Below are 56,539 nucleotides of genomic sequence, written 5' to 3' on the forward strand. Positions count from 1 at the left end.
CGGGTTTGTGCCCGTAATAGGTGAACAAGAAGTCGATCACCGGGTGCGACGAACCCTGCGCCCGCCGTTCGAGATAGGGCCCGACCAGTCCGTCCAGCCGGGCCCGGTGCGTGGCGGCGGCTGCCCGCCACTGCGCGCCGGACAACACCCGCATGCTCACCGCGCTCCGGGCGGTTCGGTGTTACGCGCGGCCCAGGTCGTCATTCGCCCACCCGGTGCGTTCCGTCTCGGACGGTGCCGACGAATTCCTCCACCAGGTCCTCCAGCGCGACGATGCCGGTGGTGTTGCCCCGGTCGTCGACCACGCGCCCGAGGTGGCTGTTCGTGCGCCGCAGCCGCGCCAGCGCCTCGTAGAGCGTGGTGTTCATGCCGACCGTCGGCAGCGGGCGGATATCGGTGCGCGGGATCGGCGTGCCGGGGCCGGCGCTCTCGTCGGCGACCTTGTCGAGCACGTCCTTGACGTGCAGGTAGCCGACCAGCGAGCCGTCGTTGGCCCGCACCGGGAACCGGGAGAAGCCGGTCTCGGCGACAGCCGACTCGATGTCGCCGAGCGTGGTCCCGTTGCCGCGCAGCGGGATCGATCGGGTGGCGTCCCGTGGCACCATCACGTCGGCGACCACCCGGTCGCTGGTGCCGAGCGCCTGCGTCAGGCGGCGGTGTTCTTCCTCGTCGAGCAGCCCCTCCGAGCGGGACTCGCCGATCATCTCGGCCAGCTCGACCGTCGAGACGGTGGCCTCGAGCTCGTCCTTCGGCTCGATCCGCAGCAGGCGCAGCGACAGGTTGGCGGCCAGGTTGTAGAGCGCGATCAGCGGACGGGCCAGCCGCAGCCACATCAGGTGTGCCGGCACCAGCAGCAGCGCGCTGCGCTCCGGCCCGGCCAGCGCGATGTTCTTCGGGATCATCTCGCCGAACAGGATGTGCAGGATCACCACGATGGTCAGCGCGAGGGCGAACGCCACCGGGTGCAGCAGCTGTTCGGGCAGGCCGAGCAGCTCGAACGGGCCTTCCAGCAGGTGCGCGACGGCGGGCTCGCCGACCCGGCCGAGCAGGATCGAGCAGATGGTGATGCCCAGCTGCGCGGCCGCGAGCATCATCGAGAGGTTCTCGCCCGCCCGGATGACGGTGTTCGCATTGCGCTTGCCTTGCGCGGCGAGCGCTTCCAGCCGGTCGCGGCGGGCGGAGATGAGCGCGAACTCGGCGGCGACGAAGAAGGCGTTGCCGCCCAGCAGCACGACCGTGAGCAGGACGCCGAACAGGTCACCCATGGCTGTGCTCCTTGGTCGCGAGGGCGTCGGCGTCGACCGGGATCAGCCGGACCCGATCGATGCGCCGTCCGTCCATGCGCTCCACGCGCGCGATCCAGCCGCCCGTGCCATGGCTCTCGGGCGCCGTCCACTGCTGTGAGCGGGGATTCGGCAGCACGACTTCGTCGCCCGTCACCGGGATGCGCCCGAGCCTGGTCAGCACGAGGCCGCCCAGTGTCTCGTACTCGCCCTCGGGCGCGTCGTATCCGGTCGCCCGGGAGACCTCGTCGATGCGCAGTAGCCCCGAGCAGTCCCAGCCGTCGGAGACGCGCCGTACGTCGCGCTCCTCCTCGTCGTGCTCGTCGCGGACGTCACCGAGGATCTCCTCGATGATGTCCTCCATGGTGACCAAGCCCGCGGTACCGCCGTACTCGTCCACGACCAAGGCGACCTGCATGCCGTCGGCGCGGACGCGTTCGAGCAGCTCGTCGCCGTCCAGGCTGGCGGGCACGATCGGGACCGGCTGGGCGAGCCGGTGCAGCGGGAGGGTCCGGCGCGCGTGCACTGGGCGGGTGAACGCCTGCTTGACGTGCACGAAGCCGAGGGTGTTGTCGAGGTCGCCGTCGATCACCGGGAAGCGGGAGTAGCCGGTGCGGCCCGCCGCGTCGATCAGATCGGCGATGGTGTCGTCCTTGTCGAGCGATTCGATCTTCACCCGCGGCGTCATCAGTTCCTCGGCGCTGCGCTCGCCGAATTGCAGCGAACGGTCCATCACCTGGGCGGTGGGCTGGTCCAGCGCGCCGCGCAAGGCGGACGTGCGCACCAGGGAGCCGAGCTCCTGCGGTGAGCGGGCCGAGCGCAACTCCTCGGCGGGCTCGACGCCGAGCCTGCGGACCACCCAGTTGGCGGTGCCGTTGAGGAAGTGGATCATCCACTTGAAGACCACCGAGAACGCGATCATCGGTCCGGCCGTGACGCGGGCGGTGGCCAGCGGTTTGGCGATGGCGATGTTCTTGGGCACCAGCTCGCCGTAGATCATCGACAGCGAGGTGGCCAGGATCAGCGCCAGGGTCAGGGCGACGCCGCTCGCGGCGGCGTCGCTCAGCCCGAGTCCGGTGAACACCGGATCCAGCAGCCGGGCCAGCACCGGCTCGGCGATGTAACCGGTGATCAGCGTGGTGATGGTGATGCCGAGCTGAGCGCCGGACAACTGGAACGACAGGGTGCGGTGCGCCCTGCGGACCATGCGAGCGCGGACGTCACCGGAGCGGGCGTGCGCCTCCACGGTGCTGCGCTCGAGGGCGGTGAGGGAGAATTCCGCGGCGACGAACAGGGCCGTGCCGACGGTGAGTGCGATGAACCCGATCAGGCTGAGCGCGGTGAGCGCGACGGACATGGTCAGCACCACCTGGACGGTGCTGCGGAACGGCCTGTGCGGAGTGGGACTGCTGCGGGGAGGAGGACGCCGGGTCGGTCACCCGGCTCGGTAGAGGAGCCCTCCTGAGTGGCGCCCTCGGACGCGGGTGACAACTGGATCCTTTCGCAAATGAGTCGTGGTGCCGATATCCGGCAACCACCATGCTACCGGCCCACGCGCCGAGCGGCGTGGGCCGGTGCCGGTTCGGGGCGCGTGTCGGCGCTCACCAACCGCTGGGCAGCGGGCGACCTTCGGCGAACCCGGCCGCGGACTGCACGCCGAGCACGGCCTTCTCGTGGAACTCGGTGAGCGTCCGCGCTCCCGCGTAGGTGCACGCGCTGCGCACGCCGGAGCAGATGTGGTCGAGGAGGTCCTCGACGCCGGGGCGCTCCGGGTCCAGCCGCATCCGGGAGCTGGAGATGCCCTCTTCGAACAGCGCCTTGCGCGCGCGGTCGAATTCGCTGTCGGAGGCGGTGCGGGCGGCGACGGCCCGCTTGGACGCCATGCCGAAGCTCTCCTTGTAGGCGTTGCCGTCGCGGTCGACGCGCAGGTCGCCGGGGGACTCGTAGGTGCCGGCGAACCAGGAGCCGATCATCACGTTGGACGCGCCGGCGGCGAGCGCGAGCGCCACGTCGCGGGGATGGCGCACGCCGCCGTCGGCCCAGACGTGCACGCCGATTTCCCTGGCGGCGGCAGCGCATTCGGCCACCGCGGAGAACTGCGGCCGGCCGACGCCGGTCATCATGCGGGTGGTGCACATCGCGCCGGGCCCGACACCGACCTTGACGATGTCCGCGCCCGCCTCGGCGAGTTCCCTCGTGCCTTCGGCGGAGACGACGTTGCCCGCGACCAGCGGGACACCGAGCCCGAGATCGCGCACCGCGGTGAGGGTTTCGAGCATCTTGGTCTGGTGACCGTGGGCGGTGTCGATGACCAGCAGGTCGGCGCCCGAATCCACGAGGGACTTGGCCTTGGCGGCCACGTCGCCGTTGATGCCCACCGCGGCGGCGACGCGCAGTTTGCCCGCGGCGTCCACGGCGGGCTGATAGATGCCGGCGCGCACCGCGCCGGTGCGGGTCAGCACCCCCGCCAGCGTGCCGTCTTCGGCGGTGAGCACGGCGAAGTCGGCGTGCTCGGCGTGCAGCAGGTCGAACAGGTCGCGCGGCGTGGTGGTGGCGGGGGCCCGGACGAAATCGGTGGCCGCGACCTCACGGAGCCGGGCGAAGCGGTCGACGTCGGCGCAGGCGGCCTCGGTCACCACACCGACCGGGCGGCCGTCGTCGACTACCACGACCGCGCCGTGCGCGCGCTTGTGCATCAGGGCCACGGCCTCGGAGACCGAGCGGTCGGGGTCGAGGGTGACCGGCGTGTCGGCGGTGAGCGAACGACTCTTCACGAAGGCGATGGTGTCGGCGGCCGCGGTGATCGGCAGGTCCTGCGGGAGGACGACGAGACCGCCGCGACGGGCCACGGTCTCGGCCATTCTGCGCCCGGCGACGGCGGTCATGTTCGCGACGACGATCGGGATGGTGGTGCCTGACCCGTCGGCCGTCGAGAGATCGACGTCGAAGCGCGACGCGACGTCCGTCCGATTCGGGACGAGGAAGATGTCGTCGTAGGTCAGGTCGTACGGCGGCTGATGACCGGGGAGAAAGCGCACTCGACCGATGATATCCGGGCGCCGACCGGTGCGCGCCGTTCTCTCGGAGGTGCTGCCGCATTTCCCCCGCTACCTCGTGCGAACGCCGCCCGCGCGGCTTCGGGCGCCGAGCACGGCTGCGTCGTAGCGATGGCCGGCCGCGCGGGACGCTCGCACCGTGACCGCGTAACCGCGGCCGGGCGATGCCGACGTCCGTCGGGCCCGACGAATCGCCGATGCCGGTCCTGCCGGTGTCCCCCGCGCCGGCTGGTCCGGTCGTGGTTTCAGGCGACGGCTTCGGAGCGGGAGAGCACGATCGTGGTGGCGACCATGACGACCACCGCACCCGCGGTGACCACCAGCCCGGCGGTGTCCGCGCGCAACCGCTCGTCGAGCACGGCGATGCCGATGAACGCGGCGGCCAGTGGCTCGGCGACCGTGACGGCGGGCAGCGAAGCGGTCAGCGGGCCCACTTGATAGGCGCGTTGTTGCAGGTAGACGCCGGTGACGCCGGCCGCGACCAGCGCCCAGGTCTGCCAGCCGCCCAGCACGTCTGCCACACCGTGTTCGAACAACCCCGTGACGTAGTCGGTGAGTGCGGCGGCCAGCCCGTACAGCGAGCCGCTCGCGGCGCCCAGCAACAGCGCGCGCCATGCGGGCTCGCGTGCGGCGATTCCCGCGGCCGTGGCGGCGGCGATCAGGCCGACCAGCAGGCCGAGCGGCAGCAGCCAATCGCGCAGCGGTGCACCGGCATCACCTTCGGTCGGATCGCCGACGAGCACGAAACAGGCCAGCGCGGCGGTCAACGCGAGCGCAGTCGCCCACGTGCTCGGCGCCACGCGGCGATCGTTGAGGCGGGCGGACAGCGGCAGGGCGAACACCAGCGCGCTCACCAGGATCGGCTGCACCAGCAGCACCGCGCCCAGCGCGAGCGCGGCCACCTGCATGGCGTAACCGCCCGCGTCTCCGACGACGCCCGCCCACCAGCGGGGTGTGCGCAGCAGCGAGCGGATCAGCGACTCGCTCTCCGGCACCGCGGCCGCCGCGCTCTGCTGCGCGACCGCGGCGACCGCGAACAGCAGCGCGGCGAGCAAGGCGCAGAGGACGGCGGCTGCCCAGTGGGTCGACACCCGATTAGTTTGCTGCCCGATTGCCTCGAGTGGGGGACTGCTGGGCTCGCACGGCGCGTCGCCGCGGCCGGCTCGCCGTGTCGCCGGATGCGGACGCGGCGGCGCGGCCGGAGAACCCGCCCGCCGTGCCCCCGGTGCGAGCGGGCGTGCCCTTGCCCGAACCCGCGCCGCGGCCGACGGTGTTGTTCGCGACGGGTTTCGCCTCGCCGCGGCGGCGCGCGGGCGCGGCGACCGATTCGCTGCCGCGGCCGGCCCCGGCGGCCGACCGGCTCCTGGATTGCTTGGCCGCGCCCCGGCCACCGGCCGCCGCGGGCGTATCGCGCCTGCCGGTCTTGCGTCGTGCGGGTTTCGCGGGGGCAGCGGCAGGCGCGGCCACCGGTGCGGCAGCGGCGACGGGAACGCCGGACGGGCGGCGCGCGCCGGTGATCTCGATCAGCGTGCGGTCACCGGGACGGACCGCGACCCCGTCGACCTCGACACCCGCCTTGCGGGCCATGGCCTCGACGTCGCGGCGCTCTTCGTCCATCACCAGCGTGACGACCACGCCGTCCTCGCCCGCGCGGGCGGTGCGCCCGGCCCGGTGCAGATAGGCCTTCGGCTCCGGCGGCGGATCGACGTGCACGACGAGGGAGATCCCGTCGACGTGGATGCCACGCGCCGCGACGTCGGTGGTGACCAGCACCGGCACCGAGCCGTCGGCGAACGCCGCGAGGGTGCGCGTGCGGTTGTTCTGCGCCTTGCCGCCGTGCAACGCGCCCGCGGGGACGCCCGCCCCGCGCAACTGCTTGGCGAGCCGGTCGGCGCCGTGCTTGGTGCGGACGAACATGATGGTCAGTCCCTCGCGGGCGGCGATCTCGGTGGCGACCGCCCGTTTGGCCACTTTGTCACCGACGTACAGCAGGTGATGCGACATCGTGGTGACCGACGCCGACGGCGGTGCGGTGGAATGCGTGACGGGGGCGCGCAGGTAGCGCTTGACCAGCTTGTCGACCTCGCCGTCGAGCGTGGCCGAGAACAGCAGGCGCTGTCCGTCACGGGGGGTGCGGTCCAGCAGCTTGGTCACCTGCGGCAGAAACCCCATGTCGGCCATGTGGTCGGCCTCGTCCAGGGCGGTGATCAGCACGTCGGACAGATCGGCGGACCCCTGTGCGAGCAGGTCGGCGAGCCGTCCCGGCGTGGCGATGAGCAGGTCGACGCCGCGGGCGAGCCGGTCGGCCTGGCGCTTGATCGGCGCGCCGCCGACCACCGAGGCGACCCGCAAGCCGAGCGCGAGCGCCGGTTCGTCGAGCGCCCGCTCGATCTGCGCGGCGAGTTCGCGGGTCGGCACCAGGACGAGCCCGCGCGGGCGGCCCGGCTTGGCCGAGGTGCCCGTCAGCCGGGTGAGCATCGGGAGGCCGAAGGCGAGCGTCTTCCCGGAACCGGTGGGTCCGCGGCCGAGCACGTCCTTACCGGCCAGGACATCCGGCGCCGTGGCGGCCTGGATCGGGAACGGCGTCTCGATGCCGTCGCGTCGCAGTGCCTGTACGAGCACGGCGGGCAGGCCCAGATCCGCGAAGGTCGCGGTGGGCGCCGCGGCGACGGGGGTCGAGGGGGTCACGAGGAAGATGTGCCTTTCGTCGCACGGCGCGTTCCAGCGGAACGCGCTGTTCGGTGGGGTGGAGGGCGGTGCACGATGCGGTTCACCGCGCTGCGGCGCGGGCGATGACGCGCGCCGGGTGGAACGAGAGGGTGCGGCCGACCGGAGGCGGGCCGAACCTCCAGGATACGGGCCGGGGACTCAGCCGTGGAACAGCCGGCTCAGTTCCACGAGCCAGGGTACGGCCACGGCCTGCGTCGGCACCACCAGGATGGCGGCGGAGCCGAGATAGGCGGCCGTGGCGATGCGAATGTCACCGATCCGCTCGCTGAGCCGCTGGATGCGGATGAGCGTGGTCGGGCCGCCCGCCGCCAGCGCGCCTTGCGGCGCGGTGGATTTCGCACACGCGACGAGGGCGCGGGCCAGGGGCTTGGGCCCGGTGACCTTGACCGCCGAGTCGTCCGCGAGCAACTCGATGAGCAGTTTGACCGAGCCGAGCGCGGCCTTGCTGCGCACCACCCGCGGGAACGCCTCGTGCACCGCCGTGAACGCTTCCAGCACGAGATCGTGCCTGGCCCGCAGATGCGAACGTTCGTGGCTGACGATGGCGGTGATCTCGGCGTCCGCGAGACTGGTCAGGGTGCCTTCGCTGAGCACAACGCGCTGGCGCAGGCCGGGCAGGCAGTAGGCGATCGGCTCGGTCGCGGCCAGCACCCGGATGTCCGCCGCGCGCCGGTGCGGACCGCTCTGGTCCAGCAGGTCGACCAGCATCCGGTGACGCGCCCGCCGCCTGCGGGTATGCACGCCGACCCGGATGATCGCGTAGATCAGCCGGGCGCCGACCAGCAGCGTGAGCGCGAAGACGAAGACGTAGGCCAGCCACAGCGGCAGGCCGAGCGCGTCGATCTCCCTGGTCGGTGCGGTGGTCGGGCGGCCGTCGGGGCCGGGCACGAGCAGCTCGGCGGCGATGGCCAGCCCGGAGCCGAACGCGCTGAGCACGGCGGCGAGCGCGATGGCCTGCCAGAGCACCAGCGCTGCTCGGGGCGTCCGGTAGGTCCAGGTCGCCCGGCTGAGCAAGGCCGGGGCAGGCCCCGCGAGAAGCAATGCGAGTCCGGCGAAGACCGGCGCGGTTGCGTTCATCGACTCAGCTCACTGCGTTGTGGGGCCAGGGCGCCCGAGGAGTCTACTGCGGCGGCGGCGCCGAGTCCTCGTCCTCGGTAGCTTCGAGCTTAGCGAGTGCTTCGCGCAGGGCGGCAGCCTCGTCCTTGCCGACCTGCTCCACGAAGTGCACCAGCGCGGCGGCGCGGCTGCCCGCCGCGTCGGCCTGTTGCAGCGCGTCGACCATCAGGCTGGCGACGAGTTCGTCGCGGGTGTGCACGGGCGCGTAACGGTGCGCGCGGTCGTCGCGGCGCTGCACCACCAGGTTCTTCTTCGCGAGGCGTTGCAGCACGGTCATCACCGTGGTGTACGCGAGCTCGCGGCGTGCGGCGAGAGCCTCGTGCACCTGCCGGACCGTTTGTGGTTCGTCGGCCGACCACAACTGGTCCATGACCGCTTTCTCGAGTTCACCAAGACCTGCCATTCCACAATTTTAGGTACTCAACGACGAAGATGCGTACTACAGGGTGTCGTAACCGTGAAGTAGCTGGTGTGTCATTTCTCATAGGGCGCGGATTCGGGCTCCCCGGCAGCGGGTCCGCCCACTTTTCCGCGCACGTGCCTGGCGCCGATCGGCACGATCATCGGCCGTCCCGACACCGGGTCCTCGAGCACCGTGGCGTCCAGGTCGAACACCTCGCGCAGCAGCTCCACCGACACGACTTCGCCCGGCGCCCCCGCCGCCACGACACGCCCGTCGCGCATGACGACCAGCTGGTCGCTGTAGCGGATCGCGAGATTGAGATCGTGCAGCACCATCACGACGGTGCGCCCGAGATCGGCGTGCAACCGGTCCACCAGGTCCAGCACCTCGATGGAGTGTGCCAGGTCGAGATACGTGGTCGGCTCGTCGAGCAACAGGATGTCGGTGCCCTGGGCCAGCGCCATCGAGATCCAGGCGCGTTGCCGCTGTCCGCCGGACAACTCGTCGAGCGGTCGGTCGGCGAGGTCGGCGATCCCGGTCTGCTCCAGCGCGGTCGTCACCTCGGTCTCGTCCGTGCCCGACCACTGCCGGAACCAGGACTGGTGGGGGTGGCGTCCGCGCGCGACCAGATCGGCGACGGTGAGTCCTTCCGGAGCCACCGGCGACTGCGGCAGCATGCCGACGATGCGGGCGACGTCCTTCGTCCTCATCGTCGATATCGCCTTGCCGTCCAACAGGACTCGGCCGTCCCGCGGTCGCAGCAACCGGCCGAGTGAACGCAGCAGGGTGGACTTTCCGCAGCCGTTCGGTCCGATGACGGTAGTCACCACGCCGGGGGTGATGGCCACACTCAGCCCGTCGACGATCACCCGGTCGCCGTAGCCGAGCGTGACGTTCTCGGCGCCGAGCCGGTGCCCCGGAGCGCTCGCCCGCTCCGTGGCGTCGGGAGTGGTGATGTCTGCGATCGTCATGACAGCGTCGCCTTCCGGTTCATACGCACGAGCAGGTACAGCAGGAACGGCCCGCCGAATGCCGCGGTGACGACGCCGACGGGCAGGTCGACCGGGAACACCGTGCGGGACGCGACATCCGCGCCGACCACCAGGATGGCCCCGGCCAGCGCGGAGCCGACGAGTGGTTCGCCCGGCGTGCGCAATACGCGCCGTGCGATCTGCGGCGCGGCGAGGGCGACGAATCCCACCGGCCCGACGGCGGCGGTGGCCACCGAGGCGGACACCACGGCCGCTCCGATCAGGATGGCCTGCTGGGTCTGGATGCGCACGCCGAGCGCGCGCGTGGTGTCGGAGCCGAGGCGCAGCGCGGCGAGCGTGCGGGCCGAGGCGAGCGCGACGAGGGCGGCGACTCCCGCGGCGATCGTCGCGGGAACGAGGTGCGCGGCGTCGGCCGCGTTGAGCGACCCGGTCAGCCACAGCTGCACGCGCTGGGCGTCCACCAGGCTGGCGCGGGTGAGCAGCCAGCTGATGCCCGCGGTCAACAAGGCGTTCACACCTACGCCGATCAGGACCAGCCGAAGACCGGTAGCGCCGTACGTGCCGGTGGCAGTGCGTCCCCAGGCGAGCACGTAGATGGCGACGGCGGTGAGCAGGCCGCCCGCGAGCGCCGCCATCGGCGCGCCGACCGAGGCGGCCAGGCCGGTGCTCGCGCCGCCCGTGCCGACCAGCACGGCGACCGCGCCGAGGCTCGCCCCCGACGTGATGCCGAGCATGTCCGGCGCGGCCAGGGGGTTGTGCAGGATGGACTGGGTGATCGCGCCGGAGAGCCCGAGCGCGAGGCCGACCACGAGCGCGGTGAGCGCGCGCGGCAGCCGGGATTCCAGCACGATGAACCGCTGCGCCTTGGTGCCGCCGCCGGTCAGCACGTCGAGCACGCGCCCGAGCGGCAGATGCGACTCGCCCACCGCGATGTCCAGACAGAACAGTCCGAGGGCCAGCGCGATCAGGAGCGCGACGAGCACCACCATCCGCGGTCGCAGCACCGTCGACACCGGCCCGACGCGCAGCGCGGGTCGCCCGGTCGTGGTTCGCAGCGAAATCGTCACAGATTCACCAGCTTTCGCCGACGCACGAACGCCAGGAAGAACGGGACCCCGAGCACGGCCAGCATCGCCCCGACCTCCAGCTCGCCGGGCCGGGCCACCACCCGGCCTGCGATATCGGCGATGAGCAGCAGCAACGCGCCGAACAGTCCGGAATAGGGAATCAGCCAGCGATGGTCCGGTCCGGTGATCGTGCGCGCGAGATGCGGGACGACCAAGCCGAGGAAGGCGATCGGTCCGACCGCCGCCGTCGCCGCGCCCGCCAGCAGCACGACGGCCGCGAGCCCGAGCGCGCGGTTGCGGCCCACGTGCACGCCGAGCCCGCGCGCGACATCGTCGCCGAGGCCGATCAGGTTCAGTCCGGGCGCGGCCGGCACCGCCAGCAGTATGCCCGCCGCCAGGAACGGCAGCACCTGCCAGAACACCTCGGCGTCCCGGCCCGCGACCGTGCCGATCACCCAGAAGCGGTAGGTGTCCAGCGCGGCGGCGTCGAACAGCACGACGGCGTTCGTCATCGCCTGCAGGAACGCGGTGATCGCCGCGCCCGCGAGCACCAGGCTCAGCGGACTGGCTTTGCCGCCGCCCACGGACGAGGTCGCGAACACCACCAGCCCGGCGACCAGCGCTCCGACGAGCGCGAACCAGATGTATTGTTCCGGCGCGCTGTAGGAGAACAGGTACACGCTCAGGGCCGCGAGGAATGCCGCGCCCGCGTTGAGCCCGAGCAATCCGGCGTCGGCGAGCGGATTGCGGGTGTAGCCCTGGATGAGCGCGCCCGCGATGCCCAGAGCCGCCCCGCAGACCAGTGCCAACGCGGTGCGCGGCAGCCGTAGGCCGCGCACGATCTGTTCCTCCGTGGATCCGGCGGCGCAGGTGAAGGGTCCGCCGGGGCAGGTGAGCGCATGGTGCACGGCGTCGTAGACGGTGCCGGGCGGGAGCGATCGAGCGCCGACCGCGACACCGGCGAGCGCGGCGAGCATGAGCAGGGCGGTCGAGAGGAGCAGTCCGGAAAGACGGCGCCGCCTCACGGTGGAAAGAAAGGTCACGGCGACGAGCTGCTCCTGAAATCAGCGATACGGTTGCTAGGTCTGGTAAGCCTAACCTATCTTTCGGTACAGACGGGCATGGCCGAGTGTCCGCCGCGCCGCGCGACGGAGCCGATCCCCGAGGAGGTTCGATGACCGAGCTCATCACCACGCCACATCGCTCGCCGACGGCGTTCGGACGCGCCTGTGCCCGGCTTCGCGCGCTGCAACCGGAACATCCGCGGGTCTACGCCGTGGCGTCGATGGCGGAGCAGGGCAAGCGGCGCTGGTGGCGACTGGCCGACGGCGTGCGCGAGGGACGCGTCGAACTCATGTACCGGCGGCACGCCGCGGAGATGATCAGCGCCGATATCGCGGCGGAAGTCGTTGCCACCGCGCTGATCCACGCGATCGTCGGACGCGTGGTCGCGCTGCTCGTCGCGGAGGGGCGGGCCTGGGATCCGGGCTTGGAGAACCTTTGGATCCATACCGACAACGACGGCGGGATCGACTGGGCGGGCCTGTCGGACACGACGATTCGCGTGGTCGACGGGGATCCGCTGGCCGGTGGACGGGGTGTGGTCGCCTTGCCGTGCCCGGAAGCGATGTACGTCTGGCTCGCGCATCGCTGCGAGTCCGCGCTGACGGTCGTCCAGCAGAGCTTGGCCCGCTGCTCCGGTCTGAGTGCCCGGCGGTTCTGGTCCCTCGTGGGCGAATCGGTCGCGGGCGCTTCGACTTACGTGCCCGACCTCGCGCGAACCGATTCGGCGACCGGTGCGCGGCGCGGCCAGGCGTTGCTGGCGGCGATGGCCGAGCGCGGGCTCCCCGTGCGACGGTCGGGATCTTGCTTAGTTAGGTAAGCCTGACCTATACTTGTCTCGGCGTACGGATCGCGCGAGAGTCCCGAGGGCTGCGGTGACCCCCGATCCCGTGCCGCGGCGGGCTCCACCTCCGGTGGGGCCCGCCGCTCTGTTCCCTGTGACCTGCGTCGCCCGCTCTGGCGTGCCGCCGGGGCACGGATCTAGTCTGACGCCGACACGAACGCCCGAACCCGCTGCACGACAGGGTTATTCGTGGTCCGGCCGTCCTCGGCGGGTCACCGCCGCGTCGCGGATTCGGCCCGGTGCCGTGTCGCGGTCATCGGTGCGCACCGTCGCGCGCCTGGTCCGAGTCGTCGATGACGCCCGCTTGCCCTCCCGCACAGGCTTTCACGGTGGCTCTCCGGAAGTTCGAGGGGTTGTCAGCTTGCCCACCAGCACACCGTTCCGTCCCCGATCGATCGCCGCGGTCCTGGCCGCGGTCGCGGTACTCGTGCTGCCCGCCTGCGGCTCGGGCGGGCAGCGGGGACCGACGGGCGAACCGTCCACGCACCACGCGCCGCACTGGGATTACGACGCCGAGGGCCCCGACCATTGGGCCGACCTGGACCGGGACTTCCTGACCTGCAAGAGCGGCCATCAGCAGTCACCCGTCGATCTGCCCGGTCACGCCCGCCTCGAGCCGCACGAGCACACCACCGTCGACTACCACTCGGTGCCCACGGTGACGCTGCGGAACAACGGGCACACCGTGCAGGCGAATCTCCCGACGCACAACGGAAATCGGATCGTGGTCGACGACGTGCCGTTCGAGCTCGTGCAATTCCATTTCCACCTGCCGAGCGAGCACACCGTGGACGGCGTGGGTACCACGATGGAAGTGCACTTCGTGCACAAGAGCGCGACAGGTCAGGTGGCTGTGCTCGGTGTGCTGCTGCGGGCCGCACCGGGGCCGTCGGGCTTCGCGCCGATCCTCTCGGTCGCGCCGCGGGCGGTGGACGTCGAGACGGTCGTGCCGGGCCCGATCGACTTGCGCTCGATGTTGCCGGGTGCCACCGATCAGTACCGTTATCAGGGTTCACTCACCACCCCGCCGTGCAGCGAGGGTGTCTCGTGGACGGTGCTCGGCAGTCCGGTCGCGGTGGCCCCCGCCGACGCCGACCGCTACCGGGCGTTGTTCTCGCACAGCAACCGGCCGACCCAGCCGCTGAACGGCCGGTCGGTCACGCTGGCCGGCGGATGAGGCCGCGCCGGCGGGCGGTGGGGGCTGTGCGACAGTGAATACATGACACAGCAGGAAACGCAGCGGTTCGGCTCGCTGGCGGGCGTCACGCCGGAGCAGATGAACGCCTACAGCGAAGGCACCTTCGCCGACCTGATCGGCCTGCGCTACACCGAGCTGAGCCCCGACCGCGTGCGCGGCGAGTGGGTCGTCAAACCGCATCTCTACCAGCCCGCGGGCATCCAGAACGGCGGTGTGTACTGCACCGTCATCGAGACGCTCGCCAGCATCGCAGGCGGCATCTGGTTCGGCGACCAGGGCACGGTGGTCGGCGTGAACAACAACACCGATTTCCTGCGCGCGGTGCGCGAGGGCACGCTGTCGGGCGAGGCGACGCCGCTGCACCGGGGCAGACTGCAGCAGCTGTGGCAGGTCGTCATCACCGACGAGCAGAACCGCACCGTGGCCCGCGGCCAGGTGCGCTTGCAGAATCTGCCCCATCGTTCCTGACCGTCGCCCGGCGAGGGCGGAACGGGCGTGCCAGAATGGCCGTCACCCGCCCCTGTGAACCGGTGAGGAGCCCGGATGCGACTGTCACCGCACGAGCAGGAGCGCCTGCTGCTGAGCTACGCCGCCGAGCTGGCCCGGCGCAGGCGGGCGCGCGGACTCAAGCTGAACCATCCCGAGGCGGTCGCGCTGATCACCGATCACGTGCTGGAAGGCGCACGGGACGGCCGTACCGTCGCCGAGCTGATGTCCTCGGGGCGCACGGTCCTGGCCCGCGACGACGTGATGGAAGGCGTGCCGGAGATGATTCCCGATGTCCAGGTCGAGGCGACCTTCCCGGACGGCACCAAACTCGTCACCGTGCACCATCCGATCGGCTAGGCGGGCGGCATGCGGTATTCGAACGCCGCCCAGGCGAAGCGAGGCCCGGCGTGATCCCGGGCGAATACTTCTGCGCCGAGGGCGTCATCGAGCTGAATCCCGGCGCTGAGCGCCTCGAACTGGACGTGCTGAACACCGGTGATCGGCCGGTGCAGGTCGGCAGCCATGTGCACTTCCCGCAAGCGAACGCGGCGCTGCGGTTCGACCGGGCGGCCGCGCACGGACACCGCCTCGACATCCCGGCCGGGACCGCGGTGCGCTTCGAACCCGGTCTCGGGCAACGCGTGCGGCTCGTGCCGCTGGGCGGCGCACGCGAGGTCCACGGGATCAGCCGCACCCCACCTGGGCGTCTCGATGACTAGTGCATGGGCCCAGCCGATCCCCGGGAAGCGCCGGGCAGGAGGACGCGATGAGTGAGCTGAGCCGGGCCAGGTACGCCGAACTGTTCGGGCCGACGACGGGCGACCGGATTCGATTGGCGGACACCGATCTGCTGATCGAGATCACCGAGGACCGCAGCGGGGGACCGGGGCGCGCGGGCGACGAGGCCGTGTTCGGCGGTGGCAAGGTGCTGCGCGAATCGATGGGCCAATCCCGGGCGACGCGCGCCGAAGGCGCTCCCGACACCGTGATCACGGGCGTGGTGATCGTCGACCATTGGGGAATCGTCAAGGCGGACGTGGGTATTCGTGACGGACGGATCAGCGCGATCGGCAAGGCGGGCAATCCCGACACCATGACCGGGGTGCACCCCGATCTCGTCGTCGGCCCGTCCACCGAGATCATCGCGGGCAACGGCCGCATCCTCACCGCGGGCGCGATCGACTGCCACGTGCACTTCATCTGCCCGCAGCTCCTGGAGGAGGCGCTCGGCGGCGGCATCACCACCCTCATCGGCGGGGGCACCGGCCCGGCCGAGGGCAGCAAGGCGACCACCGTGACGCCCGGCGCGTGGCATCTGGCGCGGATGCTCGAGGCCACCGACGGCTGGCCGGTGAACATCGTGCTGCTCGGCAAGGGCAACACCGTCAGCGCCGAGGCCATGTGGGAGCAATTGCGAGCCGGGGCGGCGGGATTCAAGTTGCACGAGGATTGGGGCTCCACACCGGCCGCGATCGATGCCTGCCTCACCGTGGCCGACGCGGCCGGGGTCCAGGTCGCGCTGCACTCGGACACCTTGAACGAGGCGGGTTTCGTCGAGGACACCCTCGCGGCGATCGCCGGGCGCGGCATCCACGCCTACCACACCGAGGGCGCGGGCGGCGGGCACGCGCCCGACATCATCACCGTCGCCGCCCATCCCAACGTGCTGCCCAGCTCGACCAACCCGACTCGCCCGCACACGATCAACACGCTCGACGAGCACCTGGACATGCTCATGGTGTGCCACCACCTGAGCGCGTCGATCCCCGAGGACCTGGCCTTCGCCGAGAGCCGCATCCGCCCGTCCACCATCGCGGCCGAGGACCTGCTGCACGATCTGGGCGCCATCTCGATGATCGGCAGCGACTCGCAGGCCATGGGCCGCATCGGCGAGGTCGTACTGCGCACCTGGCAGACCGCGCACGTGATGAAGCGCCGCCGCGGCGCCCTGCCGGGCGACGGCGCCGCCGACAACGCACGGGTGCGGCGGTACGTCGCGAAATACACCATCTGCCCGGCTATCGCGCACGGCCTGGACCACGAGATCGGTTCGGTCGAAGTGGGCAAGCTCGCCGATCTGGTGCTGTGGGAGCCCGCGTTCTTCGGCGTTCGCCCGCACGCCGTGCTCAAGGGCGGCGCGATCGCCTGGGCCGCGATGGGCGACGCCAACGCCTCCATCCCGACACCGCAGCCGGTGCTACCGCGCCCCATGTTCGGCGCCGCCCCGGCGACCGCCGCCGCCACCTCGCTGCATTTCGTCTCCGAGCAGGCGATCGAGGACGGCCTCGCCGACCGGCTGCGGGTGCGGCGCAGGCTGGTGCCGGTCCGCAACGTGCGGGGCGTGACGAAGACGGATCTGCCGCACAACGACGCCATGCCGCGCATCGAGGTCGACCCGGACACCTTCACCGTCCGCATCGACGGCGAGGTCTGGCGCGAACAACCAGCTGCCGAATTGCCCATGGCGCAGCGCTATTTCCTGTTCTGAGCGCCGGCGATTCGCCTGAGCGTGCCAGCTCGCAACCATGGACACTCGTGGAGCGGAAGCCGCACATGCACGGCGAGTGCAACGGCCCTACCCTCCGAGGCCGAACACGGGCAAACAGGCCAACTCTGCGAGTGGCACATGGCCGTGGCGGAGCGCGAGAAGGGTTCACGCTCATGTGCCACTCGTGTTGGTGGAAAGCGTATAGTCCGGGGCTCGGTCGTGAAGTAGTAGGGAGGGAAGTATGGGTGGGCTCGCTGAGGGAGGGGTGGTGCACAGGATTGTCGTGGGGGTTGTCGGCGGGGTGACGTTCCTGGCGGCGATGTTCGCGACCTCGGCGGCCGCGCCGCTGCCGTCGGGCAGTGGGTCGGCCGGACCGTCCAACGGTTCCACGGTCACCTTGAACGACTATTGCCAGGATCCCGGCGCGGTCGGCCACCTCGCCGACGGTCGGACCGTCTACTGCACAGAGGTACAGAACACCGACGCGTTCGTGTGGTCCTATAGCCGGAACCCGATCCCGCGCGATCCCCACACGCGCGGCTACGCCTGTGACAGCGACGCCTGCCATCGGCCCGACGGCACTGCCGTCCCGAACTACGAGCGCTGCGGAATCCTCTGTGGCGAGCCGCCCACCAGTGGCGACGTGCAGAGCGGCCTCGACGACTGCTTCGCAACGGGAGCCGAATTCGAGGAGTGCGAACGCCGGATGCGGTGAGCCGCGCGTCACGAACCTTCCCCGCCTCGCAGTAGACGGTGGGTCGCCGTTCGGGTGGTTCCGCTGGGACTCGAACGCCGCGCCGGTTCCGTGGGGGAGGTCGAAAAACCGCTTCGGTCGGCCAGGGACAACACCCCGTGCGCAACATGACGACCGTCGTCGCCGGCCTATCGCGAACGGTCCGGATCGAAGAACGCTACGTGAGCCGGTGCTCGTGCACGGAAGTGCTCAGTCCGGTGCCGTTGAGGTCCAGATACAGCAAACGCTCGGTGACGGACAGGGTGACAGCGTTGCGTCGTTCGACCGCGGCGACGGCGGAATCGATGAAGTCGCGATCGAAGCTGTACAGCGGTATCGCGTCGGCGCGATGAATGCGTTTGCCGGTGAGTTGCGCCAGTACTTTCACCGGGTCGCGATGGGTGTAGACGGCGACGCGTTCGGCCAGCTTGCTGCCCCGGTGCACCCGCTCGGCGTCCGGCGCGCCGACTTCGATCCACGCGGTCAGCCGTCCGGTGAGGTCGCGGACCAGCACCGCGGGCTCGTCGGTGGACGAGACTCCGCCGTCGCTGAAGGCGATCCCCTCCTCGTACTCGAGGCAGTAGGCCAGCACGCGGGTCAGCATGAACTCCGCGGATTCCGACGGGTGACGCGCCACCCGCAACTCCAGCTCCTGATAGACGCCGCGGTCGACGTCGGCCAAGTGGACGGCGAAGCTGTGCAGTGTCGCGCTGAGTGCCATAGGTGCAGCAGCTTAACGCTGGGCTACCGGATGCGGCCGCGCAGGGACGGCGGCGGACGTGCAGTGCGGCTGCGACAGGTGCAGTACGACGTGCGCAAGCCGGCGAATGCGTCTGCCCCCGTCTAGGATTCGGCGGTGACACTTACTCGTGACGACTTGGCCGGCTATGTCGAGCGCGACCTGGACGCCGATCTGGCGAGATGGTTCGCCGACCGGCCGCCGGTCATCGTGCCGGAAGAAACCCGGCCCGTGGCGCCCTTTCTGGACCGGTTGGCGCCCGCGGCCGCGGCGGCTCTGGCGGCCTTCGACCGCCGGGTGCGATCCGGGCGCATGCCGCAGTTCCTGGACATCCATTCCTGGTCCTACGGTTTCGATTTCGCCGGCAACGACTGCGGGCTGATGGACTCCGACTACGAGACCGAGTTGACCGACGACGACGTGTACTCGATCGGCGCGGACGGCGGCGGCAACCTGTACCTGGTGCTCACCAACGGACAGGTCGCGATCTGGTTCCACGAGGAGGAAGTCGTCGAGGGCGGCACTCGTTTCGACGATCTCGATATCTTCCTCTGGTCGGTCGTGCGTTACCACGCGGTGCGGGCCGGGGTGCTGGAGCGCGACGCCGTCGAGGCGGACTTCCTGTCCCTGGGCCAGGACGGCGCGCTCGAGCCGGACCTCGGGTTGCTGCGCTACATGAAGTAGGGCGCGGCCGTGGGTCAGTCTTCGCCCGCACGTCGCTGAAACGGTCGGCGGGCACGGAAGGCGTCGCGGAGCCAGGGCGATCGGCGGTGGTGGGGGCGGCTGCGGTCGGCCCAGAGGGGATTCGATTCGTCCCGGCGGTAGACGGCGAGCTGACCCGCGATGGCGAAGTGCAGCCGGGTGGCCTTGCCGATCACCTCACCGTCGGTGGCCAGCGCCTCCGGCGTGGGCAGGTGCACGAAGAGTTCGGGCAGCTGCCGCTCGCCGTAGACCTTGCTGTGGCCGATCGCCGCCAGCAGCAGTGCCAGCACGGCACGGGTGCGCGACCAGCGCAGATCGGCGCGCAGCCAGCGCACGTCGAGCAGTCCGGCGTCGAGCCGGTCGCGGAAAGCGGGCACCGCGCCGTGCGGATGGTAGGGACCGTTGCCGACGAAGAGGAACCAGACCCGCTGCCAGCGTCCGTCCAGGCAGATCTCGATCGGCTCGGCCCGGCGCAGGGTGACCACGAGCGCGGCGGCGAACGCCGGCCATTTGCCCCAGCGTGACTGCCATTGTTCGCGCAGCTGCACCAGATCCGGATAGGCGCCGAGGCTGGCCGTGTTGATCAGATGCCTGGTGCGCGAACCGGTCTCGTCCTCGCATTCGACGCTGGCGATGTCGACCGCGACCGCCTCGCCCTCGCCGGTCGCATCGATCACTTCGCGCAGGTCGTAGACGCCGAGGTCGCGGGCGAAGTGGTTGAGCGTGCCGGTGGGGATGACGACCAGCGGCAGTTCGTGGCGCAACGCGACCGCGGCCACGGCCGCCACCGTGCCGTCGCCACCGGCGACACCGACCGCCAGCACCGGTTCGCCGTGGTCGGCGATGGCCCGCTCGAGCTGGTCGGCGCAGTCGACATCGGGCTGCGTGCGCAGCACGGTGGCGGCGGGCAGGGCCTCGACGACGTCGTCGGTGGGGTCGTAATTCGGATCGCCGGAAATCGGATTGACCATGACCACGAGGCCTTTGCCCTCCACCAGCGTCGGCACCGCGGGGACCGGGCTGGCCTGCGCCTCATCGGATTCGCGCACCGGCCACCAGCGTCGCGTGGCCAAGGCGACACCGGAACCGACGGCCGCGCCGATGACCACATCGGAACTCCAGTGCACGCCGGTGTGCACCCGCGAGTAGGCGACGGTGGCGGCCAGCGGGGCGACCACCAGCGCGGTGCGCGGGCTTTCCATGGCCACGGCCGTGGCGAACGCGGCGGCGCAGGCGCTGTGTCCCGAGGGGAACGACGACGACCTCGGGGCGGGGGTGAGCCGCCGGTACACCGGCAGCAGTTCGGCGGCGGGCCTGCGTCGTGCGATGAGCGACTTGAGGCCCACATTGACGACGAGGCTGGCTCCTGCGACGGAGGCGACACCGCGCAGCGCGGCCCGGCGCGGTGCGCCCTGGCGGGTGGCGAGCAGTGTCGCGAGAGCCAGCCACAAGCCGCTGAAATCGGCACTGTTGGTGAGCCGCAAGAGGCCGTGGTCGACCACCGAGGCCGGCAGTTCGGCGACCGCGCCGCCGATCGCCCGATCGATTCGTCCGATGCCGTGGAACTTCCGGCGCACCCAGCTACTCACCCGTCCGACATTACCGATCGCGAACGTCGCGAAACGTGCCCTCCCATGCCATTCCGGCGCCTTACCGTGACGTGGCTCTCCGGGGCGGTGCACCGGGGCCCGGGCAGAGCCCCGAAATCCTGGGCGTAACGCCGTTCTCGTAGCGCCGACATCCAATTGTCGGGAATTCGAAAGGGCGCGACGCCAACCGCTGCCCCTCGGGCGGACCGGTCGTGATCACCTTCACACTCGGCGACGACGGCCGCACGGTGACACCGAGTCCGGCCATTCCGGATCAGGTCGGCAACCCGGCAGGTAACCCGGCGGTTCGCCGGTCGCGAAAGGTGTTCCGTTGCAATAGCTCTGTCGTTGCCCGCGGTCTGGCCGATTCGGCACGGGCGGACGCGGCGGCCGGTGCGTGCGGTCTCGCCCGTGCCGACGCGAACTTCGCGGCCGCCGCCCGGGACAACGTCGCTCGCGCCCGGGATATCGCGGAGGCGGCCAACGCCTACGAATTGTGACGGGCTGAGTGGACCGGCTGTCCCGTGCCGTTGTTCCTCCACGGCATGCTCCAGCGTGCGGCGCATGCCGCGCGATCGGTCGCCCGGACCGGTGAGCGACCGGCGATCCGGCTGACGGGCAGTGATCTCGGTAAACCGGCGGGCGGTGGAGATCGCGCGCCGACGACGGTCCGCAGGCGAATATGCAACTAATGGTTGCGCTTCGACCGGTGGCGGGCTAGCGTGATGTGCAACCAAGTGTTGCATATGACGGAAGGGTGACGAGTATGGAGTACGGCAGCATCGAACGGGAGATCTACGTCGACGCCTCTCCCGAGGTGGTGTTCGAGGTTGTCAGCAGCCCGGAGCACATCTCGGAGTGGTGGAGCGACGACGCCGACTTCGACGTGACTCCCGGTGCGGTCGGTGAACTCGTCTGGGGAGACCGCGCGCAGGTCGCTCCGATCACTGTGGTGCAGGCCGAGCGGCCTCGGGTGTTCTCCTTCCGCTGGTGCTACCCCGACGGCGAGGTCGACGACTCCGCGGGCTCGCTGCTGGTCACCTTCGAACTCGTTGCCTCGGGTGCGGGGACCCGGATCCGGCTCACCGAGACCGGTTTCCGGGAGACGGGCTGGGAGGCCGCGAAGCTGGCCGAGCAATACCGCGAGCACACCGTGGGATGGGACACCTACGTTCCCCGGCTGGGGGAATACATCGCCCGGCTGGTGTCGGCCCCGTGACCGCGGCGGTCGACGACGACCTGTGGTCCGCCATCGGGGATCCGACCCGTCGGCGGATGCTCGACCTGCTCCTGGTGGACGGCGGGGGCACCGCCACCAGTCTCAGCGAGCAGCTGCCCGTGACACGGCAGGCGGTCGCGAAACATCTCGGCGTGCTCGATCGCGTCGGCTTGGTGCACGCCACGCCTGCCGGGCGGGAGCGGCGGTACCGCGTGGACGAGGCGCAACTCGCCCGAGCGGTCGCCCAGCTGTCTTCCGTGGGCGCGGCGTGGGACGCCAGGCTCCGCCGTATCAAGCGGATCGCCGAGGCGATCGAGCGTGGTCGAGACCAGCAGTGAATCGAAAGCAACCGAGGAAAGGAATCGACAATGGTGGACATCCTGCACAGAGTCGGCATCGAAGCGCCGGTGGACGAGGTCTACGCCGCCCTGACCACCACCGAGGGGCTGGCCGGCTGGTGGGCGAGCGACACCCGCGGCACGAGCGACGAACTCGGCGGACTGATCGAGTTCCGGTTCGGCGCGGGCGGATTCGATATGCGAGTGCGCGCGCTCGACCCGGGCAAGCGCGTGCTGTGGGAGGTGGTCGGCGGGCCCGACGAGTGGATCGGCACCGAGGTGGACTGGACCCTCGATCAGGCGGGCGACTACACCGTCGTGCTCTTCGCGCACCGGGGCTGGAAGGAGCCGGTGGAGTTCATGCACCACTGCAGCACGAAGTGGGCGGTCTTTCTGCTGAGCTTGAAGTCGCTGGTCGAGACCGGGAAAGGCGCGCCGGACCCCTACGACGTCAAGATCGACAACTGGAATTGACGCTTGGCACATCGGACTCCGCACCGCTCGCGGCGGCACGGGCCGTGGACAGCATCGTTACCACGGGTGACGATGCTGTCGGCGCGACGTGCGGATCAGGCGCCGACGTAGGCCGCGAGATGCTCGCCGGTGAGGGTGGAGCGTGCGGCGACGAGGTCGGCGGGTGTGCCTTCGAAGACGACCCGGCCGCCGTCGTGCCCCGCGCCGGGGCCCAGGTCGATGATCCAGTCGGCATGCGCCATCACCGCTTGGTGGTGTTCGATGACGATGACCGACTTGCCGGAGTCGACGAGCCGGTCCAGCAGACCGAGCAGCTGCTCGACGTCGGCGAGATGCAGGCCGGTGGTCGGCTCGTCGAGGATGTAGACGCCGCCCTTGTCGGCCATGTGCGTGGCCAGCTTGAGCCGCTGCCGCTCGCCGCCGGACAGCGTGGTGAGCGGCTGGCCCAGGCTGAGATAGCCCAGTCCGACGTCGGCGAGCCGGCCCAGGACGGCGTGCGCGGCCGGCGTGCGCGCCTCGCCGTCGCCGAAGAACTCCCGCGCCTCGAGCACCGACATCGCGAGCACCTCGCTGATGTCGCGTCCGCCCAGGTGGTATTCCAGCACCGAGGCCTGGTACCGCTTCCCCTCGCACTCCTCGCAGGTGGTGGCGACGCCGGCCATCATCCCCAGGTCGGTGTAGACGACGCCCGCGCCGTTGCAGGTGGGGCAGGCCCCCTCCGAGTTGGCGCTGAACAGCGCGGGCTTGACGCCGTTGACCTTCGCGAACGCCTTGCGGATGGGTTCGAGCAGGCCGGTGTAGGTCGCCGGGTTGCTGCGCCGTGAGCCACGGATGGGCGCCTGGTCCACCGACACCACGCCTTCGCTCGCGGGAATCGACCCGTGCAGCAGGGAACTTTTGCCCGACCCGGCCACACCGGTGACGGCGACGAGCACTCCCAGCGGAATGTCGACGTCGACGTCGCGCAGGTTGTTCGCGTTCGCGCCCCGGATCTCCAGCTTGCCTCGGGGCTTGCGCACCGTCTCCTCGAGCGCGGCACGGTCGTCGAAATGGCGGCCGGTCACGGTGCCGCTGGCCCGCAGCCCTTCGACGCTGCCCTCGAAGCACACGGTGCCGCCCGCCGCGCCGGCGCCGGGGCCGAGGTCGACGACGTGGTCGGCGATCACGATGGCCTCCGGTTTGTGCTCCACGACGAGCACCGTGTTGCCCTTGTCCCGTAGCCGCAGCAGCAGGTTGTTCATCCGCTGGATGTCGTGCGGGTGCAGGCCGATGGTCGGTTCGTCGAAGACATAGGTGACGTCGGTGAGCGACGAGCCGAGATGACGGATCATCTTCGTGCGCTGCGCCTCGCCGCCCGACAGCGTGCCGGACGGCCGGTCGAGCGAGAGGTAGCCCAGGCCGATCTCCACGAACGAGTCGAGGGTGTGCCGCAGCGCGGCCAGCAGCGGCGCGACCGACGGCTCGTCGAGACCGGACACCCACTCGGCCAGGTCGCTGATCTGCATCGCGCAGGCGTCGGCGATGCTGATGCCCGCGATCTTCGAGGAGCGGGCCGCCTCGGTGAGCCGGGTGCCGTCGCACTCGGGACAGGTGGTGAAGGTGACTGCTCGATCCACGAACGCCCGAATGTGCGGCTGCATCGCCTCCCGGTCCTTGGCCAGGAACGACTTCTGGATTTTGGGGACCAGCCCCTCGTAGGTGAGGTTGACGCCCTCGACCTTCACCTTGGTGGGCTCTTTGTAGAGGAAGTCCCGCATCTCCTTCTTGGTGTACTCGCGGATCGGCTTGTTCGGGTCGACGAAGCCCGACTCCGCGTAGACCCGAACCGTCCAGAAGCTGTCCGACTTCCAGCCGGGGATGGTGAACGCGCCCTCGGCGATCGACTTGGAGTCGTCGTAGAGCTGGGTCAGGTCGATATCGGAGACCGAGCCCCTGCCTTCGCAGCGCGGGCACATGCCGCCGGTGATGCTGAAGGTGCGTCGCTCCTTCACCGTCCTCCCGGCGCGGTCGGTCGTGACCGCACCCGCCCCGCTGATCGAGGCGACGTTGAAGGAGTACGCCTGCGGCGAGCCGATGTGCGGTTTCCCGAGCCGGCTGAAGAGAATCCGCAGCATGGCGTTGGCATCGGTGGCGGTGCCGACCGTGGAACGCGGGTCGGAACCCATGCGTTGCTGGTCGACGATGATCGCGGTCGTCAGGCCCTCGAGCACGTCGACCTCGGGCCGGGCCAGCGTCGGCATGAAGCCCTGGACGAAGGCGCTGTAGGTCTCGTTGATCAGCCGCTGCGACTCCGCGGCGATGGTGCTGAACACCAGCGAACTCTTGCCCGAGCCGGAGACGCCGGTGAACACCGTCAGCCGCCGCTTCGGGATCTCGATGCTGACATCCTTCAGGTTGTTCTCGCGCGCGCCGTGCACGCGGATCAGATCGTGGCTGTCGGCAGCGTGCAGCGCGGGCGACTGCGTGTCCGTCGTCGTGGCCGTGCTCATGGGGTCTCCCTCTGTCGGGCGGGGCCGCGTGGGCGGTCCTGGGTCGGCGTCGCCTGGCTCGATCCAACCAGGTCGACTTGTCTGCGGGCCGCCCGGCGGCCAGCCGCTTCTGCCGTGGCCGGCGATGGCTATCGGACCGGTGCGCGGTCGCGGCTGAGCGCGCCGGGTGGTTCAGCGCAGCTGCTGGATGCGGATCAGGTTGCCCGCGGGATCGCGGACGGCGCAGTCGCGCACCCCGTACGGTTGCTCGGTGGGTTCCTGGACGATCTCCGCGTCGCCGGCCACCAGCCGCTCGAAGGCGCTGTCGAGGTCCTTGGTTGCCAGCAGGATGCCGCCGTAGGTGCCCTTGGCCATCATCTCGGCGATGGTGCGGCGCTCGTCGTCGGTGATGCCGGGGTCGGCGCCCGGGGGGTGCAGCACGATGGAGGTCCCGGGCTGTCCGACGGGGCCGACGGTGAGCCAGCGCATCCCTTCGTATCCGACGTCGTTGCGGACCTCGAAGCCGAGGAGGTCACGGTAGAAGGCCAGCGCCGCGTCCGGATCGTCGTGCGGCAGGAAGCTCGCGTGAATGGTGATGTCCATGGCAGTCAGGCTAATTGCGGCTCGGTAACCGGCGCTTCTCGATTCCTGATCGGTCTGGTCACCTGTTTCGCCACGCAGGACGGCATCCCCGCCGTCGCGCGCGCCGCCTCGCGCCGGTAGACGCTGGGCGGCACGCCGACCAGCTCGGTGAAGCGCGTGCTGAACGTGCCCAGCGAGGAGCAGCCGACCTCGAAACAGACCTCGGTGACGCTCAGGTCGCCCCGGCGCAGCAGCGACATCGCACGCTCGATGCGCCGGGTCATCAGATAGGAGTACGGCGACTCGCCGTAGGCGAGCCGGAACTGGCGGCTGAGGTGCCCGGCCGACATGTGCGCGTCGCGCGCGAGCGCCTCCACGTCCAGGGGCTGCGCGTACTCCCGATCGATGCGGTCGCGGACCCTGCGTAGCCGCGCGAGGTCGTGCAGGTGCTGCGCCGCGGCGGGTCTACTGGTCACTCACCAGATGGTGCCACATCGCGGTGACAAGCGGCCGATCCCGGCCCGCGCCTCTCGCGGGATGCCCGGGGCTACCAGAAGGTCGCCGAGAGCTCGTACTCGGCGAGCGCGGACCGCACCAGCTCGGTGAGCCGCTCGGCGTCGAGCAGGGTCGGTGGGTGGTAACCCATGACGCGCAGCGTGATCGTCTCCGCGGCCTCGATCAGCGCGACGTAGAGGGTGCCGCCGCGTTCGGTCACGACGGTCCGCGAGTTCAAGCTCTGATTGACCAAGCCGAGCATCATCGCCGAGGCCGGGCGGCCGTCGATGCGGAGGATCTCCGGGTCGAGCTTGCCGAGGCTGGAACAGACCGTGGAGATGGGGTCGGTGGCGGCTTGGCGCGCCAGGTGGGCGTAGCGCCCGCGCGGCAGCGCCACCGCGACCGGGACCAGCGGCGGGACGTCCTGCCCGCTCGCCGCGGCCTCCGTGAGCTTCTCCTTCATCACCGCGCGCAGCGAGGCGAGATCGGCCGGCTCGCCCTCGTGAGCGTCCAGCTCGAAGGCGATCGAGGTCAGAGCGTTCGCGCGGAGATCATCGGCGGTGCGGGTGCTGACCGGCATCATCATGCGAACCCGGCCCTGCTCGTCGATGCGGCCGAGCTCGGTGGCGATGGCGGCCATCATCGCCACCGCCAAGGTGGTGCCGGTGCCGCCTCGCGCCCGGGCCGCCGCATGCCAGGGCTGCGCCGGGACTGTCGCGGTGATCGTCGGCAGGCGGAAGTTCGGTGCGTCGCCGGTGGGCCCGCCGTGCCTTGCGGTGGCCAACCGCAGCGCCAAACCGGCCGCCGAGGGGAACGACCGGGCTCGCCGCGCGGCAGAGCGAAGATCGTCGGCGAGCAAGCGCATCCGGCCGAATCCGTCGCTCGGATACACCAAGTCGAGCCGCTTTCCCGCGACCGCGTCCGTGACCGCCGCGCAGAACGCGTGGCCATCGGCGAGAGTGTGCGAAACCAGCAGCGACACCGCGCTTTCCCCGTTGTCGAGGTGGGTCGCCGCCAGCCGCCATGCGGGCCCGCCGAAGGTACGCAACTCGGCATGCCCCTGTTCGGCGATCCAGGCCTCCAGAGCGCCGGCGGGAAGGGGCTCGTCCGCGACCTCGAGCGGGCTGAATTCGACTCGGGTGGTCCAGCGGTCACCGGCGGCGGGGATCATTGCGGGCGCGACCGCTCTGCCCAGGCTGCCGTGGCGCAACGTCTCGTGGAAACGCTCCAGCGCCGCGATGTCCACCGGACGGTCGTAACGCCAGACCGCCTGTATCGCCAGGGTTCCCCCTAGCGCGGAGTGCCCCCGTGCACTCACGCAATCGATATCGGTCAGGCGGTAGGTCACGCAAATCTCCCCTCGAGTTCCGGACACCGGGGCGGGTCCGCGCCGGCGTCGTCGCCGCCACAACTCGGCGCTACGACGATGGGGATCGTCCGAATGTCCGGTTTCGAGCTGTTCGGCCAACCAAGAGCATCCGGCCTGGCAACGCCATGGTCAACCCTACTGGCGGGTTCGGTCCCGGCGGCCCGGCGGTGCGGTGCGAACGGTACCTATTGGTCCGCTGTGCTGCGCTAACGGGAATCTGCTTGCCACCTGCGCGGGAAGCGGGTAGGGGGCGCTCGACGCGGCGAACCGGCCCGATCCCGGTGACCGGAGTTGGACAGGCGACCACTTCAGCAACGTGCCGGCGGTGTGGCGCGCTCAGCGCGCGGCCGGATCGCGTCTGCGGATCAGCGGCAGGTAGACCTCGTCCACGATGTCGATCAGGACGTCGTCGGGCGCGGTCGGCGCGCCGCGCACGACGAATTCGTTGCGGAGCAGGATCAGGGCCACGGTGGCGACGCGCGGATGCAGCGCCTCAGGAGCGGCTTCACCCCGGGCGACCGCGCGGCCCAGCAAGGTGAGCCACGGCGCCGCGGCGGCGTCGCCGGTCTGATCCGGCAGCTGTGCCAGGAATTCGGCTACGCCACCGCAGGCCGCCAGGAGTTCCCGCAGGATCGCGCCCGAGGACGAACTCCAATGGCGGTTGACGCGCCGTAGCAGTTCCAGCGCGTCTTCGCGCAGGCTGCCGGTGTCCGGCGGTGGTGTGGTCGTGGCCAGCTGGCGGTAGGCGGCGATGCCGAGTGCCAAGCGGTTCGGCCACCGGCGGTAGATGGCGTTCTTGTTGGTTCCGGCCCGGGCGGCGACCTTGTCCATGGTCAGCGCGGCGTATCCGGATTCGAGGAGTTCGTCCGCCGCGGCGCGCAGGATCGCCTCTTCGAGAGCGGCCCCACGTCGGCGCGTCTGCCCGGCGCCCGGCTGCCGGACCGCATCTTCCACTTCGGCCCCTTCCCGTAATCGCCGCCGATCCTACTTGCCGGGCGTGCTTGCTCGGTCGAACCGGGAACTATAAGGTACGACACGTACTCTATCTCATTATGGAAGGGCGGAGTCGATGCGCGCCAAAGGCATCAGCTACGAGACTGGTTTCGTTCATGACGGACGATTCTCCCGCGTTCAGTTCGACCCCAAAACAGTGGCCAGCGAACTGAGAGTCATCCGCGACGACCTGCACTGCAACGCGGTTCGCGTCATCGGGGGCGATCCGGGACGGCTGGAACTCGCGGCTGCCATCGCCGCCGATCTCGGCCTCGAGATATGGTTCTCGCCGTACCCTCTTGATTCGACTGTGGCGGAGATGCTGGCCCTGTTCGCGGATTGCGCCGAGCGGGCCGAGCGGATCCGGCGGCGCGGAGCCGAAGTGGTCTTCGTGACCGGCGCCGAGCTGAGCCTGATGCACCCCGGGTTCCTCCCGGGCGACAGCATCGACGAACGCGTGCGGTGGCTGACCGCCCGGCCGGCTGACCTGGGTGAATCCGTCGTCGAGGCGAGCAGGCGCGTGAACGACTTCCTCGACAAGGCCGTGATGACCGTTCGCGAGCGTTTCGGCGGCCTGGTCACCTACGCGTCCGTCCCGCTCGAGCGCGTCGACTGGACGCCGTTCGACATCGTGTCGGTGGACCTGTACCGGACGGCCGAGATCGCCGACCGATTCGGTGCGGGCGTTCGTACCTTCGCCACCGGGGGAAAGCCGCTCGCGATCACCGAGTTCGGTGCGGCGACCTTCGCGGGCGCGGGTGATCTCGGAGCGCACGGCCTGCAGATCGTCGAATACGACGACACCCGCGGGCCACTCCGGTTGAACGGCGAGTACGCGCGCGACGAGGCCGGGCAGGCGCGGTATCTGCGCGAGCTGCTGGAGATCTTCGACGCCGAGGGTGTCGACAGCGCGTTCGTCTTCGTCCTCGCGCTCTACGACCATGTGCACCGCCCCGGCGGCGACCCGCGCGACGATCTGGACCTGGCCAGCTACGGCGTGGTCAAGGTGCTCGAAGACCGTACCGGCGACACCTACCCCGACCTCCCCTGGGAGCCCAAGGCCGCGTTCGACGCCCTCGCCGACTATTACCGGAGTCGCTGAGCCGCACCAGGAATCGGCGATCGCGGCGGAGTGCGGCCGGGTCAGTCGTGGTGGGCGCGGTGGTGACGGAAGGCCAGGCGGACGAGGTCGGCGATGTCCGGGTCGGCGATCGCGTAGACGTGCCGTCTGCCGTCCTTGTGGGCGTGGACCAGACCGGCGAGTTTCAGTTTGGCCAGGTGCTGGCTGACGGCGGGCACGGACTGGCCGACGGCGGAGGCGAGGGAGCCGACGTCGCGCTCGCCCTGCGCGAGGAGCCAGAGAATCTGCAGGCGCGCGGTGGCCGCGAGCATGCCGAAAACGGCCGCCGCGTCCTGTAATCGGTCCGCCGGGATGGGGCCCGGCGGCTCGCCCTGCTGGGTCACGTCCGCCTCCATAGCTGTCGGTAGGGTGACACGGCCGTGTCCGGCTGTGCAACCATGTGGCCGCCGGTGATCGGCCCGCGCGGCACCGGGCCGAAAACCGCTGTCCTGCACGCGCGTCCGGCTCGTTTCGTGCCGCGAGATTTCCACCGGGTGGCGCGCTGTCGAATACTTGCGCAACTGATTGACGTACCCCGATCGGCGGGTTTCTAATGATGGATGGCGCAATTCGTGCGCCGGTCGACCAACGAAGCGAGGTGAGCGGCAGATGCCGGATGACAATATCGACATCTACAGCCGGGCCACCCGCGAGAAACGGGTTGCGCCGCCGCGTCGTTGATCCGCGTGTGTGATCGGCGACCGGGCAACGGCGCCCTGATCGGCCGACGGCACGTATTTCCACCTTCGTTATTTCGACGCGTAAGGCCGCGCGTGCGGGTTCGACCGATGCGTGGTCTTGTCCGCGCCGATGGTCTCGTCGCGGATCGACGCCGCCCCGCCCGTGTGCGCCTCCTCTGTCCAGGAGGGGTGCGCTACCACCCGCACGATAGTAAGTATTGGAGCCCCCGCTATGGCCACACTGCCCGAGAAAGACGAAACATCCTCTCGCCCACCGGGCCCGGAGCACAAGCCGACCGGCTTTCGCTCGGACTCGCCCGTGCGACCCTTCTCCGGGCAGCGGTAGTCGATGACGACCTTTCTCAGCGCCGTGACCGCCGATCACTTCGACACGGAAGTGCTTCAGCAGCATTGGATTCCCCTCGCCGCCGACGACGCCGACACCGCGGCAGTGCTCCGGGAACGGCTCGGCATCGACTTCACCGCCGCGCACAACCAGGTCTGGGAGGCGGGCAACTTCCTCTATCTGCCGGTGGTCGCCAACTATCAGCTCGGCGAGACCATCGAACGGGCGACGATCGTCTTCGCCCTGGGCGGGGAGTTCCTCGTGACGTTGCAGCCGTCCGAGCATTTCGTCCCGTTCGACAAGGCGGTCGCGAAGATGCGCCGCAACCCGGAACTCGCCGGCTCCGCGCACGGCGTGATGTACGCGCTGCTGTGGGCGCTGAACGAGGCGTCGGAGCGGGTGCTCCACCACACCGGTGACGCGCTGGAGGCGACGCACGAGGAAATCGAGCGCGCGATCTACGCCCACGACCGGCGTGAGTTCGCGACTTCCGACGTGCGCGGCGCACTGTCGCGGATGAACGCGACCGAGCGAATCATTGCGCGCACCCGGGAGACGCAACTGCAATTGGCCCGCGCGGCACGCCACCTGCGGGCCGACGCACGGTCCGGTCGCGGCGAGCTGGACGGGGCGATCGGCGTGCTGCTCGCGGACATCGACGGGGTGGGACAGCGCGCGGGCGTGGCGTACGACAAGGTTCGGTACCGGCAGCAGTCCGCGCTGGCCGGCCTGGATGTCCGGCAGAACGAGATCGTCAAGGCGTTCGCCGTCACCGCGGCCGTTCTGCCACCCACGCTCATCGCCACCTGCTACGCCGTGGATCTGATTTCCGAGTTGTCCTGGCAGACCGGTCTTCTGGTGACCTGCCTGCTGACGCTTGCGGCGGCGCTGATTCCCCTCGCCTACCTGAAGAACAAGGGCCTGCTGGGCTGAGTCCCTCGCTCCGGTCCGGCAATCATTACCTCGCGCGTAATCGACGCGGGGCGCGCGGCACGGCAAGGTTGGGGACAGCCGATCGGAGAACGCGATTCGGCTTGACAAAAACCATTGCAGCACAGGAGGTTCAACATGTCGCGCTACGAGGAAGCGGTCGATCGGTACTTCGCCGCGTGGAACGCCACCGACGAGGACGCCAGGGCCGCCGCGGTCGCGGCCGCCTGGGCCGAGGACGGCGCGTACACCGATCCGCTCGCGGAGGTGAGCGGGCACGCCCAGCTGACGGCGGCCATCGGGGGCGTGCAGGCGCAGTTCCCCGGCTTCGAGTTCCGCCGCCTCGGCGCGGTCGACGGCCACCACGACATCGCCCGCTTCTCCTGGGAGCTGGTCTCGGCGGCCGACGGCAGCGCCCCGGTCGCGGGCTCGGACGTGATCACCCTCGGGTCCGACGGCCGGATCACGAGTGTGCACGGCTTTCTCGACCGGGTGCCGTCGGCCTAGCGGCCGGCCGGTCCGCGACAGCCCGGCGCACCGGAGCCCGTTTGCGCCTGCGGCGAACACGGTGCGTCGTGGGCGCTGCGGGGGCATCCTGGACGCAGTAGTGCGATTCCGGCGAACAGGGTGGTGGTCGGCGTGGACAACGCCGCGATGGATGCCTACTCCCGCACGGTGATCGCGGTGGCGGCGTCGGTGACGCCGCACGTCGCGAGTGTGCGGACCAGGCGGGGGAGCGGATCGGCGGTGGTCTTCACCGACGACGGATTCCTGCTCACCAACGCGCACGTCCTCGGCGCGGCGCGGGAGGGCGAGGTGGTCTTCGCCGACGGGGTGGAATCCCGATTCCAGGTGATCGGGGTGGATCCGCTGTCGGATCTGGCGGTGCTGCGCGCCCGCGACGGCGCGCCGGACGCGGTGCCGCTCGGGGACGCCGATCGATTGGTGGTCGGCCAGCTGGTGGTGGCGGTCGGCAGTCCGCTCGGTCTGGCGGGCTCGGTCACCGCGGGCGTGGTCAGCGCGCTCGGACGGGCGGTTCCGGTGGCGTCGCGCCGCGCCGGGCGGGTGATCGAAGACGTGATCCAAACCGATGCGGCGCTCAATCCGGGTAATTCCGGCGGTGCCCTGTCGGATTCGGCGGGCCGGGTGGTCGGCATCAACACCGCGGTCGCCGGGATCGGTCTCGGCCTGGCCATCCCGATCAACGCGACGACGCGCCGGATCATCGGCACGCTGCACACCGAGGGACGGGTGCGGCGCGCGTACCTGGGCCTGGTCGGCGTGCCCGCGCCGCTGCCCGAGCCGGTCGCCGCGCGGACCGGGCAGGCGGCCGGGGTGCGCATCGTCGAGGTGATCCGCGGCGGCCCCGCCGAGGAAGCGGGCCTGCGCCGCGGTGATCTGGTCCTGAGCGTGGCGCGGTCGGAAGTGCGGGACGCCCAGGGCATCCAACGGCAGCTGTTCGCCGAGGCGATCGGCGTGCAGCTGCCCGTCACGGTGCTGCGCAACGGGGCGATGGTGGACGTGATCGCGGTTCCGGTGGAACTGGTGGCCGACTGAGCGTCGTCAGTCGGCGGCCCGGACGGGCTCGGGGATGCCCACCGGGGCGGGCGGTGCCGTCCTCCAGCGTGCGTCGACGACCAGACCCGCCAGGCCGATGGCCAGGCAGACGCCGGACAGCGCCAGCATCGCCGGATGGGTCGTGCCGGTGAGCGCGTCGCCGAGAACGACGGTGCCGATCGTGCCGGGCAGCACGCCGAGCACCGTGGCGATGAGGTAGGGCCAGAACCGGATCGAGGACAGCCCGCAACAGTAATTGATCACCGAGAACGGCACCGCCGCGATGAGCCGGAGTGAGCCGACCGCCAGCCAGCCCCGGCGCGCGAGACGCTCATCGATCGCGCGCACCGCGGGATGGGTGAGCCGGGCGGCGACCTGCTCGCGGTCCAGTGCGCGCACGAGCAGGATCGCCAGCACCGCGCTCACGGTCGTCGCACTCACCGCCAGCGTGATGCCCAGCAGCGGGCCGAACAGCAGCCCCGCGCTGACGGTGAAAACGGTGCGGGGAATCGGCGCCACCGTCACCAGAGCGTGCACCACGAAGAACACCAGCGGGAAGACCGGGCCGACCGACGTCGCCCACTCCTGCACCTGGCGGGGAGAGGGCAGCGGAATCAGCAGGGCCGTGCCGAACAAGGCCACCGCGCCGACGAGCAGCGCGACGAAACGCGGGTCACGGATCAGCCTGGCCGAGACGCCGCCGCGCCTGCGCTCGGCTGCCTCGGGCCCCTCGGTGCTGCGGTCGATCACCGCGACAGGTTACCGGTTGGTAGTGGCGGGCAGGGTCAACGGCTGGGAATGCGCCCGCTAGCATCAGTGGAAGCGGGACGAATGCCCGTTAACCGAAGTAGTCGCTGAGCTGGGCGAATGTGAGGGTATCGGGCGCGCACTGGCGGTGCGCCCGTGGTGAGGAAGAGGAACAGCAAGCTATGCCGATTGCTTCAGATCCCGGGGCCGACCCGGTGCCCGAATACGGTGCATGGCGCAAGGGCGTTGCCGGGGTGCTGGCGAAGACTCGCCGCGTCGAGGTCAGCGAACTTCCCGAGGAGCCCGAGCGACTGCTCGACGAGACCACCTATGACGGGCTGACCATCGCCCCGCTCTACACTCGGCGCGACGAGCTGCCGGAACAGCCGCTGCCGGGAACCTTTCCCTTCGTGCGTGGCCGGGACGCCACCCGGGACGTGCACCGGGGCTGGTTCGTCAGCGCGCAGGTCGCCCAGCGCGACGCCGCCGCGGCCAACCGGGAGATCCTGGCCGGACTGGAGAACGGGATCAGCGCCGTCTGGCTCGGCGCGGGCGAACGCGGTGTGCCGGTGCCGGACCTGCCCGCCGCGCTGAACGGCCTGCTGTTCGAATTGGCCCCGCTCACGCTGGATGCGGGCGGCGACGTCGCCGACGCGGCCGCGCAAGTGTTCGCGGTGCTCGACGGCTACGCCGCACCGGCTCGCGAGGACATCTGGATCGCCTTGGGTGCCGCCCCCTTGACCAGCCGTTTCGCCGATCTGTCCGATATCGGTCTCACCGAGGCGGTCGCGCTGGCCGGACGGGCGGCGGGGCGGCCGGAAACAGTTCGCGCGATCACCGTGGACGGCACCGTCTTCCACGACGCGGGCGCGTCCGACACCCAGGAACTGGGCGCGGCCGTCGCCGCGGGCCTGGCCTACCTGCGGTCGCTGACCGAGAGCCTGGATCTCGCCGACGCGCTGAGCCAGCTGGAATTCCGTTTCGCGGCCACCGACGACCAGTTCGCCACCATCGCGAAGTTCCGCGCCGCCAGGCAGCTGTGGGCTCGGGTCGCGCAGGTCTGCGGCGCACCGGATTTCGGCGGCGCGCCGCAGCACGCCGTCACCTCGGCCGCCATGATGAGTCAGCGCGATCCCTGGGTGAACATGCTGCGCACCACGCTCGCCGCCTTCGGCGCGGGCATCGGGGGCGCCGACACCGTGACCGTGCTGCCGTTCGACTCCGCCCTGCCGCCCGGCGAACTCGGCGTCTCGAAGTCGTTCGCCGACCGCATGGCCCGCAACACCCAGCTGCTGCTGCTCGAGGAATCGCATCTCGGCCACGTGCTGGACCCGGGTGCGGGCTCCTGGTACGTCGAGGACCTCACCGCCGCGCTGGCGGCGAAGGCGTGGGAATTCCTCCAGGAGATCGAGGCGGCGGGTGGTTACCTCGCCGCGCTGGAGTCCGGGCTGCTCGCCGAGCGCGTCGCCGAGACGAAGACCGCCCGCGACGCCGATGTCGCGCACCGCAAGACGGCCGTCACCGGCGTGAACGAATTCCCGAACCTGGCCGAGCAGCCGCTCTCGGAGGCGGCGCGTCAGTCCGGACGGGTCGCCCGCTACGGCGCCGCGTTCGAGGAGCTGCGCAACCGCTCCGACGCCTACCTCGCCGCACACGGGACGCGGCCGAAAGCGCTGCTGGTGCCGCTCGGCTCGGTGGCCGAGCACAACGTCCGGGTCACCTTCATCGCGAACCTGCTGGCTTCCGGCGGCATCGAGTCGATCAATCCCGGACCGCTCACGGTCGACGCGATCGCCGCGACGGCCACCGACGCCGGGGCGCCGATCGCGGTGCTGTGCGGATCGGATACGCGCTACGGATCCGAAGCCGGTGCGGCGGTGGAGCGACTGCGTGCCGCGGGCGTGGCGACGGTGCTGCTGGCCGGCTCGGCGAAAGCCGTCGCCGATCTGGACGACGCGCAGCGCCCGGACGGATTCCTCGCCGCGCGCATCGACGCCGTCGCCGCGCTGTCCGGCCTGCTGGAGAAGGTGGGAGCCTGATGACTACTCGTGAGATCAAGCACGTGATCGGCAGTTTCGCCGACGTGCCGCTGGCCGAACGGGCGCCGGAGCCCGCCGCCGTCGACGCGGCGCAGGTGACGGAGTATCTGCGCGCGGCCGCGGCGGCCAACCGGTACGCACCCGAGCAGCTGGTGTGGTCGACGCCCGAAGGCATCGACGTGCCGCCGGTGTTCACCAAGGCGGATCGGGACGCGGTCGCGGCCGAAGGGTATCCGCTGGACAGCGTGCCCGGCGTCGCGCCGTTCGTGCGCGGGCCGTACCCCACGATGTACGTCAACCAGCCGTGGACCATCCGCCAGTACGCCGGCTTCTCCACCGCCGCGGATTCGAACGCCTTCTACCGGCGCAATCTGCAGGCGGGCCAGAAGGGCCTGTCGGTCGCGTTCGACCTGGCGACCCACCGCGGCTACGACTCCGATCATCCGCGGGTGCAAGGTGACGTCGGCATGGCGGGCGTGGCCATCGACTCCATCCTGGACATGCGCCAGCTGTTCGACCACATCCCGCTGGACCAGGTCAGCGTCTCGATGACGATGAACGGCGCGGTGCTGCCGATCCTGGCGCTGTACGTCGTCGCCGCCGAGGAGCAGGGTGTCGCGCCCGAGCAGCTGGCCGGAACCATTCAGAACGACATTCTGAAGGAGTTCATGGTCCGCAACACCTACATCTACCCGCCGAAGCCCTCGATGCGGATCATCTCCGACATCTTCGCCTACACCAGCGCGAAGATGCCGAAGTTCAACTCGATCTCCATCTCCGGCTACCACATCCAGGAGGCCGGCGCGACCGCCGACCTGGAGCTGGCCTACACCCTCGCCGACGGCGTCGAGTACATCCGCGCCGGCATCGACGCGGGCATGGAGGTCGACAAGTTCGCGCCGCGGCTGTCGTTCTTCTGGGCGATCGGCATGAATTTCTTCATGGAGGTCGCCAAGCTGCGCGCGGGGCGTCTGCTGTGGAGCGAGCTGGTCGCGAAGTTCAACCCGAAGAGCGCGAAATCGCTGTCGCTGCGCACCCACTCGCAGACCTCCGGTTGGTCGCTGACCGCGCAGGACGCCTACAACAACGTCGCGCGCACCTGCATCGAGGCGATGGCCGCCACCCAGGGCCACACGCAGTCGCTGCACACCAACGCGCTCGACGAGGCGCTGGCGCTGCCCACGGACTTCTCCGCGCGCATCGCCCGCAACACCCAGCTGCTGATCCAGCAGGAGTCCAACACCACCCGCCCGATCGACCCGTGGGGCGGCTCCTACTACGTCGAGTGGCTGACCCACCAGCTGGCCAACCGCGCCCGCGCGCACATCGCCGAGGTCGAGGCGCACGGCGGCATGGCGCAGGCGATCGGCGAGGGCATCCCGAAACTGCGCATCGAGGAAGCCGCGGCGCGCACCCAGGCGCGCATCGACACCGGCCAGCAGCCGGTGATCGGCGTCAACAAGTACCAGGTCGAGGAGGACCAGCAGGTCGAGGTCCTCAAGGTCGAGAACTCGCGGGTGCGCGCCGAGCAGATCGAGAAGCTGCAACGCCTGCGCGCCGAGCGCGACCCCGACGCGGTGCGCCGGGCGCTGGCCGAATTGACCCGTGCGGCGGCCTCTTCCGAGGGCGGCATGGCGAACAACTTGCTCGCGCTGGCCATCGACGCGGCCAGGGCCAAGGCCACCGTCGGCGAGATCTCCGACGCGCTGGAGCAGGTGTACGGACGGCACCAGGCGGAGATCCGTACGCTCTCCGGTGTGTACCGCGACGAGGCAGGGAAGGTCACCAACATCACCAAGGCGAGCGAACTGGTCGAAGAATTCGCCGAGGCCGAGGGCCGCAGGCCGCGCATCCTCGTCGCGAAGATGGGTCAGGACGGCCACGACCGGGGCCAGAAGGTGATCGCCACGGCCTTCGCCGACCTCGGCTTCGACGTCGACGTGGGCCCGCTGTTCCAGACCCCGGAAGAGGTGGCGCAGCAGGCGGCCGACAACGACGTGCACGTCGTCGGTGTGTCGTCGCTGGCGGCGGGCCACCTCACGCTGGTGCCCGCCCTGCGGCAGGCGCTGGCCGATGTCGGGCGTCCCGACATCATGGTCATCGTCGGCGGCGTGATCCCGCCCGGTGACTTCGACGAGCTCTATCAGGCGGGCGCGGCGGCGATCTTCCCGCCCGGAACGGTGATCGCGGACGCGGCGATCGACCTGCTGAAGAAGCTCGGCGCCGAACTCGGCCACGAACTCGGCAGCGGCGCCGCGGATTCCGCCGCGACGGAATGAGCGAAGCGGGTTCCACGGCGCGTGCCACCCCTGCGGCGGCCGCGCGCCGGACCGTCGACGTCGACGCCCTCGCCGCGGCGGTCCGCGCCAACGAGCGGGCCGCCTTGGCGCGGGCGATCACGTTGGTCGAGTCGACCAGGGCCGATCACCGGGCGCTGGCGCAGCGACTGCTGCTGAAGGTCTCGCCGGAGGCGGGCGCGGGCAGCGCGCCCTCCAACCGCGTCGGCATCACGGGCGTTCCCGGCGTCGGCAAGTCGACCTTCATCGACGCGCTGGGCATGTACCTGATCGGGCAGGGGCACCGCGTCGCGGTGCTGGCGGTGGACCCGTCCTCGACCAGAACCGGCGGCTCGATCCTCGGCGACAAGACCAGGATGGCGCGGCTGTCGGTGCAACGCGACGCCTACATCCGGCCTTCGCCCACGGCGGGCACGCTCGGCGGCGTGGCCAAGGCGACGCGCGAGACCATCGTGCTGCTGGAAGCGGCGGGCTACGACGTCATCCTCGTGGAGACCGTCGGGGTGGGGCAATCGGAGGTCACCGTCGCGAACATGGTCGACGTGTTCTGCTTCCTGACCCTGGCCCGGACCGGTGACCAGCTGCAAGGCATCAAGAAAGGCGTGCTCGAACTCGCCGACCTGGTCGCGGTGAACAAGGCCGACGGCAAACACGAGGTCGAGGCCCGGTCCGCCGCGAGGGAACTCGCGGGTGCGCTGCGTCTGATCCATCCGCACGACGCGCTGTGGCGTCCGCCGGTGCTGACCATGAGCGGTCTGGAAGGCGTCGGGCTGGACCGGTTCTGGGACACGGTGCTCGAGCACCGCCGCGTGCTCACCGACGCCGGCGAGTTCGCCGAGAAGCGCCGTCGGCAGCAGGTCGACTGGACCTGGACCATGGTGCACGACCAGCTGCTGCGCAGGCTGGCGGACAACCCGCAGGTGAAAGCCATTCGGGCGCAGGTAGAGAAGCAGGTTCGCGACGGCACCCTCACCGCCGCGCTCGCCGCCGAGGAACTGCTGCGCGCCTTCGACGGACGCTGACGCGGGCGTCACCGCCGCAGGCGAACGCCGCGCCGTGCGGCAGCGTGCTCGCGGGGCCTCGCCGCGCCCGCCGGACACTTCGACTCTTCGCGACGCGTTCGAGCAGCGGGCCCGCGGCGGTTTCGGATCCGGTCGGCCCGCTGCGCCTTACTGCTGCTCGCGGTGCAAACCGACCTGCGCTACCAGCGCGCGGTGATCCGCTCCCGGGAGGCTTACGGTCTCCGCCGCGACCGCGTGACCGGCCGCGACGAGGATGTGGTCGATGCCGACGAGAGGTGGCCAGCGCTTGTCGGTCGGATAGGTGACCAGATGTCCTGCCCCGGCCTGCTCGGCGGCGTCGGCGAAGCGGCCGGAGAGCAGCGCGCGGAACTGCCGGTGATCGTAGGTCGCGTTGAAGTCTCCGCCCACGATCGCCGGTCGATCGGCGGGTGATCGTTCGAGAATCGTCCGCAGGCGGGACAATTCGTCGGCCCAGACCTGCGTGCCGTACACCGGCGGCACCGGATGGAAGGCGTAGACCGCGACCGGCCCGATGCCCGGGATGTCGGTGGTCGCCGAGAGCTGGTTCAGCACGTAGCCGTCGTACTCGGCGGTCTCCGACAAGGGATGGCGGCTCCAGATGCCGGTGCCGGCCGCCGTCCTCCCCGGGGAGAGGTACCGGTACGGCAGCAACCGGTCGATGCCCGCCCGGCCGAGATCCTCGATCGCCGCGGGCGTGAGTTCCTCGACGGTGAGCACGGTGACGTCTCGCGCGCGCAGCTGCTCGATCAGCGCCGCCGGATCGGCTCCGTCGAAGAGCAGATTGGCCTGCATCACCGTGATCGTTGGTCCGTCCTCGTGGCCGGAGTGCCCGACGTACAGCGGCGCTTGGGTCCAGATCCCGGTCGCCAGGACGACGACCGCCACCGCCACACCGCTCCAGTGCCGCATCGCGAGGAAAGTCACCGCCGCCACCAGCGCGGAGCCCATCAGATACGGCGCCACCGAAGCCGCCAGCACCAGCACCCGAGCCGAGGAGCCGGTGTAGTGCAAGGTGACGCCGATGGCTGCCACGAGGACCGCAATCCATGCGAGCAGATACACCCCGGCTCGAACCGGTTTCGACAGCGCGCGCGAATACACCGGCCGCACATTACATGCGACGGTCGGGCGGGTGTTCCGGCCGGTGAGCCGCTCCGAGGCGGTGGGTGGTGTCGCGGCCGGACCTGCGCCCGGGGCGCGAAAATGCCCGCGCACCGCGGTGCTGGTCGCTCAGGCCGTGCCCGGGTGCGTCGCCTGGTCGTCAGGGGAACCGCCGGCTCGACCGTGCCGGGGTGGCCGGTGGCGCGACCCCGCGCGAAACGCCGGATTCGGACTGCGCGCGATCGTCCAGGGCTTGCGCGGATCAGATCACGTTCTGCGAGGCCGATATGGAGGATCTCGTGGGAGCGCAGCTCGTGCGAGCCGGAGCGGTTGGCGCAACGGTGCGCGCGGTTCGGAGTCGAGGCATCCCGCACCGGACCGGTCACCGGAGGCCGAACAGCTCCGCGGCGTTGTCGTGGCAGACCCGGCGCAACCAGTCGTCACCGAGATCGAGTCGTTCGAGCGCTTCGATCGAATGACCATAAGAGTGGGGAATGTTCGGGAAGTCGCTGCCGAACAGGATGCGGTCGGCGAAGGCTTGCAGCCGGCCGTGCTCGTGCGCCGGAAACGGGGCGTCGGCCTCGGAGAAATCGGTCCACACCATCGTGGTGTCCAGCCGCACCTCGGGGTATTCCTCGGCGAGATCGAGGAATTCGGAGTATTCGGGCGTGCCCATGTGCGCGACGATCAGGCGCAGCCGCGGAAAGCGCCGCAGCACACCGGCGATCGGCTCCGGGCCGGTGTACGTTCCGGGCGCCGGGCCGGAACCGCAATGGATGACGATCGGAACGCGCGCGTCCTCCAGCAGGCCCCACACCGGGTCCAGCAGCGGGTCGCCCGGATGGTAGCCGCCGACTTGAACGTGCGCCTTGAAGACGCGGGCTCCACGCTCGACGGCCTCCCGGACATAGTCCGCCGCCTGCGGCTCGGGGAAGAACGTGGCGGTGTGCAGGCAGTCCGGGGTGCGGGCGGCGAAATCGGCGGTCCATTCGTTGAGCCACGCGGCCATGTCCGGTTTGTGGGGATACACCAGAGCGGTGAACGCGCGAACACCGAAGTCCCGCAAGGTCTTCAACCGCACCTGCGCGTCGGCGCGGTAGGTGATCGGCCAGCTGCGGCCGATCAGCGGTCCGGCCGCGTCGAAGTACGCCCACACTTTCCGCATCACCTGGTCGGGCATGAAATGGGTGTGGACGTCGATGATGCCGGGCAGCCCGAGCCCGGCACGGAAGGCGGACAGATAGGTCGCGTCGTCGGCGCCGGTCACCGGACCCCCTGTGCCACGGGCGGGTGCACGGCTCGCGCGAAGTCGCCGACCCGGGTGATCAGTCGTTCGAAGAACAGCTCAGGGTCGGTGCCGATCACGATGTCGGCATTCGGTTCCCGCCCCCACATGCCCGCCCAGTCCGCGACCGTGGTCGCGCGGGTGATGGTGCCCGCCAACTCCACGTCCACCGTCGCCGGGCGGGTGCGGGCCAGCGCCGGGTCCAGCGCGACCGCGGCCGCGAACGGATCGTGCATGTGGGCCAGGTAGCCCAGGTCGTAGGCGTGATGGAAATCGAAATAGAACCGCACGGCATCGGTGACATGCCGGACGATCGGATTGCCGGCGCCCGAGCGGGTTCCGGGCGGATCGTCCGGCGAGACGACCTCCACCGGGAAGCTTTTCGCCCGCTCGGCCAGGCGCGCCAGATGCTCCGGCCGCATCTCGATGGTCTCGGTGATGTCCAGCGCGCAGACGATCGGCCTGCGTTGTGCGGGTGCGGCGGCGAACGCGTCGAAGACTTCCTTGGCGGCCTCCGGGTCGACGTGCACGTTCCATTCGTTGGTCGGCGTGGTGTTGCCCGGATGATTGAATGCCCCGCCCATGATGACCAAACGCTTCAGCAGCAGCGGCAGCTCCGGTTCGATCCGCAGGGCGAGGGCGAGATTGGTCAGCGGTCCGGTGCACAGCCCGACGATCTCGCCGGGATGCGCGCGCACCAGCTCGGCCCACATCCGCGCGGCCGATCGCGCGGAGAGACGGCGTGCCGACGTGGGGAGCTCGGCGTATCCGATGCCCTGGGGTCCGTGCGTGTCCTCCGTGGTGCGCAGCGGGATGGCCAAGGGATCCGCGGCGCCGAGCGCCACTTCGATCTCCGGTGCGCGGCAGACGTCCAGCCAGGCGAGGTTGTTCGCCGCTACCTGTGCTGCCGCGACGTTGCCCGCCGTGGCGGCGATGCCCGCGATCTCGGCCTCGGGCGAGCCGAGCAGGTACAGCAGCGCTAGGGAGTCGTCGATGCCGGTGTCGACGTCCAGGATGATCTTCTGCCGCACGGCACGAGACTAGCGAGCCGGGATGCCGGGGCGACGGCGAGGTGCCGATAGCTCGGTGGTCGCAGCGTGTAGGACATACGTCTAGTACATTTGTCTGAGACGTTGTAGCCTGTGGTCATGGGAAATCGCGAGGATCTGCTGGCGGGAGCACGGAAAGTGATCGTCGAGCGTGGCATCGCCAAGGCGACCGCCCGCGACATCGCCTCGGCGGCGGGCGTGAGCCTGGCGGCGATCGGGTACCACTTCGGCTCCAAGGATCAGCTGATCACCGAGGCCCTGGCCGACTCCCTCGGTACCGCGATCGGCGACAGCATGGAGGCGAAGATCCGCGAGGGCAGCGGTGTCGCGCCGCTGGCGGCGTTCGCCGCGATGTGGAACGGCATGCCCGCGGTGTTCACCGACAACCGCGACAGCATGCTGGCGAGCCTGGAGAACCTGGTGCGCGTGGCGCGCTCGCCGGAGTCGCAGCGATTCTTCGCCCAGAGCCTGCCCGGCGCCTACCGGGACATGGCGGACGCGCTGCGGCAAGCGCATCCCCGGCTGAGTGACGACCAGGCGGAGGCGATCGCCGAACTGTATTTCGTGCTCGTGCAGGGTCTCGGCGTCTTGCAGACCGTCGCTCCGGAGGCGGACCTCCCGGACGGCGACCGCCTGGCGCAGGCGGTCGCCGCGCTCGCCGGGACCGAGGGTTAGTGCTCGCTCGACAGCTCACCGGGGGATGAAGCGCGGGACGCCGCTGGAGATTCTCCCGGCGTCCCGGCGTGACGGTCAGTGCGTCGGCAGGGGCCAGGCCGGACGGTCCGCGCCGTAGGCGGGCGCGGGCCAGGCGTAGTCCGGGTACTCGGCGAGCACGGGCGGCGCGGTGACGACCTGGCCGTGGCGGACCGCCTGCGCCGGGCTCGGCGCCGCGGCCTTGCCGTGCCGTGGTGTGCGGTCCGGCGCGTCGAGCAGCCAGGAGGCGGTACGGGCCAGAGCCACCCGCACGTCCCGCCCGACGCCGTCGCCGGCGCGCGCGACCAGGGCATCGATCACGCCCGCGGCGAGGAGGTAACCCGACGCGTGATCCAGTGCCTGCGCGGGCAATGCCCCCGGCACGGACGGCGCACCCTCGATGGTCGATATGCCGGACGCGGCCTGCACGATGCTGTCGAAGCCGCGGCGCTCACCCCACGGACCGGCTTCACCCCATGCGGACACCCGCCCGTGGATCAGCCCGGGACGGGCGGCCGCCCGCACTCCCGCGCGTTCGAGCGCGCCCGGCCGGTACCCGGTGATCAGCACGTCGGCGGCGGCGACCAGATCATCGATGCCGCGGGTGCGGAGGTCGACCAAGGTCGATCGTTTGCCCTGACAGGTGTCGGCGAATTGCCAGGGGATCTCGGGCAGCTGCGGCGGGTCGACGCGCAGCACCTCGGCGCCGAGCAACGCCAGCGCCCGCGTCGCGACCGGTCCCGCGATCACCCTGGTCAGATCGAGAACGCGCAGTCCCCGCAGCGGCTGCAGTGGCGTCGCGCCCGCGGGCAATCCGGTCTCTCCGCGATCGGCGCGGTCGTCGATCGCGACCAACGGACCGGACGCCGCGGCCTGGCCCTCCGGGCTGGCGGCCCATTCCTCCTCGGTGCGGACTCGGACGGCGATGGCGCCCTGCGCGGCGGCCCGCTCCTCCAGGTCGGAGGCGCGGATCATGGCCATCTGGGCGACGAGGAGATCGACCGGCGCGGAGTCGGGCAGGCCGAGCGTGGCGAACAGCCGGGCCCGGTGGTGCGGATAGTTCGCGTGCGTGCGAACCCATCCGTCGAAGGTGGGGAAGAATCCGGAGAGGTCGGCGAACGGTGTCGGCCCGCGGCCGGCGATACTCAACAGGCGCTCGCTGGAGAAGGCCGCGGTGATGCGAGCCGGATCGAGGCGGTGTGCCACCGGGTGGAGACCGCGCGCGGTCCGCATGCGATTCGCGGCGGCGGTCAGGGCCGCGACCGAACCGGCGGCCAGCGCCCAGACCGGTAATGTCGCGGCGAGATTGCTACCCGGATCGGGCGCGGGGGAGATGCGCGAGGCGGTGACACCGATACCGGCCTCGTAGTCCTGGACGAGCCGTGCGTGCGTGTTCACTCGCTTCAGCCTAGTTGCCGGCCTGGAGAAGTCGGGTGTCGTGGTCCCTGCGGAACGGTCCGCGGCTGCGGGCCGTGTGGCCGTCCCCCGACGTCACCTGCGCCGATTCGGCGCGGAGCGAAGCGCGGACCGCGCGCGGGCACGCCAGGGCTCGCCGCGGCGGGCGATCGCGGGCCGGAGATCGCGTTCGTCCGGATCGGTCGATCGCGGGCGCTCGGGCGGTGACCGCGCGAGCGTGGAGCCGTCGCGCGGAGATTGCGGATGAAGTGCTGACGATCCCGCCCCGATTCGGCCTGTCACGAAGGACGATCCGGGGCGTCGCATCCGAGTATCCCGGAGCGCGAAATTATCTGCCCGAGCAGCCTTCTCGCCAGTGAGGACAGTGCCGCGCGCTCGACCCGAGAAATTGGCGAGGATGTCCTCGTGCTGCACCGCAGCGATCGGCGCGGATTCGATGGCCAGGTCCGCCGCGTGCGGACGGCGGCGCAGAGCATGGCCGGCCGCACTGGAACACCGGGCGGCACGATATGTGAGGTCGAACGACGATGACCGACGTCTACCCCGGAAGCGCGGAATACACGGTGCCCGTGACCCGGACGAAGAAGGACCGGGCAGCGCGGGAGCGCGTTCCGGTCTTCGGTATCGACATGCAGCCGCGCGCCGCTCTGCTGCCGGACCGGGTTCGCCGCGCCCCGATCACACACGACTACGAGTTGCTGGCGGTGCAGGACGCCCAGAACGCCGGGTACCTGCGCGAGGTCCAGGACCTCGCCGCCGAGCGCGCGTCACTCGGAACGGCCGGTCACGACCAGGCGACGCGACTGCGCGTGGACCGGCTCGAGGCCGCCCTCGTTGCGGCCACCGCGGACGCGGCCGCCGCCGGAGTCGCGGCCGAGGACGTCGATCGGGCGGTGGAATACGGCCGCGCGGGCGCCTACTGGGCCGACCGTCCCGCGCACCGCTATCTCGGCCGCATCGCCCAGTTGACCGACGAAATGTACTCTCGCCTGGACGAATTGGCCGACTACCGGCGGCGGGTGGCCGAACTCGAACAGCGGCTCGCGCAGACCGGTCCCGGCGAGTCCTGAACCGCCTGGATCCGTCCGGGCGACCCCGGTGCCGCCCGCGCCGCCAGGGCCGGGGATGCTGCATCGGTGCAGGAGATCTTCCGGGCGGTGGGCGTCGAGGGGTGGATCCATGCCCGCTGTGTCGACTGCGGCGCCGAGGCGGGCGCTCGGGCCGACGAGCCGGTGGTGCTGGCCTCGGTGGTGAAGGTGCCGCTGGTCCTGGAGTTCGCCAGGCAAGTGGCGGCGGGACAACTGGACCCGACCGACCGGGTGCGAGCCGGGGCGGCGGATCGGCTGGGCGGCGTCGGCACCGCGGGTTGCGCCGACGACGTGGAGCTCAGCCTGCGCGACGCGGCGTATCTCGCGCTCACCGTCAGTGACAACACCGCCGCCGACCTGCTGTTCGACCGCGTGGGGCTGGACAACGTGCGCTCCCTGCTGCGCGAACTGGGTCTCGCCGCCACCCGGGTCGTTGGTCCGCCGCGCGCGATCGTGCAATCCATGGCCGAGGACATCGGCGCCGCCGACGCGGCCGAGTTCGCCCGCCGGTTCCCCGCGCTGAGCGCCGGGCAGGTGCTGCGCACCCGGGCGCTGGATCCGCGGCGCACCACCGCGAGCACTCCGCGTGAGATGGTGCGGCTGCTCACCCTGATCGCCCGGGACCAGGCGGGTGCGCCCGAGGCGTGCCGGTGGGTCCGTGACCTGATGCGCCAGCAGGTGAACTGGTATCGGCTCGCCGCCGCGTTCCCGCCGGAGGTGCAGGTCTGGGCGAAAACCGGGACGCTGCCCGGGGTACGCAACGAGATCGGCGTCGTCGAGTATCCGGACGGAAAGCGTTACGCCGTGGCGGTTTTCACCCGGGCGGCGACGCTGGTGCAGCGGCTGCCGGAGGTGGACCGCGCCATCGGCGCCGCCGCCGTCGAGGCGATCGACCGCATCGTTCACGGCGAGCCGTAGACGACGTTCCACGGCCGTTGTCGCGGTTCGGCGACCGTGCTCGGCCGGGACGCGCCGTCGCCCTGCACGACCGTCACGACCAGTTCGGCCAGTTCGCGCACCAGCGGATGCGCCCCGCCCACCGGCCAGGCCAGCGACAGCCGATGGCTCAGTGCTCCCTCCGGCAGCGGACGCCAGACCACGCGTGGTTCTTTCTGCGCCACCATGCCCTGGTCGAAGGCCACCCCGCGGCCGGAGAGCACCATCCCGAGGACGAATTCCGGATTGCGCGCGTGCTGTACCGAGGTCGGGCGAAAACCGTGTTCCCAGCACCGGCGCAGCGTGGCGTCGTAGAGTCCCGGCGCGGCGGCCCGCGGGAAGATCACCAAGCCGTGCCCGGCCAGGTCGGCCAGTGCGAGGGCCGACCGTGCGGCCAGCGGCGAATCGCGCGGCAGCACCACGCCGAGCGGGGTCTCCACCACCGGCCCGAGTTCGAGGCCGACCACGTCGACCGGGTGTTGCAGCAACCCGGCGTCGAGCTGCCGGTCGGCGAGCAGCCGGACCTGCTCGGCGGTGGTCAGCTCCTGCAGATCGACCCGGACGTCCCTGGTCTCGAACGCGGTGAGCAGCGCGGCGAGCACTCGCCCGGCCAGTTCGGGCGGCACACCGATTCGCACGGCGTCCATCTCGCCGCGATGCGCCTTGGCGACCAGCGTTCGCGTCCGTTCCCAGCGGGCGAGCAGGTCCCTCGACTCCGCGAGCAGGATCTGCCCGGCCTCGGTGAGCTCGACCCGGCGGCTGTCGCGGTCGAACAGCCGCGCGCCGAGGTCGGTCTCGAGTCGGCGGATGCGCTGGCTCAGCGGCGGCTGGGCGATGCCGAGGCGTTCGGCGGCCCGTCCGAAATGCAATTCCTCCGCGACGGCGACGAAGTACCGGAGCTGACGCAGCTGGTCCATGCTGCGACGATATCCGTTCCGATATCGCCGACCGCGAACTGCGGTCTTGGACAGGGACGCCGCGCGTATGGTGTGGTGCCCGCATGAGAGGTTTCGGACGGCGGGAATTCTTCGGCGCGACCGCGGGTGCGGCCGCACTTACAGGTCTAGTTGCTTGCAGCACAAAGGATTCCGCGAACGAGAAGGCGGCGGCACCGGTGTCGGCGGGTGGGTCGTCCGGCGGGGTGACGCTGCGGTGGTGGGGGAACAACAGCTGGGAGATCCGCCTGCCCGGAGGCAAGGTCGTACTCATCGATCCGTGGCTGACCAGGTTCCATACCGGAACCTACACCGCCGAGGGCGCGGACCCGCAGACACCGATCACGGTGGACACCGCGCTGATCGACCGCTACGTCGACAGCGGCGAACTGCGGGCCGATCACATCCTGGTCACCCACGGCCACTACGACCATCTCGCCGACGTGCCGTACCTGGCGAAGAAGACGGGAGCGACGGTGCTCGGCACCGAGACGCACCTGAACCTGATGGCCGCGCTCGGCGCCCCCGAACAGCAGCTCGCGTTGGCCACCGGCGGCGAGTTCCTCCGCTTCGACGGGTACACCATCCGGGTGCTGCGTTCGCTGCACTCCGCGTCGGGGCCGCGTGCCACGGTGGCTTTCGCGGGCACCCGGCCCGGCCTCGGGACGGGAAATCTGCCGCAGCCGAGAGTGATTCGCGATCTGGTCGAGGGTGGCACGCTCGCCTACGAGGTGAGCGGCGGTGGGGTGAGTGTGCTGGACTTCGGCGGCTCGAACTACATCGAGTCGGAAGTGGCGGGATTACGCCCGGATGTGCTGCTGCTGCCCGCCGGAGGCGGCAAGATCCAGGATTACGTCGCGCGCCTGCTGCGCGCCACCGGGAACCCGCGCTACGTGCTGCCCACCCATTGGGACGACTTCGATCACCCGCTCACCGAACCCGCTCGCGACTGGGGCGGCCTCGAGCCGCTGCGGGCGGCGGTGGCCGCGGCCGCTCCGCACAGCACCTTCGTCACCGTGGATCATCTCCAGACCTTCACGCCTTGACCGGTCCCGGTGCGCGCGCACCGATCGTTCGGTGGCGCTGTGCGCTCGGAGTGCAGCGAACCCATGCTGCGCATCCCGATTCGGCCCTGTAACGCCCGGTCCATCCACCGGCCGGGAGCTACGAATCCGATGCGGACGCGCGTTTCGGCTCGACTGAGCCGCCGAGCAGGAACCCGCCCCATCGGACCGGGCCGGTTACGAGCCCTGGACATCCGGGACGAGCGCCGACCGCGTTCGCTCGCCCGCAACCGGCCGCGAATCATCGGCGGGTTGCGCCGTCGAGAGTTCATCGCCGCCGCGTCGACCCGGCCACATCGTCGCGACTGATGTGCGAGGGCTGAGGCGGTCGCCCGGACCTGGCGACCGCGGCCGACTACCGTGGTCTGGTCCGCCCTGCGCGGCGGGACGGCGGCGGCGAAGGGAGAGTGGACGTGGCAGGCGGCATCACCGACTCGGCGTGGTTGCGGACGTTGCGATCCGAGGCGGTCGTGCGGCACCACTTGCTGTGCTTTCCGCCCGGCGGAGGATCGGCGACGGCCTTTCGGGACCTCGCGCAGCGGTTCGGGGCGGGCGTCGCGGTGTTCGCGGTGCAGTACCCGGGGCGGCAGGACCGGGTGGGCGAGGATCTGATCGCCGACCTGGTGACACTGGCGGACCGGATCGCCCGCGAGGTGCTCGCGCAGGGCCCGCTGGAGCGGCTGTCGTTGTTCGGGCACAGCATGGGCGCGACCGTGGCGTTCGAGACCGCCCGCCGGCTCGAGCGTGCCGGGCAACCGGTGGCCACGCTGTTCGTCTCCGGCCGTCCCGCACCGGAATTCGAGGAGACGCAACGGCTGCACCTGGCTTCCGACGACGACCTCATCGATGACCTGGTGCGGCTGGCCTCGGATCCCGCTCCGCTCGAACTGCTGCGCGCCGAGCCGGGCCTCGCCGAACTGGTGCTGCCCGCCGTGCGTGCCGATTACCAAGCGGTCGAGACCTATCGCCACCGAGCCGGGGAGCCGCTGCGCGCCGAGATCGCGGCGCTGGTCGGCACGGAGGACCCGACGATGCGACCGGAGCAGGCCGAGGGATGGCGCGCGCACACCAGCGGCGGATTCGATCGGGCCACGTTCCCCGGCGGGCATTTCTACCTCGACGAGCGCGGCGCGGAGGTCGCCGGTTTCGTCGCGCGCCACCTTGGCGTCTGACGGATCCGCGGCGGGTCAGTGCGGCGCGTGCACACCGGCGGCCGGGGCGTTCCGTCGGCGCACCGCCCACGCATAACCGATCCAGGACGCCACCACCACCGCTGCCGCCAGCGCCCGTACCAATCCGAGCGCGTCCTCGGGGTAGATCACGCCGGTGAGGTAGTGGTCGATGAACCCGGTCGACGGTAGCCGCTGCTGCCCGGCGCGCTCGCGCGCCCAATTCTCCAGATACGTGAGCGGGCAGTCGAAGCCGACCACGATCGTGCCGAAACCCCAGCAGACCGCGAGCAGGTGCAGCCAGATGGTGCGCGGGAAGCGCCACGCCAGGAACCCGCCGACCACCACGTAGGCCACGAAGGCGAAATGCGTGACGGCGGTGGCGTCGGCCGTCAGCCGGTAGAGCACGCTTCCAGAGTAGCCTTCCGGCGCGCGGCGGATCGGGGCCCGGCCGCTACCAGGGGGAGGGCTGATAGTCCTTGAGGAAGCAGCCGAACAGATCGGTGCCGTTCTCCCCCTGCACGATGGGGTCGTAGACCCGCGCCGCACCGTCGACCAGGTCCAGCGGCGCGTGGAAGCCCTCCTCCGCGAGGCGCAGTTTCGTGTAGTGCGGGCGTTCGTCGGTGATCCAGCCGGTGTCGACCGCGGTCATCAGAATGCCGTCCTGCTCGAACATCTCCCGGGCGCTCGTGCGGGTCAACATGTTCAGCGCCGCCTTGGCCATGTTGGTGTGCGGATGCCCAGGGCCCTTGTAGGCGCGGGAGAACTGCCCCTCCATGGCAGAGACGTTCACGACGTACTTGCGGCGCGCCGGCGCGGCCGACATCGCCGGACGCAGGCGCGAGACGAGGATGAACGGCGCGACCGAGTTGCACAGCTGCACTTCGAGCAGTTCGGTCGGGTCCACCTCCGCGACGGTCTGCACCCAGCTGTTGGTGTGCGCGAGGTCGGGCACCAGGCCGCCCGCGTCGATCGCCACGCCGCGCGCGATGCGTTCCGGCGTCGCAGATCCCGCGACCAAGGCCAGCTCCGCGACGTCGGCGGCGGTCAGCGCGGGGGTGAGCGAAGCGGTCAGCGCGGTGGGGTGCGCCTGCATGGTCTTGCCGAAACTGACCACCTCCGGCAGCGCGCCCGCGGGCAGCGGTCCCGATTCGGCCTCGACCAGGGCGCTGTAGGCGCCGGGGGAGCGGCGCACCGTCTGCGCGGCGTTGTTGATCAGGATGTCCAGCGGGCCCTGCGCGGCGACGTCGTCGGCCAAGGCGACCACCTGCGCGGGGTCGCGCAGATCGATGCCGACGATGCGCAGCCGGTGCAGCCAGTCGGCGCTGTCGTCCATCGCCGCGAAACGCCGGATGGCGTCGTTGGGAAAGCGGGTGGTGATGGTGGTGTGCGCGCCGTCGCGCAGCAACCGCAGCGCGATGTACATACCGATCTTGGCGCGGCCGCCGGTGAGCAGCGCCCGCCGTCCGGTCAGGTCGGTGCGGGCGTCCCGCTTGGCGTGGCTGCTCGCCGCGCAGTCCGGGCACAGCTGGTGGTAGAAGGCGTCGACCTGGGTGTAGCGCTGCTTGCAGATGTAGCAGGGCCGCGGGCGGATCAGGGTGCCCGCGCTGGCTCCGCTCGTGGTCGAGCTGATCGGAATGCCCGCGGTCTCGTCATCGATCCGGTTCGGCGAGCCGGTCGCGGTGGCGGCGACCACCGCGCGGTCGGCGGCCGAGACCGCCGCGCGCGCTTCGGAGCGGCGGCGCTGCTTGAGCCGTTTGAACATGTGCCCGACCGCGCGCTGGACGGCCACCGAATCCGGATGATCCTTGTCGAGCGCGCCGACGTGCTCCAGGACCCGAAGACAGGTCGCGAGATCCTCGGGATCGATCATGCTTTCGGCCATCGCGGCAGGGGACATCCTTCATCGAGCTGGGCAGACGACCGGCCCATTGTCGCAAACCCGCCACCCCGCGCTCCGGCGGGGAGGCGCGGTCAGCTGCTGCGCGGGGTGATGGCCGCGCGATCGGCACGCAGATCGTCGACGAAGTTGGCGATCGCCTCGGCGACCAGCAGCGGCTCGGTGATCGGCAACCAGTGATTCCCCGGGACGGCGCAGCGCCACAGCTTGTCGACCCAGCGCGCCGAGGCGTCGTAGACGGCGGCCGGGACGAACGGATCGGTGGTGTCGACCAGCAACTGGATCGGGACGGCCGTCCGCCGCACGCGTGGTTTGCCCAGATGGTGCAGCAGATTGGCGTGTGCGACGCGGGCTCCGGCGACCAGATCGGTACGCCACGTGCGGGCCACGCGCGCGGGCAGCGGTGTGACGCCGCCGAGCCGATGGACGATCAACCCGCGCACCCGCGGGGGACAGAGCCTGCGGGCGATCGGACCGGGTGTCAGCGCCCAGCGCGCGCCGTGCAGCCACCAGCCCAGGTCGCGGAGTTCGCGCCCGGCCCGGGGGGCCAGCGCACGCAACCACAGGCCGAGATGATCGAGGTTCGGTCCGGAGATCGCGGTGAACGAGGCGATGCGGGTGTTGGCCCGTTCGTCACAGACGGCCTCCCACAGCTGAACCGCGCCCCAGCCGTGGCCGCACGTGTGCACCGGCTTGCCCGGGCTGGCGGCATCGATAACGGCGTAGAAGTCCTGCGCGAGCAGGCCCAGGCGGTAGTCCGACACCGCCGCGGGGGCGGTCGAACGTCCGTGGCCGCGCACGTCGTAGGTGATGACCCGGAAGCCGTCGGCCAAGAGGGCCGCGACCGTCGACCAGACGCGGTGGGTGTCGGTGAGTCCGTGCACCAGTACCAGCGGGTCGGCAGCGGCGTCACCCCATTCGTAGACGGCGAGCTCGGCGCCGTCCCGGTCGACCGTCCAGGTGCGGTCCGGGCTGGGCGTTTCGGTGGTGTCGAGCAGTTCGGCCATGTCCTTACCTCGTTCGCTCCGGCTACCGATCCGATGGCACGTCGCCGTCGTGCCCGACGTCAGTAATTAATTCCGATACGGACAGTACGAAGAATTGACCCATCAAGGGAAAGGTAAAACGCCCGAATATGGCGCAGGTCACCACCGGGCTCGTGAGATGGATGCCGAACCGCCGCCGAGTGAGCCCGTGGGCGGCCGGATGCCCTGGGTCCGGGCCTCGAAATCCGCACGCGGGCACCGGCGATCCGGCTCGGCGCCGGGCGGCTCCGGCAGCGGCGCGGACCACTTGTTGACAACTCGCCAATAGTTCGGGAACCTGGGGCGGAACCGGCAGACAGCGCCGGACCGGAGCGAGCAAAGGATCCAGCGATGGCACGCGCGGCGTGGAGTGACGACGAGGTCGAGGCGGTACGCGACCTGGCGAAGACCTTCTTCGAGAAAGAGGTCGTGCCGCACGAGGAGAAATTCGTCGCCCAGGGGCACCCCGATCGCGCGCTGTACAACCGGGCGGGTGAACTCGGCCTGCTGTGCCCCGCCATCCCGGCCGAATACGGCGGTGGTGGCGGTACCTTCGCGCACGAGGCCGCGATCATCGAGGAGCAGGCGCGCGCGGGTGACGGATCGATGGGCATCCCCGTGCACAGTTCGATCATCGCGCCGTACCTCTACGAGTTCGGCTCCGAGGAACTCAAGCGGCGCGTGCTGCCCAAGGCGGCCGGCGGCGAGATCGTGCTCTCGATCGGCATGACGGAGCCCGGCACCGGATCGGATCTGCAGAACATCAAGACCCGCGCGGTGCGCGAGGGCGACGAGTACGTCATCACCGGCTCGAAGATCTTCATCACCAACGGCTGGCTGTGCGACGGCATCATCATCGCCGCCAAGACCGACCCGACCAAGGGCGCGGCCGGCGTCTCGCTGATCTTCGCCGAAGTCGGCGACGACACCCCCGGCTTCAAGCGCGGACGCATCCTCGACAAGATCGGCGGCAAGGCCCAGGACACCGCCGAGTTGTTCTTCGACGGCCTGCGGGTGCCCGCGTCCAACCTGCTCGGCGCCGCCGAGGGCCAGGGCTTCTACCAGATGATGCAGATGCTCGCGCAGGAGCGCCTGGTCACGGCGATCATCGCGGTCGCCATGATGGAGAAGGCCGTACAGCTCACCGTCGACTACACCAAGGGCCGCGAAGCGTTCGGCAAGCCGCTGTTCGCGATGCAGAACACGAAGTTCGAGCTCGCCGAGTGCGCGACCATCACCAAAGTCTCCCGCACCTTCCTCGACGACTGCATCGACAAGCACCTGCGCGGTGAACTCGATATTCCCAGCGCCGCCATGTCGAAGTACTGGCTGACCGATCAGCTCGGTATCGTGGTTGACCGCTGCCTGCAATTGTTCGGCGGCTACGGCTACATGACGGAGTATCCGATTTCCCAGCTCTACACCGGCGCCCGCGTCCTGCGCATCCTCGCGGGCAGCAACGAGGTGATGAAGGATCTCATTGCCCGGTCTCTCTGACACCACCAGCGCGACCGCGGACGGTGGCGCCGATCCGGCGCTACCGCGCCGCCGCAGGCTCGAACCCGACGAGCGGCGCGCGCAGATCCTCGCCTGCGCGATCGACATGTTCGGCGAACGCCCGTACGCGGCCGTCTCCACCGCCGAGCTGGCGCAGCGGGCGGGCGTGGCCCGCGGTCTGATCAACCACTATTTCGGCAACAAGCGCGATCTCTACCTCGCGGTGGTGCGGCGCATGGTGACGCTGCCCAAGCTCGACGACATGATCGTGCCGACCGGCACCTGGCGCGAGCGTGTCGACGCCAGTGTGCGCTGGCTGCTGGACACCATCGCCGAACACGGCAGCACCTGGGTGAAGGTGACCAGCCACGAAGGGGTCGGTGACGATCCGGAGGTGCAGCAGATCCTCGACGCGGCCGACGACGCGGCCGCCGAACGCCTGCTGTTGATGGTCGGACTGGCCCATTCGGCACACGACGCCGAACTGCGCGCGATGGTGCGCGCCTACGGCGGGCTGGTCAAGGTCGCGGGCCGGGAATGGATCACCCGCGGCACGCTCACCCGCGAGCAGGTGCACGAACTGCTGTGCGACATGTTGCTGACACTGGTCACCGAATCGCTGCCCAAGGTCGACAGCAGGCAGTGGCCCGACACCACGGATCACCGCTCGCCGCTGTAGCGGACCGGGCGCAGGCCGCCTGGTTCGTGACCGTGGCGGCCGTGGCCACCGCCGCCACCGCGAGCGCGCACAACACGATGCCGGGCAGATCGAAGTTGTCGCCGAGCAAATCGCCGGCCCTGGCATGCCGGTGCGGGTGTCCCGGCCGCTCGACGTCGCCGTATCGGACATGACGCCTCCTCCGAAGGGCCGCGGTCACGCAGGGGCGCCTGTGGACCAGCATCCGTCTCGGCTAACAGATCCGCGAGCGTTGCGCCGAGTTTGTTATCACGGCCCGATCACAAATATTGGATACTTCGGATCAACTTTTCGCGTCGCGCGCCCTATTCTGTGTCGGTATATCGGGGCGGGTCCGGGCAGTCCGAGGTTCCTGCGCGGTGTGTTGGTGTGGAGAGGGAACCTGAATGACACGGGCAGAACGGCGTGATACGGATCGCTGGCCGCAGGCGCAGCCGGGGGATCGCTGGTCGGAGCCGGAGCCCGACGGCCGCTGGGAGGACGACGAGGACGAGCGCTGGCCCGAGCAGCCGCCGAGCCGTCGCCGGACCGGACGCCTGCGGGTCGAGGTCCCGCCCATCGTCAATCCGTACGCGATCGTCGCCCTGGTGGCGGCACTGCTCGGGTTGTTCCCGGTCGCCATCGTGTTCGGCTTCATCGCCTTCAGCCACCCGCGCGGCCGGGTCATGGCGATGTTCGCGCTGCTGCTGGGCGTCGCGGAGATCACCGCGGTGGCGGGGTTCGTCCTGCTGACGGGCAATTGGCTGCCGGACGTGATGAACCGCCAATCCGTGATCGCGCCCACGCCCGTCGCCTCCGTGCCCACGACCGTCGAGCGTCCGGTGGCGACGACAACGGCGGCAGCGCCGAGCCCTGCCGTGACCACCACCCCTTCGGCACCGCAGGGACCGGTCACGAAAGGTTCGTCGTGCACCGAGGCGCAGCTCGGCCAGATCGGCAGCGCCGCGGATGGGAGCACCCTGATCTGTCTCACCACCTCCGGCGGCTATCAGTGGGCGGGACCGCACGTCGTCGCGACCGCCGTGCAGCAGGCGGGTTCGAAGTGCGACGCATCCGGGCCGAAGACCGGACGCACCGCCGACGGCCGAGCCCTGGTGTGCGAACTCAGCGGCCGCAGCGGCACCTGGGTGTTGTGGACCGAATAGCGCGCTATTCGGTCTTCTTGGCGCGGCTCGGCTGCACTCTGGGCGGTTCGTTCGGCATCTTCGGATACTGCGGCGGCCACGGCGCGTCCATGAGGCCGGCCGCCATGTCTCGTTCGGACATCTCCAGCAGCGGGGCGATGGACTGGGGCGCGCGGTCGGCCCACGGGTCGCCTGATTCGGCGTAGCGGGCGGGTACGGTCGCGATGGTCAGCTCGTCGGGCACCACCGAATCCAGATCGGACCAGCTGATCGGCGTCGACACCTGCGCGCCGACCTTCGGCCGCACGCACCAGGCCCCGAATACCGTCTTGTGCGGGGCGTTCTGATTGAAATCGATGAAAACCCGGTTGC

Annotated in this window: 57 protein-coding genes (2 of these 57 running past the window's edge); 27 read left to right on the forward strand and 30 right to left on the reverse strand. The window is 70.5% G+C overall.

Translation table 11 applies throughout. The annotated features are described in order from the left end of the window. From ABZ552_RS30300 to ABZ552_RS30350, 11 genes are all read right to left on the reverse strand, one after another. Positions 1-154 carry the 5' end (the start) of a 3-methyladenine DNA glycosylase gene (locus tag ABZ552_RS30300; RefSeq protein ID WP_281919383.1) on the reverse strand. The gene continues 779 nt to the left of window position 1, outside the view, so only the first 154 of its 933 coding nucleotides appear in the window; its start codon is at positions 152-154; its stop codon lies beyond the left edge, outside the window. Positions 155-200: 46 nt separating this feature from the next. Further along, positions 201-1,265, reverse strand: a complete 1,065-nt coding sequence (locus ABZ552_RS30305) for a hemolysin family protein (protein ID WP_281918767.1) — start codon at positions 1,263-1,265, stop codon at positions 201-203. Further along, positions 1,258-2,640, reverse strand: coding sequence for a hemolysin family protein (locus tag ABZ552_RS30310; protein ID WP_281881010.1), 1,383 nt, complete (start codon positions 2,638-2,640; stop codon positions 1,258-1,260). The genes ABZ552_RS30305 and ABZ552_RS30310 overlap by 8 nt, the downstream gene beginning before the upstream one ends. A 244-nt stretch (positions 2,641-2,884) precedes the next feature. Beyond that, positions 2,885-4,321, reverse strand: coding sequence for a GuaB1 family IMP dehydrogenase-related protein (locus ABZ552_RS30315; RefSeq protein ID WP_281873554.1), 1,437 nt, complete (start codon positions 4,319-4,321; stop codon positions 2,885-2,887). A gap of 263 nt (positions 4,322-4,584) precedes the next feature. After that, on the reverse strand, positions 4,585-5,430 hold the full coding sequence (locus ABZ552_RS30320; RefSeq protein WP_357441393.1) for a DMT family transporter: 846 nt from the start codon (positions 5,428-5,430) through the stop codon (positions 4,585-4,587). 4 nt (positions 5,431-5,434) lie between these two features. Continuing rightward, the gene (locus ABZ552_RS30325) at positions 5,435-7,027 is read right to left on the reverse strand and encodes a DEAD/DEAH box helicase (protein ID WP_357441395.1); all 1,593 of its coding nucleotides are present in this window, start codon (positions 7,025-7,027) and stop codon (positions 5,435-5,437) included. A gap of 180 nt (positions 7,028-7,207) precedes the next feature. After that, positions 7,208-8,146: a M56 family metallopeptidase gene (locus ABZ552_RS30330; RefSeq protein WP_281873548.1), complete on the reverse strand. Its 939-nt coding sequence runs from the start codon at positions 8,144-8,146 to the stop codon at positions 7,208-7,210. Between the two features lie 43 nt (positions 8,147-8,189). Continuing rightward, on the reverse strand, positions 8,190-8,588 hold the full coding sequence (locus ABZ552_RS30335; protein ID WP_040866505.1) for a BlaI/MecI/CopY family transcriptional regulator: 399 nt from the start codon (positions 8,586-8,588) through the stop codon (positions 8,190-8,192). 71 nt (positions 8,589-8,659) lie between these two features. Then, a complete protein-coding gene (locus tag ABZ552_RS30340; RefSeq protein WP_357441398.1) occupies positions 8,660-9,559 on the reverse strand; it encodes an ABC transporter ATP-binding protein in 900 nt (299 codons plus the stop codon). Beyond that, positions 9,556-10,647 (reverse strand): iron chelate uptake ABC transporter family permease subunit, encoded by a 1,092-nt coding sequence (locus ABZ552_RS30345; protein WP_357441400.1) that lies wholly within the window; start codon positions 10,645-10,647, stop codon positions 9,556-9,558. The genes ABZ552_RS30340 and ABZ552_RS30345 overlap by 4 nt, the downstream gene beginning before the upstream one ends. Further along, positions 10,644-11,672 (reverse strand): iron ABC transporter permease, encoded by a 1,029-nt coding sequence (locus ABZ552_RS30350; RefSeq protein ID WP_357441402.1) that lies wholly within the window; start codon positions 11,670-11,672, stop codon positions 10,644-10,646. The genes ABZ552_RS30345 and ABZ552_RS30350 overlap by 4 nt, the downstream gene beginning before the upstream one ends. Before the next feature lie 149 nt (positions 11,673-11,821). Between ABZ552_RS30350 and ABZ552_RS30355 the strand changes: the two genes are divergently transcribed. The 7 genes from ABZ552_RS30355 to ABZ552_RS30385 all read left to right on the forward strand — a co-directional run bounded on the left by ABZ552_RS30355 (position 11,822) and on the right by ABZ552_RS30385 (position 17,443). After that, positions 11,822-12,529: a hypothetical protein gene (locus ABZ552_RS30355; RefSeq protein WP_281873543.1), complete on the forward strand. Its 708-nt coding sequence runs from the start codon at positions 11,822-11,824 to the stop codon at positions 12,527-12,529. 385 nt (positions 12,530-12,914) lie between these two features. Beyond that, entirely contained in the window at positions 12,915-13,730 is an 816-nt protein-coding gene (locus tag ABZ552_RS30360) for a carbonic anhydrase family protein (protein WP_357441404.1), read from the forward strand. A 99-nt stretch (positions 13,731-13,829) separates the two neighbouring features. After that, positions 13,830-14,219 (forward strand): PaaI family thioesterase, encoded by a 390-nt coding sequence (locus tag ABZ552_RS30365; protein ID WP_236567367.1) that lies wholly within the window; start codon positions 13,830-13,832, stop codon positions 14,217-14,219. Between the two features lie 75 nt (positions 14,220-14,294). Beyond that, complete coding sequence (locus tag ABZ552_RS30370; protein ID WP_195090954.1) at positions 14,295-14,597, forward strand: urease subunit gamma; 303 nt, start codon at positions 14,295-14,297, stop codon at positions 14,595-14,597. A 50-nt stretch (positions 14,598-14,647) separates the two neighbouring features. Next, on the forward strand, positions 14,648-14,959 hold the full coding sequence (locus ABZ552_RS30375) for an urease subunit beta (RefSeq protein ID WP_281873539.1): 312 nt from the start codon (positions 14,648-14,650) through the stop codon (positions 14,957-14,959). Positions 14,960-15,006: 47 nt separating this feature from the next. Then, positions 15,007-16,728, forward strand: coding sequence for an urease subunit alpha (locus ABZ552_RS30380; protein ID WP_281873537.1), 1,722 nt, complete (start codon positions 15,007-15,009; stop codon positions 16,726-16,728). Positions 16,729-16,996: 268 nt separating this feature from the next. Further along, a complete protein-coding gene (locus ABZ552_RS30385; RefSeq protein ID WP_357441407.1) occupies positions 16,997-17,443 on the forward strand; it encodes a hypothetical protein in 447 nt (148 codons plus the stop codon). 196 nt (positions 17,444-17,639) lie between these two features. On the opposite strand, the gene ABZ552_RS30390 is transcribed toward ABZ552_RS30385, so the two are convergent. Then, the gene (locus ABZ552_RS30390) at positions 17,640-18,182 is read right to left on the reverse strand and encodes a YaeQ family protein (RefSeq protein ID WP_281918763.1); all 543 of its coding nucleotides are present in this window, start codon (positions 18,180-18,182) and stop codon (positions 17,640-17,642) included. A gap of 135 nt (positions 18,183-18,317) precedes the next feature. Between ABZ552_RS30390 and ABZ552_RS30395 the strand changes: the two genes are divergently transcribed. Next, entirely contained in the window at positions 18,318-18,884 is a 567-nt protein-coding gene (locus tag ABZ552_RS30395) for a hypothetical protein (protein WP_281873532.1), read from the forward strand. Between the two features lie 14 nt (positions 18,885-18,898). On the opposite strand, the gene ABZ552_RS30400 is transcribed toward ABZ552_RS30395, so the two are convergent. Then, positions 18,899-20,491: a bifunctional phosphatase PAP2/diacylglycerol kinase family protein gene (locus tag ABZ552_RS30400; protein WP_281873530.1), complete on the reverse strand. Its 1,593-nt coding sequence runs from the start codon at positions 20,489-20,491 to the stop codon at positions 18,899-18,901. Between the two features lie 212 nt (positions 20,492-20,703). Here ABZ552_RS30400 and ABZ552_RS30405 point away from each other — a divergent pair, with 212 nt between their 5' ends. From ABZ552_RS30405 to ABZ552_RS30420, 4 genes are all read left to right on the forward strand, one after another. Further along, on the forward strand, positions 20,704-20,991 hold the full coding sequence (locus ABZ552_RS30405) for a hypothetical protein (RefSeq protein ID WP_357441410.1): 288 nt from the start codon (positions 20,704-20,706) through the stop codon (positions 20,989-20,991). A gap of 266 nt (positions 20,992-21,257) precedes the next feature. Then, the gene (locus ABZ552_RS30410; protein WP_357441459.1) at positions 21,258-21,710 is read left to right on the forward strand and encodes an SRPBCC domain-containing protein; all 453 of its coding nucleotides are present in this window, start codon (positions 21,258-21,260) and stop codon (positions 21,708-21,710) included. Beyond that, positions 21,707-22,048: a metalloregulator ArsR/SmtB family transcription factor gene (locus ABZ552_RS30415; RefSeq protein WP_281873527.1), complete on the forward strand. Its 342-nt coding sequence runs from the start codon at positions 21,707-21,709 to the stop codon at positions 22,046-22,048. The genes ABZ552_RS30410 and ABZ552_RS30415 overlap by 4 nt, the downstream gene beginning before the upstream one ends. A 30-nt stretch (positions 22,049-22,078) precedes the next feature. Beyond that, entirely contained in the window at positions 22,079-22,522 is a 444-nt protein-coding gene (locus ABZ552_RS30420) for an SRPBCC domain-containing protein (RefSeq protein WP_281873525.1), read from the forward strand. A 95-nt stretch (positions 22,523-22,617) separates the two neighbouring features. On the opposite strand, the gene ABZ552_RS30425 is transcribed toward ABZ552_RS30420, so the two are convergent. The 5 genes from ABZ552_RS30425 to ABZ552_RS30445 form a co-directional block, all read right to left on the reverse strand. Continuing rightward, positions 22,618-25,011 carry an excinuclease ABC subunit UvrA gene (locus tag ABZ552_RS30425; protein ID WP_281873524.1) on the reverse strand — a complete coding sequence of 798 codons (2,394 nt, stop codon included), beginning with the start codon at positions 25,009-25,011 and terminating at the stop codon, positions 22,618-22,620. Positions 25,012-25,182: 171 nt separating this feature from the next. Next, entirely contained in the window at positions 25,183-25,593 is a 411-nt protein-coding gene (locus ABZ552_RS30430; RefSeq protein WP_281873523.1) for a VOC family protein, read from the reverse strand. 5 nt (positions 25,594-25,598) lie between these two features. Further along, on the reverse strand, positions 25,599-26,048 hold the full coding sequence (locus ABZ552_RS30435) for a helix-turn-helix transcriptional regulator (RefSeq protein WP_281873522.1): 450 nt from the start codon (positions 26,046-26,048) through the stop codon (positions 25,599-25,601). 71 nt (positions 26,049-26,119) lie between these two features. Further along, a complete protein-coding gene (locus tag ABZ552_RS30440) occupies positions 26,120-27,415 on the reverse strand; it encodes a hypothetical protein (protein WP_281873520.1) in 1,296 nt (431 codons plus the stop codon). A 357-nt stretch (positions 27,416-27,772) separates the two neighbouring features. Next, positions 27,773-28,390 carry a TetR/AcrR family transcriptional regulator gene (locus ABZ552_RS30445; protein ID WP_357441416.1) on the reverse strand — a complete coding sequence of 206 codons (618 nt, stop codon included), beginning with the start codon at positions 28,388-28,390 and terminating at the stop codon, positions 27,773-27,775. 115 nt (positions 28,391-28,505) lie between these two features. Between ABZ552_RS30445 and ABZ552_RS30450 the strand changes: the two genes are divergently transcribed. Continuing rightward, positions 28,506-29,531 carry a hypothetical protein gene (locus ABZ552_RS30450; RefSeq protein ID WP_357441418.1) on the forward strand — a complete coding sequence of 342 codons (1,026 nt, stop codon included), beginning with the start codon at positions 28,506-28,508 and terminating at the stop codon, positions 29,529-29,531. Positions 29,532-29,572: 41 nt separating this feature from the next. Here the strand turns inward: ABZ552_RS30450 and ABZ552_RS30455 are convergent, their stop codons facing one another. Beyond that, positions 29,573-29,893, reverse strand: coding sequence for a metalloregulator ArsR/SmtB family transcription factor (locus ABZ552_RS30455; RefSeq protein WP_281873515.1), 321 nt, complete (start codon positions 29,891-29,893; stop codon positions 29,573-29,575). Positions 29,894-30,298: 405 nt separating this feature from the next. Continuing rightward, positions 30,299-30,430, reverse strand: coding sequence for a hypothetical protein (locus ABZ552_RS30460; protein ID WP_281873513.1), 132 nt, complete (start codon positions 30,428-30,430; stop codon positions 30,299-30,301). Between the two features lie 148 nt (positions 30,431-30,578). Here ABZ552_RS30460 and ABZ552_RS30465 point away from each other — a divergent pair, with 148 nt between their 5' ends. The 3 genes from ABZ552_RS30465 to ABZ552_RS30475 all read left to right on the forward strand — a co-directional run bounded on the left by ABZ552_RS30465 (position 30,579) and on the right by ABZ552_RS30475 (position 33,062). Next, positions 30,579-31,508: a CorA family divalent cation transporter gene (locus ABZ552_RS30465; RefSeq protein WP_357441421.1), complete on the forward strand. Its 930-nt coding sequence runs from the start codon at positions 30,579-30,581 to the stop codon at positions 31,506-31,508. Between the two features lie 135 nt (positions 31,509-31,643). Beyond that, the gene (locus ABZ552_RS30470; RefSeq protein WP_281873509.1) at positions 31,644-32,012 is read left to right on the forward strand and encodes a nuclear transport factor 2 family protein; all 369 of its coding nucleotides are present in this window, start codon (positions 31,644-31,646) and stop codon (positions 32,010-32,012) included. A gap of 147 nt (positions 32,013-32,159) precedes the next feature. Next, positions 32,160-33,062, forward strand: a complete 903-nt coding sequence (locus ABZ552_RS30475; RefSeq protein ID WP_281881008.1) for a trypsin-like peptidase domain-containing protein — start codon at positions 32,160-32,162, stop codon at positions 33,060-33,062. 6 nt (positions 33,063-33,068) lie between these two features. On the opposite strand, the gene ABZ552_RS30480 is transcribed toward ABZ552_RS30475, so the two are convergent. After that, complete coding sequence (locus tag ABZ552_RS30480; protein WP_281881006.1) at positions 33,069-33,746, reverse strand: TVP38/TMEM64 family protein; 678 nt, start codon at positions 33,744-33,746, stop codon at positions 33,069-33,071. Between the two features lie 245 nt (positions 33,747-33,991). Here ABZ552_RS30480 and ABZ552_RS30485 point away from each other — a divergent pair, with 245 nt between their 5' ends. The 3 genes from ABZ552_RS30485 to meaB are packed head-to-tail and all read left to right on the forward strand — an operon-like array spanning position 33,992 to position 39,167. After that, positions 33,992-35,848: a methylmalonyl-CoA mutase family protein gene (locus tag ABZ552_RS30485; RefSeq protein WP_281873507.1), complete on the forward strand. Its 1,857-nt coding sequence runs from the start codon at positions 33,992-33,994 to the stop codon at positions 35,846-35,848. Continuing rightward, positions 35,848-38,127, forward strand: a complete 2,280-nt coding sequence (gene scpA / locus ABZ552_RS30490; RefSeq protein WP_281873505.1) for a methylmalonyl-CoA mutase — start codon at positions 35,848-35,850, stop codon at positions 38,125-38,127. Before ABZ552_RS30485 ends, scpA begins: the two co-directional genes overlap by 1 nt. Next, the gene (gene meaB / locus ABZ552_RS30495; RefSeq protein ID WP_281918755.1) at positions 38,124-39,167 is read left to right on the forward strand and encodes a methylmalonyl Co-A mutase-associated GTPase MeaB; all 1,044 of its coding nucleotides are present in this window, start codon (positions 38,124-38,126) and stop codon (positions 39,165-39,167) included. Before scpA ends, meaB begins: the two co-directional genes overlap by 4 nt. Positions 39,168-39,314: 147 nt before the next feature. Here meaB and ABZ552_RS30500 read toward each other — a convergent pair whose 3' ends face one another. From ABZ552_RS30500 to ABZ552_RS30510, 3 genes are all read right to left on the reverse strand, one after another. Continuing rightward, complete coding sequence (locus tag ABZ552_RS30500) at positions 39,315-40,220, reverse strand: endonuclease/exonuclease/phosphatase family protein (RefSeq protein ID WP_357441424.1); 906 nt, start codon at positions 40,218-40,220, stop codon at positions 39,315-39,317. Between the two features lie 451 nt (positions 40,221-40,671). Next, positions 40,672-41,556 (reverse strand): amidohydrolase family protein, encoded by an 885-nt coding sequence (locus ABZ552_RS30505; RefSeq protein ID WP_357441426.1) that lies wholly within the window; start codon positions 41,554-41,556, stop codon positions 40,672-40,674. Further along, positions 41,553-42,605, reverse strand: coding sequence for a nucleoside hydrolase (locus ABZ552_RS30510; protein ID WP_357441428.1), 1,053 nt, complete (start codon positions 42,603-42,605; stop codon positions 41,553-41,555). The genes ABZ552_RS30505 and ABZ552_RS30510 overlap by 4 nt, the downstream gene beginning before the upstream one ends. 117 nt (positions 42,606-42,722) lie before the next feature. Between ABZ552_RS30510 and ABZ552_RS30515 the strand changes: the two genes are divergently transcribed. Continuing rightward, positions 42,723-43,298, forward strand: coding sequence for a TetR/AcrR family transcriptional regulator (locus tag ABZ552_RS30515; RefSeq protein ID WP_281873498.1), 576 nt, complete (start codon positions 42,723-42,725; stop codon positions 43,296-43,298). Between the two features lie 75 nt (positions 43,299-43,373). Here ABZ552_RS30515 and ABZ552_RS30520 read toward each other — a convergent pair whose 3' ends face one another. Continuing rightward, the gene (locus ABZ552_RS30520; protein WP_281873497.1) at positions 43,374-44,714 is read right to left on the reverse strand and encodes a CoA transferase; all 1,341 of its coding nucleotides are present in this window, start codon (positions 44,712-44,714) and stop codon (positions 43,374-43,376) included. A gap of 545 nt (positions 44,715-45,259) precedes the next feature. Between ABZ552_RS30520 and ABZ552_RS30525 the strand changes: the two genes are divergently transcribed. Beyond that, the gene (locus ABZ552_RS30525; RefSeq protein ID WP_281873496.1) at positions 45,260-45,802 is read left to right on the forward strand and encodes a hypothetical protein; all 543 of its coding nucleotides are present in this window, start codon (positions 45,260-45,262) and stop codon (positions 45,800-45,802) included. Positions 45,803-45,868: 66 nt separating this feature from the next. Then, a complete protein-coding gene (locus tag ABZ552_RS30530; protein WP_281873494.1) occupies positions 45,869-46,738 on the forward strand; it encodes a serine hydrolase in 870 nt (289 codons plus the stop codon). Here the strand turns inward: ABZ552_RS30530 and ABZ552_RS30535 are convergent. Beyond that, a complete protein-coding gene (locus ABZ552_RS30535; RefSeq protein WP_281873492.1) occupies positions 46,723-47,673 on the reverse strand; it encodes a LysR substrate-binding domain-containing protein in 951 nt (316 codons plus the stop codon). The two genes, ABZ552_RS30530 and ABZ552_RS30535, sit on opposite strands and share 16 nt — an antisense overlap. An 83-nt stretch (positions 47,674-47,756) precedes the next feature. On the opposite strand from ABZ552_RS30535, the gene ABZ552_RS30540 reads away from it, so the two are divergent. Then, entirely contained in the window at positions 47,757-48,737 is a 981-nt protein-coding gene (locus ABZ552_RS30540) for an MBL fold metallo-hydrolase (RefSeq protein ID WP_281873491.1), read from the forward strand. Between the two features lie 431 nt (positions 48,738-49,168). Then, positions 49,169-49,927: an alpha/beta fold hydrolase gene (locus ABZ552_RS30545; RefSeq protein ID WP_357441432.1), complete on the forward strand. Its 759-nt coding sequence runs from the start codon at positions 49,169-49,171 to the stop codon at positions 49,925-49,927. Positions 49,928-49,942: 15 nt separating this feature from the next. Here ABZ552_RS30545 and ABZ552_RS30550 read toward each other — a convergent pair whose 3' ends face one another. The 3 genes from ABZ552_RS30550 to ABZ552_RS30560 all read right to left on the reverse strand — a co-directional run bounded on the left by ABZ552_RS30550 (position 49,943) and on the right by ABZ552_RS30560 (position 52,831). Continuing rightward, positions 49,943-50,332: a DUF2784 domain-containing protein gene (locus tag ABZ552_RS30550; protein ID WP_281873488.1), complete on the reverse strand. Its 390-nt coding sequence runs from the start codon at positions 50,330-50,332 to the stop codon at positions 49,943-49,945. Positions 50,333-50,378: 46 nt separating this feature from the next. After that, positions 50,379-51,809, reverse strand: a complete 1,431-nt coding sequence (locus ABZ552_RS30555) for an SDR family NAD(P)-dependent oxidoreductase (RefSeq protein WP_357441433.1) — start codon at positions 51,807-51,809, stop codon at positions 50,379-50,381. Positions 51,810-51,898: 89 nt separating this feature from the next. After that, positions 51,899-52,831, reverse strand: coding sequence for an alpha/beta fold hydrolase (locus ABZ552_RS30560; protein ID WP_357441434.1), 933 nt, complete (start codon positions 52,829-52,831; stop codon positions 51,899-51,901). A gap of 369 nt (positions 52,832-53,200) precedes the next feature. On the opposite strand from ABZ552_RS30560, the gene ABZ552_RS30565 reads away from it, so the two are divergent. The 3 genes from ABZ552_RS30565 to ABZ552_RS30575 all read left to right on the forward strand — a co-directional run bounded on the left by ABZ552_RS30565 (position 53,201) and on the right by ABZ552_RS30575 (position 56,188). Next, positions 53,201-54,346: an acyl-CoA dehydrogenase family protein gene (locus tag ABZ552_RS30565; protein WP_281873484.1), complete on the forward strand. Its 1,146-nt coding sequence runs from the start codon at positions 53,201-53,203 to the stop codon at positions 54,344-54,346. After that, positions 54,330-55,025: a TetR/AcrR family transcriptional regulator gene (locus ABZ552_RS30570; RefSeq protein WP_281873483.1), complete on the forward strand. Its 696-nt coding sequence runs from the start codon at positions 54,330-54,332 to the stop codon at positions 55,023-55,025. The genes ABZ552_RS30565 and ABZ552_RS30570 overlap by 17 nt, the downstream gene beginning before the upstream one ends. 404 nt (positions 55,026-55,429) lie before the next feature. Beyond that, complete coding sequence (locus tag ABZ552_RS30575) at positions 55,430-56,188, forward strand: hypothetical protein (protein WP_281873481.1); 759 nt, start codon at positions 55,430-55,432, stop codon at positions 56,186-56,188. Positions 56,189-56,192: 4 nt separating this feature from the next. Here the strand turns inward: ABZ552_RS30575 and ligD are convergent, their stop codons facing one another. After that, positions 56,193-56,539: the end of a non-homologous end-joining DNA ligase gene (ligD, locus tag ABZ552_RS30580; RefSeq protein ID WP_281873479.1), read on the reverse strand. 655 nt of this gene lie beyond the right edge of the window; the window shows 347 of its 1,002 coding nt (coding positions 656-1,002); its start codon lies off the right edge, out of view — the gene reads right to left on this strand; it ends in the stop codon at positions 56,193-56,195.

This window comes from Nocardia sp. NPDC019219, assembly GCF_040632645.1.
GTDB lineage: Bacteria > Actinomycetota > Actinomycetes > Mycobacteriales > Mycobacteriaceae > Nocardia > Nocardia sputorum.

What these genes read in the sequence shown, in the direction of transcription:
- ABZ552_RS30305 (WP_281918767.1), bottom strand. Translation starts at nt 1,265, where the DNA reads ATGGGTGACCTGTTCGGCGTCCTGCTCACGGTCGTGCTGCTGGGCGGC.
- ABZ552_RS30310 (WP_281881010.1), bottom strand. Translation starts at nt 2,640, where the DNA reads ATGTCCGTCGCGCTCACCGCGCTCAGCCTGATCGGGTTCATCGCACTC.
- ABZ552_RS30330 (WP_281873548.1), bottom strand. Translation starts at nt 8,146, where the DNA reads ATGAACGCAACCGCGCCGGTCTTCGCCGGACTCGCATTGCTTCTCGCG.
- ABZ552_RS30335 (WP_040866505.1), bottom strand. Translation starts at nt 8,588, where the DNA reads ATGGCAGGTCTTGGTGAACTCGAGAAAGCGGTCATGGACCAGTTGTGG.
- ABZ552_RS30340 (WP_357441398.1), bottom strand. Translation starts at nt 9,559, where the DNA reads ATGACGATCGCAGACATCACCACTCCCGACGCCACGGAGCGGGCGAGC.
- ABZ552_RS30355 (WP_281873543.1), top strand. Translation starts at nt 11,822, where the DNA reads ATGACCGAGCTCATCACCACGCCACATCGCTCGCCGACGGCGTTCGGA.
- ABZ552_RS30365 (WP_236567367.1), top strand. Translation starts at nt 13,830, where the DNA reads ATGAACGCCTACAGCGAAGGCACCTTCGCCGACCTGATCGGCCTGCGC.
- ABZ552_RS30370 (WP_195090954.1), top strand. Translation starts at nt 14,295, where the DNA reads ATGCGACTGTCACCGCACGAGCAGGAGCGCCTGCTGCTGAGCTACGCC.
- ABZ552_RS30380 (WP_281873537.1), top strand. Translation starts at nt 15,007, where the DNA reads ATGAGTGAGCTGAGCCGGGCCAGGTACGCCGAACTGTTCGGGCCGACG.
- ABZ552_RS30390 (WP_281918763.1), bottom strand. Translation starts at nt 18,182, where the DNA reads ATGGCACTCAGCGCGACACTGCACAGCTTCGCCGTCCACTTGGCCGAC.
- ABZ552_RS30410 (WP_357441459.1), top strand. Translation starts at nt 21,258, where the DNA reads ATGGAGTACGGCAGCATCGAACGGGAGATCTACGTCGACGCCTCTCCC.
- ABZ552_RS30420 (WP_281873525.1), top strand. Translation starts at nt 22,079, where the DNA reads ATGGTGGACATCCTGCACAGAGTCGGCATCGAAGCGCCGGTGGACGAG.
- ABZ552_RS30425 (WP_281873524.1), bottom strand. Translation starts at nt 25,011, where the DNA reads ATGAGCACGGCCACGACGACGGACACGCAGTCGCCCGCGCTGCACGCT.
- ABZ552_RS30430 (WP_281873523.1), bottom strand. Translation starts at nt 25,593, where the DNA reads ATGGACATCACCATTCACGCGAGCTTCCTGCCGCACGACGATCCGGAC.
- ABZ552_RS30450 (WP_357441418.1), top strand. Translation starts at nt 28,506, where the DNA reads ATGCGCGCCAAAGGCATCAGCTACGAGACTGGTTTCGTTCATGACGGA.
- ABZ552_RS30465 (WP_357441421.1), top strand. Translation starts at nt 30,579, where the DNA reads ATGACGACCTTTCTCAGCGCCGTGACCGCCGATCACTTCGACACGGAA.
- ABZ552_RS30470 (WP_281873509.1), top strand. Translation starts at nt 31,644, where the DNA reads ATGTCGCGCTACGAGGAAGCGGTCGATCGGTACTTCGCCGCGTGGAAC.
- ABZ552_RS30475 (WP_281881008.1), top strand. Translation starts at nt 32,160, where the DNA reads ATGGATGCCTACTCCCGCACGGTGATCGCGGTGGCGGCGTCGGTGACG.
- ABZ552_RS30485 (WP_281873507.1), top strand. Translation starts at nt 33,992, where the DNA reads ATGCCGATTGCTTCAGATCCCGGGGCCGACCCGGTGCCCGAATACGGT.
- scpA (WP_281873505.1), top strand. Translation starts at nt 35,848, where the DNA reads ATGACTACTCGTGAGATCAAGCACGTGATCGGCAGTTTCGCCGACGTG.
- meaB (WP_281918755.1), top strand. Translation starts at nt 38,124, where the DNA reads ATGAGCGAAGCGGGTTCCACGGCGCGTGCCACCCCTGCGGCGGCCGCG.
- ABZ552_RS30515 (WP_281873498.1), top strand. Translation starts at nt 42,723, where the DNA reads ATGGGAAATCGCGAGGATCTGCTGGCGGGAGCACGGAAAGTGATCGTC.
- ABZ552_RS30525 (WP_281873496.1), top strand. Translation starts at nt 45,260, where the DNA reads ATGACCGACGTCTACCCCGGAAGCGCGGAATACACGGTGCCCGTGACC.
- ABZ552_RS30535 (WP_281873492.1), bottom strand. Translation starts at nt 47,673, where the DNA reads ATGGACCAGCTGCGTCAGCTCCGGTACTTCGTCGCCGTCGCGGAGGAA.
- ABZ552_RS30540 (WP_281873491.1), top strand. Translation starts at nt 47,757, where the DNA reads ATGAGAGGTTTCGGACGGCGGGAATTCTTCGGCGCGACCGCGGGTGCG.
- ABZ552_RS30555 (WP_357441433.1), bottom strand. Translation starts at nt 51,809, where the DNA reads ATGGCCGAAAGCATGATCGATCCCGAGGATCTCGCGACCTGTCTTCGG.
- ABZ552_RS30560 (WP_357441434.1), bottom strand. Translation starts at nt 52,831, where the DNA reads ATGGCCGAACTGCTCGACACCACCGAAACGCCCAGCCCGGACCGCACC.
- ABZ552_RS30565 (WP_281873484.1), top strand. Translation starts at nt 53,201, where the DNA reads ATGGCACGCGCGGCGTGGAGTGACGACGAGGTCGAGGCGGTACGCGAC.
- ABZ552_RS30575 (WP_281873481.1), top strand. Translation starts at nt 55,430, where the DNA reads ATGACACGGGCAGAACGGCGTGATACGGATCGCTGGCCGCAGGCGCAG.